At 43.7% G+C, this 57523-nt stretch carries 57 protein-coding genes, 1 pseudogene and 1 riboswitch (2 of these 59 running past the window's edge); of the genes and pseudogenes, 22 read left to right on the top strand and 36 right to left on the bottom strand.

Annotation, left to right across the window (positions count from 1 at the left end; translation table 11 throughout):
• Window positions 1-127: the 5' portion of a hypothetical protein gene (locus R8N28_RS03200; RefSeq protein ID WP_005373692.1), read on the bottom strand. The gene continues 83 nt to the left of window position 1, outside the view; only the first 127 of its 210 coding nucleotides appear in the window; its start codon is at window positions 125-127; the stop codon falls past the left edge of the window.
• Window positions 128-367: 240 nt separating this feature from the next.
• Window positions 368-577: a cold-shock protein gene (locus R8N28_RS03195; RefSeq protein ID WP_005373691.1), complete on the bottom strand. Its 210-nt coding sequence runs from the start codon at window positions 575-577 to the stop codon at window positions 368-370.
• Window positions 578-978: 401 nt separating this feature from the next.
• Here R8N28_RS03195 and R8N28_RS03190 point away from each other — a divergent pair, with 401 nt between their 5' ends.
• Entirely contained in the window at window positions 979-1827 is an 849-nt protein-coding gene (locus R8N28_RS03190; RefSeq protein WP_065275170.1) for a pirin family protein, read from the top strand.
• 142 nt (window positions 1828-1969) lie between these two features.
• Here R8N28_RS03190 and R8N28_RS03185 read toward each other — a convergent pair whose 3' ends face one another.
• The 10 genes and pseudogenes from R8N28_RS03185 to R8N28_RS03140 form a co-directional block, all read right to left on the bottom strand.
• Window positions 1970-2818, bottom strand: a complete 849-nt coding sequence (locus R8N28_RS03185; protein WP_025767954.1) for a patatin family protein — start codon at window positions 2816-2818, stop codon at window positions 1970-1972.
• A gap of 253 nt (window positions 2819-3071) precedes the next feature.
• Window positions 3072-3410 (bottom strand): hypothetical protein, encoded by a 339-nt coding sequence (locus tag R8N28_RS03180; protein ID WP_017635147.1) that lies wholly within the window; start codon window positions 3408-3410, stop codon window positions 3072-3074.
• A gap of 691 nt (window positions 3411-4101) precedes the next feature.
• Window positions 4102-4533: a YccF domain-containing protein gene (locus tag R8N28_RS03175; RefSeq protein WP_005373685.1), complete on the bottom strand. Its 432-nt coding sequence runs from the start codon at window positions 4531-4533 to the stop codon at window positions 4102-4104.
• A gap of 218 nt (window positions 4534-4751) precedes the next feature.
• On the bottom strand, window positions 4752-5684 hold the full coding sequence (locus R8N28_RS03170) for a Gfo/Idh/MocA family protein (protein ID WP_065275171.1): 933 nt from the start codon (window positions 5682-5684) through the stop codon (window positions 4752-4754).
• 123 nt (window positions 5685-5807) lie between these two features.
• A pseudogene (locus tag R8N28_RS03165) lies at window positions 5808-7462 on the bottom strand (phosphoethanolamine transferase).
• A 21-nt stretch (window positions 7463-7483) separates the two neighbouring features.
• The gene (locus R8N28_RS03160; protein ID WP_017635149.1) at window positions 7484-7840 is read right to left on the bottom strand and encodes a diacylglycerol kinase; all 357 of its coding nucleotides are present in this window, start codon (window positions 7838-7840) and stop codon (window positions 7484-7486) included.
• A gap of 127 nt (window positions 7841-7967) precedes the next feature.
• Window positions 7968-8360 carry a hypothetical protein gene (locus R8N28_RS03155; protein ID WP_005385575.1) on the bottom strand — a complete coding sequence of 131 codons (393 nt, stop codon included), beginning with the start codon at window positions 8358-8360 and terminating at the stop codon, window positions 7968-7970.
• A 119-nt stretch (window positions 8361-8479) separates the two neighbouring features.
• The gene (locus tag R8N28_RS03150; protein ID WP_005373675.1) at window positions 8480-9778 is read right to left on the bottom strand and encodes an ATP-binding protein; all 1299 of its coding nucleotides are present in this window, start codon (window positions 9776-9778) and stop codon (window positions 8480-8482) included.
• On the bottom strand, window positions 9778-10491 hold the full coding sequence (locus R8N28_RS03145; RefSeq protein ID WP_005373673.1) for a response regulator: 714 nt from the start codon (window positions 10489-10491) through the stop codon (window positions 9778-9780). Before R8N28_RS03145 ends, R8N28_RS03150 begins: the two co-directional genes overlap by 1 nt.
• A gap of 213 nt (window positions 10492-10704) precedes the next feature.
• Complete coding sequence (locus R8N28_RS03140) at window positions 10705-11001, bottom strand: isoamylase early set domain-containing protein (RefSeq protein WP_005373671.1); 297 nt, start codon at window positions 10999-11001, stop codon at window positions 10705-10707.
• A gap of 278 nt (window positions 11002-11279) precedes the next feature.
• On the opposite strand from R8N28_RS03140, the gene R8N28_RS03135 reads away from it, so the two are divergent.
• Together R8N28_RS03135 and R8N28_RS03130 are read left to right on the top strand one after the other, a co-directional pair.
• Window positions 11280-11660, top strand: a complete 381-nt coding sequence (locus R8N28_RS03135; RefSeq protein ID WP_065275172.1) for a hypothetical protein — start codon at window positions 11280-11282, stop codon at window positions 11658-11660.
• A gap of 83 nt (window positions 11661-11743) precedes the next feature.
• Window positions 11744-12343 carry a thiol:disulfide interchange protein DsbA/DsbL gene (locus tag R8N28_RS03130; protein WP_005373667.1) on the top strand — a complete coding sequence of 200 codons (600 nt, stop codon included), beginning with the start codon at window positions 11744-11746 and terminating at the stop codon, window positions 12341-12343.
• A 70-nt stretch (window positions 12344-12413) separates the two neighbouring features.
• On the opposite strand, the gene R8N28_RS03125 is transcribed toward R8N28_RS03130, so the two are convergent.
• The 14 genes from R8N28_RS03125 to R8N28_RS03060 form a co-directional block, all read right to left on the bottom strand.
• On the bottom strand, window positions 12414-12659 hold the full coding sequence (locus R8N28_RS03125; protein ID WP_005373664.1) for a hypothetical protein: 246 nt from the start codon (window positions 12657-12659) through the stop codon (window positions 12414-12416).
• Window positions 12660-12812: 153 nt separating this feature from the next.
• On the bottom strand, window positions 12813-13256 hold the full coding sequence (locus tag R8N28_RS03120; RefSeq protein ID WP_005396352.1) for a DUF3429 domain-containing protein: 444 nt from the start codon (window positions 13254-13256) through the stop codon (window positions 12813-12815).
• Window positions 13257-13266: 10 nt separating this feature from the next.
• Window positions 13267-13812 (bottom strand): glutathione peroxidase, encoded by a 546-nt coding sequence (locus tag R8N28_RS03115; RefSeq protein ID WP_005373657.1) that lies wholly within the window; start codon window positions 13810-13812, stop codon window positions 13267-13269.
• 104 nt (window positions 13813-13916) lie between these two features.
• The gene (ribB, locus tag R8N28_RS03110; RefSeq protein ID WP_005373655.1) at window positions 13917-14573 is read right to left on the bottom strand and encodes a 3,4-dihydroxy-2-butanone-4-phosphate synthase; all 657 of its coding nucleotides are present in this window, start codon (window positions 14571-14573) and stop codon (window positions 13917-13919) included.
• Window positions 14574-14686: 113 nt separating this feature from the next.
• Window positions 14687-14827, bottom strand: a riboswitch (FMN riboswitch).
• A gap of 104 nt (window positions 14828-14931) precedes the next feature.
• A complete protein-coding gene (locus R8N28_RS03105; protein ID WP_005373653.1) occupies window positions 14932-15549 on the bottom strand; it encodes a hypothetical protein in 618 nt (205 codons plus the stop codon).
• 117 nt (window positions 15550-15666) lie between these two features.
• Window positions 15667-17520 carry an MFS transporter gene (locus R8N28_RS03100; protein ID WP_262635371.1) on the bottom strand — a complete coding sequence of 618 codons (1854 nt, stop codon included), beginning with the start codon at window positions 17518-17520 and terminating at the stop codon, window positions 15667-15669.
• Between the two features lie 146 nt (window positions 17521-17666).
• Window positions 17667-18425, bottom strand: a complete 759-nt coding sequence (locus tag R8N28_RS03095) for a helix-turn-helix domain-containing protein (RefSeq protein ID WP_054574577.1) — start codon at window positions 18423-18425, stop codon at window positions 17667-17669.
• The gene (locus R8N28_RS03090) at window positions 18426-19064 is read right to left on the bottom strand and encodes an HD domain-containing protein (protein ID WP_065275174.1); all 639 of its coding nucleotides are present in this window, start codon (window positions 19062-19064) and stop codon (window positions 18426-18428) included.
• Window positions 19065-19312: 248 nt separating this feature from the next.
• Window positions 19313-20590, bottom strand: coding sequence for a cytosine deaminase (locus R8N28_RS03085; RefSeq protein WP_065275175.1), 1278 nt, complete (start codon window positions 20588-20590; stop codon window positions 19313-19315).
• 9 nt (window positions 20591-20599) lie between these two features.
• Window positions 20600-21838, bottom strand: coding sequence for a cytosine permease (gene codB, locus R8N28_RS03080; protein WP_047101164.1), 1239 nt, complete (start codon window positions 21836-21838; stop codon window positions 20600-20602).
• Between the two features lie 804 nt (window positions 21839-22642).
• Window positions 22643-23989, bottom strand: a complete 1347-nt coding sequence (locus R8N28_RS03075) for a magnesium transporter (protein WP_005373641.1) — start codon at window positions 23987-23989, stop codon at window positions 22643-22645.
• A 112-nt stretch (window positions 23990-24101) separates the two neighbouring features.
• The gene (locus R8N28_RS03070; protein WP_017635160.1) at window positions 24102-25424 is read right to left on the bottom strand and encodes an ABC1 kinase family protein; all 1323 of its coding nucleotides are present in this window, start codon (window positions 25422-25424) and stop codon (window positions 24102-24104) included.
• A 101-nt stretch (window positions 25425-25525) separates the two neighbouring features.
• Entirely contained in the window at window positions 25526-26749 is a 1224-nt protein-coding gene (locus tag R8N28_RS03065) for an HlyD family secretion protein (RefSeq protein WP_054577755.1), read from the bottom strand.
• On the bottom strand, window positions 26749-27075 hold the full coding sequence (locus tag R8N28_RS03060) for an MFS transporter (protein WP_017635162.1): 327 nt from the start codon (window positions 27073-27075) through the stop codon (window positions 26749-26751). The genes R8N28_RS03065 and R8N28_RS03060 overlap by 1 nt, the downstream gene beginning before the upstream one ends.
• Window positions 27076-27182: 107 nt before the next feature.
• Between R8N28_RS03060 and R8N28_RS03055 the strand changes: the two genes are divergently transcribed.
• A complete protein-coding gene (locus tag R8N28_RS03055; protein ID WP_053304538.1) occupies window positions 27183-28184 on the top strand; it encodes an AraC family transcriptional regulator in 1002 nt (333 codons plus the stop codon).
• A gap of 86 nt (window positions 28185-28270) precedes the next feature.
• Here the strand turns inward: R8N28_RS03055 and R8N28_RS03050 are convergent, their stop codons facing one another.
• A complete protein-coding gene (locus R8N28_RS03050) occupies window positions 28271-28960 on the bottom strand; it encodes a hypothetical protein (RefSeq protein WP_065275176.1) in 690 nt (229 codons plus the stop codon).
• A 12-nt stretch (window positions 28961-28972) separates the two neighbouring features.
• On the bottom strand, window positions 28973-30514 hold the full coding sequence (locus R8N28_RS03045; protein ID WP_262635370.1) for a hypothetical protein: 1542 nt from the start codon (window positions 30512-30514) through the stop codon (window positions 28973-28975).
• A 366-nt stretch (window positions 30515-30880) separates the two neighbouring features.
• Between R8N28_RS03045 and R8N28_RS03040 the strand changes: the two genes are divergently transcribed.
• A complete protein-coding gene (locus R8N28_RS03040; protein ID WP_005373624.1) occupies window positions 30881-31573 on the top strand; it encodes a response regulator transcription factor in 693 nt (230 codons plus the stop codon).
• 3 nt (window positions 31574-31576) lie between these two features.
• On the top strand, window positions 31577-32899 hold the full coding sequence (locus tag R8N28_RS03035) for an ATP-binding protein (RefSeq protein WP_005373622.1): 1323 nt from the start codon (window positions 31577-31579) through the stop codon (window positions 32897-32899).
• Here R8N28_RS03035 and R8N28_RS03030 read toward each other — a convergent pair.
• Entirely contained in the window at window positions 32880-33536 is a 657-nt protein-coding gene (locus tag R8N28_RS03030) for a pyridoxamine 5'-phosphate oxidase family protein (protein ID WP_065275177.1), read from the bottom strand. The genes R8N28_RS03035 and R8N28_RS03030 overlap by 20 nt on opposite strands.
• A gap of 100 nt (window positions 33537-33636) precedes the next feature.
• Between R8N28_RS03030 and R8N28_RS03025 the strand changes: the two genes are divergently transcribed.
• Window positions 33637-35082 (top strand): PLP-dependent aminotransferase family protein, encoded by a 1446-nt coding sequence (locus R8N28_RS03025; RefSeq protein ID WP_065275178.1) that lies wholly within the window; start codon window positions 33637-33639, stop codon window positions 35080-35082.
• On the opposite strand, the gene yjeH is transcribed toward R8N28_RS03025, so the two are convergent.
• Window positions 35083-36345 carry an L-methionine/branched-chain amino acid transporter gene (gene yjeH, locus R8N28_RS03020; RefSeq protein ID WP_017819874.1) on the bottom strand — a complete coding sequence of 421 codons (1263 nt, stop codon included), beginning with the start codon at window positions 36343-36345 and terminating at the stop codon, window positions 35083-35085.
• 327 nt (window positions 36346-36672) lie between these two features.
• On the opposite strand from yjeH, the gene R8N28_RS03015 reads away from it, so the two are divergent.
• The 4 genes from R8N28_RS03015 to R8N28_RS03000 all read left to right on the top strand — a co-directional run bounded on the left by R8N28_RS03015 (window position 36673) and on the right by R8N28_RS03000 (window position 39466).
• Entirely contained in the window at window positions 36673-37128 is a 456-nt protein-coding gene (locus tag R8N28_RS03015) for an Lrp/AsnC family transcriptional regulator (protein ID WP_005373615.1), read from the top strand.
• 40 nt (window positions 37129-37168) lie between these two features.
• The gene (locus tag R8N28_RS03010) at window positions 37169-38083 is read left to right on the top strand and encodes a LysR family transcriptional regulator (protein WP_017819875.1); all 915 of its coding nucleotides are present in this window, start codon (window positions 37169-37171) and stop codon (window positions 38081-38083) included.
• Between the two features lie 109 nt (window positions 38084-38192).
• Window positions 38193-38807, top strand: coding sequence for a LysE family translocator (locus R8N28_RS03005; protein ID WP_005373611.1), 615 nt, complete (start codon window positions 38193-38195; stop codon window positions 38805-38807).
• A gap of 329 nt (window positions 38808-39136) precedes the next feature.
• Window positions 39137-39466 (top strand): hypothetical protein, encoded by a 330-nt coding sequence (locus R8N28_RS03000; RefSeq protein ID WP_005373609.1) that lies wholly within the window; start codon window positions 39137-39139, stop codon window positions 39464-39466.
• Between the two features lie 125 nt (window positions 39467-39591).
• Here the strand turns inward: R8N28_RS03000 and R8N28_RS02995 are convergent, their stop codons facing one another.
• Complete coding sequence (locus tag R8N28_RS02995; protein ID WP_021035939.1) at window positions 39592-39813, bottom strand: hypothetical protein; 222 nt, start codon at window positions 39811-39813, stop codon at window positions 39592-39594.
• A 240-nt stretch (window positions 39814-40053) separates the two neighbouring features.
• Complete coding sequence (locus tag R8N28_RS02990; RefSeq protein ID WP_065275179.1) at window positions 40054-41487, bottom strand: glyceraldehyde-3-phosphate dehydrogenase; 1434 nt, start codon at window positions 41485-41487, stop codon at window positions 40054-40056.
• Window positions 41488-42102: 615 nt separating this feature from the next.
• Between R8N28_RS02990 and R8N28_RS02985 the strand changes: the two genes are divergently transcribed.
• Entirely contained in the window at window positions 42103-44739 is a 2637-nt protein-coding gene (locus R8N28_RS02985) for an ATP-binding protein (RefSeq protein WP_065275180.1), read from the top strand.
• A 68-nt stretch (window positions 44740-44807) separates the two neighbouring features.
• Here the strand turns inward: R8N28_RS02985 and R8N28_RS02980 are convergent, their stop codons facing one another.
• Together R8N28_RS02980 and R8N28_RS02975 are read right to left on the bottom strand one after the other, a co-directional pair.
• On the bottom strand, window positions 44808-46151 hold the full coding sequence (locus tag R8N28_RS02980) for an MATE family efflux transporter (RefSeq protein ID WP_025767935.1): 1344 nt from the start codon (window positions 46149-46151) through the stop codon (window positions 44808-44810).
• 121 nt (window positions 46152-46272) lie between these two features.
• The gene (locus tag R8N28_RS02975) at window positions 46273-46587 is read right to left on the bottom strand and encodes a DUF496 family protein (protein WP_005373603.1); all 315 of its coding nucleotides are present in this window, start codon (window positions 46585-46587) and stop codon (window positions 46273-46275) included.
• A 220-nt stretch (window positions 46588-46807) separates the two neighbouring features.
• Between R8N28_RS02975 and R8N28_RS02970 the strand changes: the two genes are divergently transcribed.
• From R8N28_RS02970 to R8N28_RS02935, 8 genes are all read left to right on the top strand, one after another.
• Window positions 46808-47032, top strand: a complete 225-nt coding sequence (locus tag R8N28_RS02970) for a hypothetical protein (RefSeq protein WP_005385630.1) — start codon at window positions 46808-46810, stop codon at window positions 47030-47032.
• Between the two features lie 165 nt (window positions 47033-47197).
• Window positions 47198-47848, top strand: a complete 651-nt coding sequence (locus R8N28_RS02965; protein ID WP_054576121.1) for a YceH family protein — start codon at window positions 47198-47200, stop codon at window positions 47846-47848.
• The gene (locus R8N28_RS02960; RefSeq protein ID WP_053304534.1) at window positions 47845-48162 is read left to right on the top strand and encodes a GIY-YIG nuclease family protein; all 318 of its coding nucleotides are present in this window, start codon (window positions 47845-47847) and stop codon (window positions 48160-48162) included. The genes R8N28_RS02965 and R8N28_RS02960 overlap by 4 nt, the downstream gene beginning before the upstream one ends.
• Window positions 48163-48493: 331 nt before the next feature.
• Window positions 48494-49591, top strand: a complete 1098-nt coding sequence (locus R8N28_RS02955; RefSeq protein ID WP_005385634.1) for an autoinducer 2-binding periplasmic protein LuxP — start codon at window positions 48494-48496, stop codon at window positions 49589-49591.
• On the top strand, window positions 49591-52167 hold the full coding sequence (gene luxQ, locus R8N28_RS02950; RefSeq protein ID WP_065275181.1) for a quorum-sensing autoinducer 2 sensor kinase/phosphatase LuxQ: 2577 nt from the start codon (window positions 49591-49593) through the stop codon (window positions 52165-52167). Before R8N28_RS02955 ends, luxQ begins: the two co-directional genes overlap by 1 nt.
• Window positions 52168-52462: 295 nt before the next feature.
• Window positions 52463-52918 carry a transcriptional regulator SlyA gene (slyA, locus tag R8N28_RS02945; protein ID WP_017635177.1) on the top strand — a complete coding sequence of 152 codons (456 nt, stop codon included), beginning with the start codon at window positions 52463-52465 and terminating at the stop codon, window positions 52916-52918.
• A 35-nt stretch (window positions 52919-52953) separates the two neighbouring features.
• Window positions 52954-54012 (top strand): HlyD family secretion protein, encoded by a 1059-nt coding sequence (locus R8N28_RS02940; RefSeq protein ID WP_065275182.1) that lies wholly within the window; start codon window positions 52954-52956, stop codon window positions 54010-54012.
• A gap of 12 nt (window positions 54013-54024) precedes the next feature.
• Complete coding sequence (locus tag R8N28_RS02935) at window positions 54025-55062, top strand: DUF2955 domain-containing protein (RefSeq protein WP_065275183.1); 1038 nt, start codon at window positions 54025-54027, stop codon at window positions 55060-55062.
• Between the two features lie 2 nt (window positions 55063-55064).
• Here the strand turns inward: R8N28_RS02935 and R8N28_RS02930 are convergent, their stop codons facing one another.
• Window positions 55065-55727, bottom strand: a complete 663-nt coding sequence (locus R8N28_RS02930; RefSeq protein ID WP_064369362.1) for a flagellar brake protein — start codon at window positions 55725-55727, stop codon at window positions 55065-55067.
• 94 nt (window positions 55728-55821) lie between these two features.
• The gene (locus R8N28_RS02925; RefSeq protein WP_065275184.1) at window positions 55822-56748 is read right to left on the bottom strand and encodes a DMT family transporter; all 927 of its coding nucleotides are present in this window, start codon (window positions 56746-56748) and stop codon (window positions 55822-55824) included.
• 148 nt (window positions 56749-56896) lie between these two features.
• Between R8N28_RS02925 and R8N28_RS02920 the strand changes: the two genes are divergently transcribed.
• Window positions 56897-57352 carry an Lrp/AsnC family transcriptional regulator gene (locus R8N28_RS02920; RefSeq protein WP_005373581.1) on the top strand — a complete coding sequence of 152 codons (456 nt, stop codon included), beginning with the start codon at window positions 56897-56899 and terminating at the stop codon, window positions 57350-57352.
• A 5-nt stretch (window positions 57353-57357) separates the two neighbouring features.
• Window positions 57358-57523 carry the 5' portion of a class I SAM-dependent methyltransferase gene (locus R8N28_RS02915; protein WP_005373579.1) on the top strand. 458 nt of this gene lie beyond the right edge of the window, so only the first 166 of its 624 coding nucleotides appear in the window; it begins with the start codon at window positions 57358-57360; its stop codon lies beyond the right edge, outside the window.

Below are 57523 nucleotides of genomic sequence, written 5' to 3'. Positions count from 1 at the left end.
CGATCATGAAGCTATGAGAAAGAAGTTTCGGTAATACGTGCCTTCGTAAAATATCACCATTTAATTGATGTATTTTAGCGTTCCAAGAGGTTTGAGGTTGTTCTAAATTAAATTCAATTTCTAACATTTATTCTCCTGTTTTTTAGTGATTTTCTCATTGTTAAGTAATTGATACCAATGCCTTTGACGGCCAGTTCTTTTTGAGGACATGATTTTTCCTATAAATAATAAATTAAGCAGTACTATTCAGTTTATTTTAGATAGCACAAAGCAATGCCTAAAATTAGGCTGAGTGATTGATGAAAGAATATTTTTGAAGGAGAGAGGTTTGGTGCAGCATGGGCATGCTACACCAAGAAAAGCAGTCTTATAGAGGAGTTACTTCAGTCGCTTGAGGACCTTTTTTACCTTGCTCTACATTGAAGCTTACTTTCTGACCTTCAGTCAGTGTTTTGAAACCGTCAGAAACGATAGCGTTAAAGTGTACGAATACATCTTGGCCGCCGTTGTCTTGAGATAGAAAACCGAAGCCTTTAGTTTCGTTAAACCATTTTACTGAACCAGTTACTTTAGACATAAAAATACCTTTGAATTAAACATTAAAATTATGATTTGTTTTGTGGATCTTTTCTAAGCTATTGAATGTTCAATCAAGAGGAAGTTGTACGCAGGTGTCTGAATTGGGGATTCAAGATTTTACTGAGAGGAAACTTAAACTAAATGTTGCATTAACAGCTCTCTTCTAAGAGCCAAGGCACACTATACACCTTGTTTAGAAAATAGCTACATTTATTTTAGATAAATTAAATGTGCTCATTATTAACTCGATAAATTGTATTGTTCGAAAAAGTTGAATAAGTAGAACGAATAGTATGGCTCATAATTTTAGCTCATCAACCTAAAATAGAACCTTATCGATAGCCATAGATTGAACATGCGATTTGCAAGCGGTCACAAAGATAAACTAGGAGAACTAGTATGAGTACATTCAGAGAAATTCGTCAGCTTATTCCTGCGCAACCTACTGCTGATGGTGATGGAGTGAAAATTCGCCGTGTAGCGGGTTTCAATCATGCTAGCTTTTCTCCATTTTTGATGATGGATGAACTCAAATCAGAAGACCGCGCTGACTATATCGGCGGTTTCCCTCCGCATCCGCACCGCGGTATCGAGACGCTTACTTATATGTTGAAAGGTCATTTCCAGCATCGTGATCATATGGATAATGTTGGCGAGCTTCGTTCCGGTGGTGCACAGTGGATGGCGGCAGGAAGAGGCGTCATCCATAGCGAAATGCCTATTATGAAGGAAGGCGAACTGCATGGTTTCCAAATTTGGATTAACCAGCCTGCGAAAAATAAGATGCAGCCAGCTCAATATCATGACTTTCAACCTGAAACGATCACTGAGTTTGATACTCCGAATACGGGGGTTGTACGTTTGATTGCGGGTCATATGACTATAAACAACGAACGAATTCAGGGGCCGCTAACAGAGACAGGTGTTGCTGCCACGGTAGCCGATTGGAGAGCGATGGGTGGTCAAGCTTTGAATTTGGACACGGAGCAAGACAACAACATGATGCTCTATGTCTATAAAGGTCGTATTCAATTAAAAGGTCGTGAGATCAATCAAGGCGAAATGGCCATTTTATCGAAAGGTGAATGGGTTGAATTGCAGGCCGAAAAAGAGAGTGGTGCACTGATCTTTATTGGTGAGCCAATTAATGAACCCGTGGTGCATTATGGCCCTTTTGTCATGAATAGCATGGAAGAGATAGAACAAGCCATCCAAGATTACAACTCTGGGTTGTTTGAAACTTACTAGTTTGGACTGCCTACTCGCTTTTTCAGTTAGCGAGCAAATTAAAACAGTTTTGAGCCTGAATATTGGGCTCGACCAGAAGCAAATACGATAATCCACTGCCATCGAATTTGCGTTAGCCACGTTTAATCCACGTGGCTTTTTTCTACTTCTGACTCCATCGTATGATGGCTTCCTTTCCTGCTTCAATTCCTAACTCATAAGCATGACGCAGTGGTGCTGGCGATCGACTCAGCCGTTTCAACTTGAATGTTTCAGGAGGACACACTTGAATGATTTCGATACCAGGTGGTGGGTTGTTGATCAGCGCTAAGGTCTGATTGTAGCGAACTTCACGTGTCAACATAGGTTCAATTAATCCGGGCGTTTCTTTCAACATCCTCCTAGTTAGGGCGCTGAATTTTCCTCTTGGCTTTTGATAGCTTGCGGGCTGACTGCGTAAAACCATAATCTTTTTGGCTCCTCGCTTTATTGCTTCTGCAACAGGAAGTGCGTCTGAGACGCCACCATCAACGTATTGAATTCCGTTCAGTGATACGCCATTTCGGTAAAGTACAGGCAGTGCGCTGCTGGCTTTCATTGTTTCTGCCAAGTCGTCGATATCAGGAAGGTGGTACTCCGCTTGCCCATTGTCTTGACGCGTCACGCCTAAAAAGAAAGGTCGTGAATCAGCTTTGAGCGCAGATTTATCGATGCCAAGTTCTTCGAGGGTGACATTCCACATCCAGTCTAAGTTCATCATATCACCACCACGTAGAAGTTGAGATGGAGAGATAAATTCTTTTCTTAAGCTGTAATCGAGGTAGATTTTTAAGTTACGTCCGGGCATTTTAGCTAAGTAGGCAGCCAAGTTGCTAGCACCCGCAGACACTCCCCAAAAGCTATCAAATGGAGAGAACTCGCTAGCAAGAAAATGATCGAGTATGCCGCATGAAAATACGCCTCGCATGGCTCCACCTTCGACAATCAATGCTCGAGAGCCTACTTTTTCCATCACTTCGCTCCACTCTTTATCAATCGGATAATAGCGTGCAGCTTAACGCATAATGGTTTTATACCCAAGTGGGCCAAAGGTCTAGGTTGCGTTCCTTTGAATAAAAAGGGCATCGATGGATGCCCTTGTCACTTTTAGCCTATGGAATTGCGGGTAATTGAGTCGCTAATTTAGTGAAGGAGAGCCGACTAGCCCCCTTACATAGAGCCATACCTGTAGTCCCATACTGATCGTTGTTGGAATAGTTTGATGATCACTTGTTAAATAGGCATACAAACACTATCCAGAGCGTTGTAAGCAAAAGTAATGGGGTGAATACTTTCTGGATAGAAGCGCCATCCGTTAAATTGTAAATTTTGATGGATTCATTATAAAACGCTCGTTTGAATTCTTTGAAGCTAATGTCGCTCTTCGCATGCGACTGTTCATAGTGCTGGTGCGCTGCGTCCGATAGTTGGTATTCCAAGTCTTGGAGCTCGTACTCCTTGTTAAAAAACGCATCCCAAGCCGAAAGGCGGGCTATCGTTTTAGGAGATGGATCCCCATTTAGTTTCTCTAGACGCTTAGCATAAGCTGCTTGATATTTATCCACGGTATATTCCTGTCTGAATAGACGTTGAGTTAGAACATATGTAAAAAGAAAAATAAGTAATAAAAGGTTTTTTACGTTCTATACCTGTGATAAATGCTAAAAAGTTCAATGCTCTAGCACTCCGATGTCGCAAATGATATTGATGGAATTGCTCTGCGACAAATAAAATAATTACTCTAGATAACAACGAATTTTTGTTGTTTTTTAAAAAAACTGATCATGAGATTGAGTGGGGAGTTTTACCGAGAAGAATTTCGCTACTGTAACTGTCTATATTTACTCAAAAAGAGAAAATCTTAGAAGCTTTCTTTGATTGATGTGAGATATTTTAGGTCGAAAAGCATTAATTTTGGCTATGCTTATAGTTCGTCTTTTTTGTTGTTGAACTCTACTTCGAGGGGGAAAGAACCCATATTTCGAGCATAGGATAGCTCGCTTTTTCGTTACGTCGTTCTTGGAGTTTGAATCAGTGACGACGCTATGAGTCTAGCATCTTGAACTCACTTGGGTGTATTGATTAATTATAAAAGTAAAGCAGTGCTGAGCTAGGATAAACTTCAACGTAAAGGTGACGGTATGAATATACAATCAGCCATTATTGAATATGCGATAGCGATTATAGGCTTACTTTTGACGGGCGTTACCCTCTGAGCATGACTGCCCAGAGGATAGAAAGCGCATTAGCTTTTTGCTAACGATTGATGTTGTATCGAGCCATTGCAGCCTCTTCTGACGATACAACCGTTTTACCAATTGGTGCGAGTGAAATAACCGCTAGCTTGAGGTGTTGGAGCGCAAACGGAATGCCGATTATGGTGACAAAGCATGCTGCGGCAGAAAGTACGTGACCGATAGCTAACCAAAGGCCTGCAAATACAAACCAAAGGACGTTACCAATAACGCCGAGCGGACTCGTGCCAATGTCCATTTCATTGGTCAATTCATCGCGTGAGATGGCCTCTTTACCGAATGGGAAAAAGGAAAAATTACCCATAACGATACACGCACGCCCCCAAGGTATTCCGATGATGCTAATAAAGGCCAAAATACCAAAAAACCACCATAGCAACCCCATAAATACGCCACCAAATACAAACCAAATGATGTTACCAAGTGTTCTCATTCTATTTCCTTTATTCTTGAATGTGATGATTCAGATACCTGAGAGCAGTGTAAAACAAATCTAAACCGTCTGTTTTGTCGATGTGTGCTTCCGTGCCCTCATTCACCTGATTGATAGAATAATCGCCGTAGTCTTAACAGAGAATGAATGCCTTCCCTAAGGCAAGTCTTTTTAGTATAGAGCGTAATACTCAATCAAGCATATAGCCAAGAATCGCATTATCTAGAGACAACTTTCTCGAGATATTGACAAATTTGCTCTGCCAATCGATGGCTGGCAATGTTGCGTGTTACTACTTCATCAGCAATATTTCCAGACTCAACGACGCCAAACCAATCGAGCAACATCGAATGGAAACCTTTACTCGTCAGCATTGGCGTCCAGTCTTTCAAATTGATTTTTTGCTCTTGGTTAGATTGCCATAGTTTGCCTTCAACGAAGGAGTCGAACTCCACTGCTTTGTTTGCATAACAAGCTTGAACGCGCTCTGTAGTGATACCGAAGTGGCGATTCATCGAGGCGTGGAGCAAAGTATCTCCATGTTGCCACTGAATATCTAAACGCGCCAACTGACCACCTTCAAGTTGATGAGTTACATAAGCATCTTTTAGATCGGCTTTGGCTGTGACGTTAACGCTGTCTAATGGGTGAATAAAATCATCAAATATAAAGGTACGAACATCCCCCGGTAGTTGGTGACGGTTCTTTTCCCAGCGTAACGACTTTAAGTCAGATATGTTGCCTTGCTGCACTTGTGGCATATGTTGGTTGTAAAGTGGAATGTGACGACGGTTAAAGCCCACATAGAGTGGCTGTCTCTCTTTTTCGGCAATGTCGTACAGCTTTTCCACGTCATCAGCACTATTCGCTAATGGTTTGTCGACAAAGGTTGGAATTCCATGCTGCAGAAAAAATGCCGCTATTTGAGGGTGTACGCTTGTTGCCGCATGAATCATGACGGCATCGATGCCAAAGTGCAGAAGTTGCTGGTAGTCTTGGCAGATCTCTGAGATTCGATACTGCTTAGCCAGGCTCTCAAGTGTGTTTGGGTTGCGGGTACAAAATACAAGTTCGATATTTGGAAGCTGAGTGATAACAGGAAGGTATGCTTTCTGAGCGATATCCCCTAGACCAATAATACCAATTTTCATCCTAGTCCTTATCTCGATGTATGGATCGCGGACTGTCAGTATAACGCTTGGCGCGGCGATTAGTTTAAATACCTTGTTAGAAAAAGCCTGATTCACACTTTGAGCCAGGCTTTATTGAATGATTTAGGAAACGGCTCGGCAGGCTTTGAATATATCTAACTTGCTATCGTAGGCTTGAGTTTGTACATCCATAATGCCAATAAAGAGTGGAACACGTTATCATGTGAGTATTGGCCTGCATTCTGTGCTTGTTTATACAAACAGTCGGTATTGATCTGCTTCGCTTGTTTAAAGCCCGAAGACAGCCACATAATCAAAGGAACGCGTTTTTGGAAATCTGGTGCAAGGCCATAAGGCATACCATGTAAGAACAATCCGTTTTCGCCTAGTGACTCACCGTGATCCGATATGTAAATTAGCGCGGTATTATACTCAGACTCTAACGCTTTAAGTTTTTTGATGGTTTCTGCCAATACAAGATCGGTGTAGCGTATTGTATTGTCATATGTGTTCACTATTTGCTCGATGCTACAGTTTTCGATATCTGCACGTGGACAGTCTGGTTTAAAGAAGGCGTTGTCTCTTGGGTAACGCTGAAAATAGGTCGGACCGTGGCTTCCTATAAGGTGCATGGCGACCACTCGGTTACCGTGCATATCCGCGACTTCCTGATCAAAATGATCTAATAGCGCCATGTCGTAACAAGTTTGGCCATTACACATAGGGCTTACTTGCTTTCGATCCACTTCAATTTTCTTGATCTTGTGGGCTACTTCTTTATCCCCACCGTCATTTTCTTTCCAAATGAGGTCAACCCCAGCGCGCAGCATTATATCGAGAGCATTGTCCTGGTTATCCGCTTTGGTGCGTTCAAACTCGTTTCGCGTGAGCTGTGAAAACATACAAGGCACAGATACAGCAGTCGCGGTGCCACAAGATGCGACGTCTTGAAATGAGATAACATCCAATTTACTAGTATAAGGATTTGTCTCTCGTGTATAGCCATTGAGTTGGTAGTTCTGCGTTCGAGCGGTTTCTCCTACGACAAAAACCAGTAGTGTAGGTTTGCGCTGTGCTTGCTGTACGGCGCTATCTGACTGCTTTGCATCTGTGCCGATTTCTCGATATGGCTCTGGCGTGGTGAAATATTTCTCCTTCACATACCCGGTCGCGCTGTAAACGAACTGGGTGGGTATGATGATTTTTTTTAGGTGGCTATTGTTGCGCCCTACAGATGCGTAGTCTTGATAGTACACGCTGGCAATGACGGCGATGACAGCTAGCGACGACAGCATCGATACTAATTTGGTAACAGAGAAGTACAGTAATTGGTGACGTTGAGATTGCAGCTTGACCTTAAAGACAATGATCGCTGGGATAACTCCCATAATCAGCGTCCAAATTACAGAGTGAGCACTCAGGTAAGAACTCGCCTCGCTCGAATCGGTTTCAACAATATTGGCAATCATTCCAGAATCGAAAAGTGTGCCATAGTTATAGCTTGCGTAGCTCACCATACTTGAAACAATGATTAAAATTATAAAGAACGGCTTGCCGATCCAAGGCCAACTAAATAAATTAAAAAGGAAATTGAGCGCGGCAAGAAAGAAAATTGGTATTGTGATAATAAATCCAATCTTGACATTATCTAAGTGTGTAAAGATGCCGATCAGTTCTTTATAAATAGGGATATTTACGACGAGAGCGAAATACAGCGCCAACAGGAAAGTAAAGGTAACGTAAGAGATACCTCTCTGTTGTAAATCATGTGTCTTCATAATGAGTGTCTTGAATAAAAATTAGAGCAAGAACGAAGCCCAAATAAAAAGGGCAAGAGTTAACGCAACAAATACTGCTGCTGAGCCAATATCTTTGGCTCTACCACTGAGCTCGTGCCAGTCATCGCTAACACGGTCGACAACCGCTTCTACGGCGGAATTAATGAGTTCGACGATCAATACCAAGAACAGGCTACTGATCATCAGCACTCTTTCGTATGTGGTGACAGGAAGGAAAAAAGCACAGACGGAAAGTACCAAGGCGAGAATCAATTCTTGTCTAAAAGCGGCTTCGTGTGTCCATGCGGCTTTCAATCCTTGAAATGAATAGCCGGTCGCATCCATGACACGGCGTATACCTGTTTTACCTGGCTTCAAAATATGACCTTACTATTTAAGCATTGGGATGGAACACATATCCCAGAGAGGTAACGAGATTAATCGTTACAGCGTGAAACATTTGTGAATAGAATCCATCGCGCGATAATTTAAGAAAAGTGCTTATTTAATCAAGATCGTAGACGGTATAGCCTTTGTGCTGGAGACATTTACGCAATACGAGAGATTGGGTTTTGGTTGAATCATTTGTTCCACTCAAAGCACCAGCTCCAGCTCCTACAGCTCCGCCGGCAGCAGCACCGACAGCCGCTCCACCTAATCCGTCTTCTAGCGCACCAGCAGCTGCGCCGATCAATGCGCCTGTAACTGCCCCATTAGTGGCTTCAGATTTCGCTGCCTCTGATTTGTCGACATTTTCTGCATAGCCTTGGCAGTAAAGAAAGTCTTGTTCATATGTACTAGGGTCAACATTGGTCATGTCGACGACAGGTTTTTGGTTGTAGGCGCAAGCTGTAAGCGTAGAAGTAAGCGCCATAATCAGGATAAAAGATTTATACATGAGTACTATCCATTTAGTGTGTGAATCTTATGGATTAAATGTACACTGTTTTATTGTTGGGCTCTGTCGCTTGAGTGTATTGAAGTGTCGTCTTCTGTAAACGGGGTAGGAAGGTTAAGTTAACTGTCTGATTTTTTGAGGCTAAGTGTGAAGCAAGCTCCTCCAAGTGGGCTATGGCAAATCGAAACTTCTCCACGTTGAAGCTCCATTATCTGTCTGACAATCGCCAAACCGAGCCCAAACCCGCTCGTCTTTTTGTTGCGAGATTCATCCGCGCTGTAAAATGGTTCGAATAGATGAGGCCAATGCTTTTCTTCAATACCTATGCCATCATCATGAACATTGATGAAGCAGCGGTGCTGATCGTGTTTTATCTCTACTAAAATCTGCTTATCTGCGTACCGCATTGCATTGCGCAGCAAGTTATCTAAGGCTCGCTTTAACAATTTTGGGTCAGCAAACGCAAGAACGTTTTCTGAGTTTACTTCTTGAAGCGAGATAGCGAGCGTAGTCTCTTTTTGCCATCTCTGTCGTAACTCTTTGACTAAGTTGAATAGGACGACTTCTTCTTGAGTTTGTAATGCTGTGTCAGGACGCTCCATCTTTGCGTAGTAAAGCAATTCTTCAACCATTTCTTCCATCTCGTCAATGTCTTCGACGATACTGTAAACATACTTTTTCTGTTGTTCAGTTAAGGTTGAATCCGATAACAAATCTGCTTGCCATTGTAAGCGGAAGATTGGGGTACGCAATTCATGTGCAACGGCGTTAGTTAGCATTTTATTGCTAGTGATCAAGCGAGATACTTTATCGGCCATCGTGTTAAAGCTTTTGTTTAACGTCCCAACAGACTTAGCGCTTGAGGTACTAGCTCGAGCCTTGAAGTTACCTGAGGCAAACTCAACGGTCACTCTCTCTAGCTCTCGAATCCGACGGCTTAAGAACCAGATCAACAATATGCAATACAGAGCAAATCCAGCTAAAAAGAACAACCAAACGATATTGTCATCAAAGTTGGCTGCTTTAACCACAGGACTATTCGGATTATCGCTCATTTTAAAGATAGGCGTGCTCGCATCTAGGCGGAACCAGATATCCCTTTCTTCATCGTAAGCGACGTTAACGGAGGTATCACTTTCAAACGCCTTTTTGATGTCTGTTGGAAGCTCTTCAAGCGTATGAGGCACCAACAAACGATGGCTTGATGTGGCAAATTGTTCCAACTGTTGTTGAGTATATTCTAATCCGTGTTCTTTATAGATAGGGTAGATCAGATCGTGAAAAGCTTGCCCCTCATGCTCTTGTAATAGGTAGTCATAATCTGTGTTGATCTCATAAACTAAGAACTCGTATCCCCACAAGCTAGCCATAAACAGAATGATAAGGCCAACAAAGCTTTCCAGATAAATCCGTCTCATTATTCATTCCATGCATCAGGCATAAATAGGTAGCCTTTGCCGCGAACGGTAATGATTTTTTGTGGTGAGCAAGAAGCATCGCCTAGCTTCTTTCTCAGTGTCACTATGCGATTATCAATGGTGCGGTCTGTTCCATCGTATTCAATACCACGCAGTGTTTTGGTCAGCCACTCGCGTGATAGTGTTTTTTCAGCATGCGTTGCAAGAACCCACAACAAATCGAACTCGCCGTCTGTCAGCGCAATTTCTTCTTGGTTCATTACGCACGATTTACGCAATCGGTTTAAACACAGAACACCAATTTGTAGGCCGTTTTCGGACTCGGTAGGCGCCGCCTCTTTTCTTCTTAATAGCATGCGAATACGAGCCAGCAATACGCGAGGTTTGATGGGTTTAGTAACAAAGTCATCTGCGCCTATTTCTAATGCGGCGACATGATCGAAGTCATCATCACTTGCTGTCAGCATCAACACTTTGCCTTTGTAGCATTCTCGGATTTGACGACATACACTCAGACCATCTTGCCCGGGTAGCATCAAATCTAACAGCACCACGTCTGGTTGTGTGTCAATAATCGCATTGGGTGCGTCCGTCCCATTGTCGATACATTTGACCTGAAAACCTTGTTCAACAAAATACTCTCCCAACATAGTTTGTAATTTGGGATCGTCTTCCACAATGATTAGAGATGGTTTGATTTGTTGTGCGTTCATTTAAGTGATGTATACAATATTTAATATCAATGGAACTTAAACAAATTTACGAATTATTTCAAATAAAGCTTTCTCATAATAAGGTTATCGGATGAGTTAACTGGATAAAATTGCCAATTAATGATTTAAATCTAATCACCAATCACATTTCGAGAGATGTAAAAAGGCGCAACGTTTGCGCCTAGGTATGGAATCTTAAAGCGAAATTACCGCTTATTCGGTGGTACATACGACGCTGTTATCGCTGCCAAATGCATTTGGAACGTAAGCATCAGCTTGTGGATCATTTTCCCACTTTGCGTCATCGAGCAAGTAACGGAACTGAACATTCTGCGCTTTAGGTAAGCGGGTTTTAAATTTAAACTGACGACTTTTCTTCACTAATTTCATCGGTTCTGGTTGCCAGTTGTTGAAGTCTCCAGCAATTTGGACAGAGTCCCACTGATCTTTATCTAGCTCGAACGTGACTTCGACTTCATCTTTTGTCTTAAAGAATCTCTTTTTAAGCATTGATCTTTCCTTGTTCGTACAAAAACTGTTCTAACTATTACTCGTGTTTCATAATGATTTCAAGTTTTATCGAATTGTTGCTGGTATCTGATGAGGGGAGTATCCGAACGGTGAATAGTTCGTTGTGCTGGTTTCGTGTACTGAGGGATCGTTAGAGAGAAAATTCACTAGCCTAAAATGGTCAAAGAACAGAGTTTGTTAGCGAGCCGAGAGTCCGTATCTTGAAGTCAAACCGTTATCATGTATTATCTTAAATCACCATTTTCCTTGATGTAGCTATGTTGAAGTTGAACCGTACATTGTTGACTGCGATAGTTTGCTTAGTTGCTATGCTTTTGAGTAGTGTCGCTCCTGTGGCGCAGGCTTCCGCTCCGATGAAAACAATTGAAGTACGCGATCTTATTGTTCAACAGGCTGCTCTGCACAAACAACTTGGCGTCAATGACGACTGCGTAGAATCACATCACGATGAGTCAGCCATCAATAAGGCACAACAATCTCACACGAGTTGTAGCTCTTCCTGCATGGTCAAAATTCCCGCCAACTTATCTCAAAACGACTTACTGCTTCTTCCTTATAGCCTTGCCTTGGTTGGTAGGCCTCTAGTCGAAAAAGTAGTGACAGTGATCACCAAGCTTTATCGTCCTCCGATTGTTTAATTCCTCATCTCAAATTACTTGGGGTTTACCCCTTTTTACCAAATGAAATGATTTGGCATTTGAATGCCACAAGGAAATAAACAATGAAAAAACTACTTGCCTTATGTAGTGCACTTTTACTGACTTTTACCGCTCATGCAGCGCAATTTGAAGAAGGGAAGCACTACAAAGTTCTGGATGTAAAGAAAGCATCGAAACCTGTTGTGACGGAATTCTTTTCTTTTTATTGCCCACATTGCTACAAGTTTGAGTCGCTTATTGAGCGTTTAAAACCTGCTCTGCCAAAAGAGGCAAAGTTTGAAAAGGTGCATGTGGGGTTCATGGGCGGAGATATGGCGATTCCGATGGCCAAGTCCTACGCGACGATGGTGTCGCTAGGAGTTGAAGATACAATGATTCCTGCCATGTTTGCCCAAATTCATCAAAAGCGACAAGCGCCAAAAGACGAAGCTGAGCTGAAACAACTCTTCGTTGATAATGGCGTAGAAGGTAAGAAGTTTGATGCGGCGTACAACAGTTTCGCCGTAAACTCAATGCAGAAAGGTTTTGATAAGCAATTCTCTGCCAGCACGTTAAGAGGGGTTCCGGGTGTGGTTGTGAACAATAAATACATTGTTTTGGCCAACGAAATTCGTACTTACGACGAGTACAATCAATTAGTTAATTACTTATTGACGCTGTAACTGTAAATAGCATTGATGCTTAAAAATGGCGACGGTAGAGTCGCCATTTTTTATGCTTATCACACTCGTATTATCTAAGAACGCTTGTACATGCTTGAGTCGGAACACTAGTCATAAATATGGCATGCGGATAAAACAAGCTAGCAGCAGTGATTGCAACATTACATGGCTGAGCAATCGTGGTTTTAATCACATTGGTAAGCACGGCACCTGTATTATTTACTGTTTGAGCGGCGGCTTGTTGTGCCTGGTAAGACACGCAACCTGTCGTTGCATTGATCATCGCAGTGCTAAACAAAAGTTTGCGAAAAAACATATTCATATCCTTTGTGAATGCTTTGAATTACTTATATGTGGATTGATTCATAAATGAAACAAAACAGTGTTCAAAATATGTGTGCATTCACGAAATGAACATTGTTTTATAAAAAGACGTTTTTTTTGTGATCTTAGTACTGGACAGACCAGGTTATGAAACTAAGGCCAATCCGTGCATTACGATTACGCCGAAGGTCAGTTTGCTCCTCATTCCTTGATATCCCTTGGGCTCGGCGTCTTGTTCGACTTTCCTCACGAGCTTTTCTGCATACCAAACAGCAAGGTACCCAATTGCTAAGAGTAGGGTTGCGACTGCGTAATGTTTGTGGCCCTGCAGTAGTGCGCCCCAAGCTAGTAAGACAAAAAGGTTGCTGAGAATTAATATATTTCGGCTAAGGCGGTGGTAGTAATGCTCAATGCCATTACCCCAAAGGATGCCGGATAAAAAACTTAATATAACGGCGCTATATGCGATGAAAAATTGCTGACCACTTAAATTGAAGAGTGAGATGTCAGTGAAAATCAGCCCTAAACTAAACACAAATGGAACCAGGCCTAAGTAACCGAGTTGTAGCATGGTTGAGCGTGTTGTCATGGTCGTCACCTTACAATTGTTGCTCTATCATATTGGTAAGCGTAGTACTTGTCGGTGATGTGGAGCTTGGAAAAGTCGCAATAACTTTACCTTCAGAGCTAATTAGAAACTTGTAGAAGTTCCATTTTGGTTTTATGCCTGCTTGGTTGGTAATTTGGTTGAAGACTGGGTTCGCATCTACACCTAATACTGAAGAGCGAGCCATCATTGGAAAGGTGACCCCGTAATCGAGATAACAGACTTTCGCTGTGTTTGTTTCGCTTCCTCTATCTTGTCGAAAGTCATTGCTCGGGAAACCGATAACGGTGAAGTTTTGGTCTTTGTAAGTTTGATAGAGGGTTTCTAACTGTTCGAACTGAGGAGTGAAGCCGCACTGGCTTGCTGTATTGACGATTAGTAGTGTCTTTCCCTTAAAGCTTTCGCATAGATCGACTTCTTCCGTTGAGTTTAACAACCTTTGCTTACCTTGAAGAATATCAGGGCACTCAGATGCAAGAGCAAGCGAATTCATGGAGAGAAAGCTAACGAGAGCGGCGAAGTTCAGTAATCCTTTCATGGTGTTGTTCCCCTTGTTTTCAATAAGTATAATTACTTAAGTGCAAAGAGGATCGATCAAAAAAGCCGCACAAATGCGCGGCTTTTTCAAGAGCTGAGATCTGACTATGCCAGTTTCAACTCGAACTGGTTCAGGTACATTACCATGTCTTCAATCGTCAGTACCGGCATGTTGTGCAGGCGACCGAATGCTACGATCTCCGGTGCCTTTGCCATCGTGCCATCTGGATTGGTCACTTCACACAGTACGCCAGCGGGTTGAAGCCCTGCCATTTGCATCAGATCAATCGTACCTTCTGTGTGACCACGGCGAGTCATTACACCACCTGGACGTGCGCGCAGAGGGAATACGTGACCCGGGCGAGCAAGATCTTCCGGTTTTGCGTGCGGGTTTGCCGCCGTTTTAATGGTCGTTACGCGGTCTGCTGCTGAAACACCCGTTGTTACACCAACTTTCGCTTCAATAGAAACCGTAAATGCGGTTTGGTTTGCGCTGTTGTTGTTTACCACCATTGGAGGCAGTTCCAGTTTGTCTGCTTGAGCATCTGTTAAGCACAAACAAACGATGCCGCTACATTCGCGGATCATCAATGCCATTTGCTCGTTAGTGAGGTGCTCGACTGAATAAATGATATCGCCTTCGTTTTCGCGATCTTCATCATCAAGAAGCAGTACGCCACGGCCTTCTTTTAAAGCGATAAGTGCGTTTTCAACGCGAGTAATTGGGTCGCCGAATTCGGCAAGTAGTGATGACTGATTCATGGTTAACTCCTAAATTTCACCAGAATCAGGGCGGTATGAGAGATCGCCGTAAAATACGATCAAAAAGAAGTGCACCAGCATTCTTAGCGATCTGACTCGCTATGCTGGTGTATTCTTATTCTCTTTCATCCGGACTATAACCGTCGGCTCTGGCATCTCACCAGATCTGCTGACCTCGACGAATCGAGCGCTCGCGGGCTCACTTGAAAAAGTATACCGCCGGTGGGGAATTTCGCCCCGCCCTGAGAACAATTAAAAATGTACCACTTCATCCAAGTTGTGAAGAAGTGGAGCTAGGATAGTACTGCGAACTGAATAGCTTGGAAAGTCGATTCCATCTGTATGATGGAAAAGTGTGCTATCGACGGAAATAATCTGTGCGAATAAAGTGATCAATCTGCTGCGGCACGAAGGTGTTGTAAATCAGGCTCGTATGCGTTTGCTTCACTTCGATATGATCTTGCATACCGTCCAGTCTTGTCTCTTCTACGGTAACGGTACCGTCCGACATGGTGTTGTCATTACGGATCAACAATGGGCGAGCGCCAATCGGCATCGTTCCTGCGATACTGCCGAGTTTTTGAGGGAAATCCCAGGCGTCATCATGTTTGTTTAATCCGTGGTGTGGCGAATTGCCTAAAATTGCACCCAATCCGAGATCTTGAATTCGACCTACAATGGACGCGCCTTTAAGAGGCGAACCGATAGCGACAACATGAGAGATTAAGTTAGTACTCGGTTTTCTGTTGGCGAGATAGCGCTTAATCATCAAGCCTCCCAAGCTGTGTCCCACGAGCACGTTTGTGGTCAGTGGATTAAGCGAATGATCAATAGAATCAAACAGTGAAGACTCATCGATAGCAACAGTGTTATAGCTGAGTACTTGCGTTTCGTATCCGAGTTTTCTCAGCTTTTGGCTAAGAGGCTGCATGACCAGCCCATGCATATAAAGACCATGTAAGATGATGATTTTCATAATACCTCCTAGATTTATGACGTCGTAGGTATCCTACTCTAATTGACAAGAAACTACTTGTGCTTTGTGGTGCATATTTACGTTTTGCTGCAAAGTTTGACTGCTGTAGCAAGCGACTCAGCCCAGTAAATCCTGTACTTGTTGTTGCAATTGATGACGATTTAAAGACGCAGGACTTAACACTTCACCGATAACAACATCCACTTTTGACCAAAAACGAGTCGGTCGTTTTGTGAGAGCATGTCCGCCTTTGTGGCTGAAAAAAGAACCCCAAAGCCCTTTTAACGCCATAGGGATGACAGGAACAGGGTTACGTTCAAGGATTTTCTCTACACCAGGGCGAAACTCACCCAATTGACCGTTAGACGTTAAACGACCCTCAGGGAAGATACAGACAACCTCACCGTCGTAAAGTGCTTGTTCAATCTCCTCAAATGCTCGTCGGTAAGTGTCGGCACACTTACGTGGAGAACAGATCGGGATAACACCGGCATGACGGAATACATATTTAAGAACAGGTAGCTCGCTGATGGACTTGTCCATCACAAAACGAACCGGGCGAGTAGAGGTTCCCATCAAAATCAACGCATCGACATAGCTAACATGGTTAGCCACGATTAACACAGCACCTTGTTCAGGAATATGTTGACGCCCCTTTACAGACACACGATACATACAATGGCTGAGTAAATAACTGATAAAGCGTTGTGTGAATTCCGGTACTTGACGATAGACATAGACTGCCACGAAGAAGTTACCTATTGCCATCATGGCAAACAGTTCCACAATAGAAAGCTCTAGTACGCTGAGTACAACGATCGAAACCAAAGCAGACACCACCATAAACAATGCATTCATGATGTTGTTAGCAGCAATGGCACGTGCACATTCCCCTTTGTTTGAACGCGATTGGATGAACGCATAAAGAGGAACAATAAAGACACCGCCGCTTACACCAACAAGGAACAGGTCAATCATGACGCGCAGATGTTTGGATTCAGCAACGAAGCTTTGCACATCATAAAAGTGCACCGGAAGCGATGGATAACTCGGGACTGCCCATAGCAAGTCGACGCCAAACACTGTCAGTCCAAGGATACCGAATGGCAAAATACCAAGCTCAACGTGGTTGAAAGAGAGCTTTTCACACAACCAAGAGCCTGTCGCGATACCAATGGAAAACAATGCCAACAGTAAAGAAACGACAGTACTGTCTGCAAACAAATGTTCGCGTGCGAAGTTAGGGAATTGAGTTAGGTAAGTCGCACCCATGAACCAGAACCAACTGATGGCAAGAATAGACATCCAGATGCCTCTCTGCTTTTTTGCCACTTTTAACGTGTTCTTAAAACCAGAAATCGGCTCAAATTTCGCTTTGTCATTCGATTGGCTAGGCATCGCTGGAATATTCACGCTGCTCATGAACCCAAGCAAAGACAAGGCAATCACTACACAAGAAGCAATCAAGGTACCATTAGGAATGGATAGCAGCAGGCCTGCACTAAGCGTACCTATAAGAATCGAAAGGAACGTGCCCATTTCAACCCAAGCATTTCCTTTAACAAGCTCATTTGGTTTGAGCGCTTGTGGTAGTAAGGCGTATTTCACGGGGCCAAAATAGGCCGATTGAGTGCCTGTCATAAACAGCAGAACCAGCATCAGCATGGCACTTTGGGTGGCAATAGCGGTTGCTGCGCAAGACATGATAGCCAGCTCGATGAGCTTTAGACGTCGGATTAATTTGACTTTGTCCATGCTGTCAGCGACGGCACCAGCATGCGCTGAGAATAGAAAGAAAGGTAGGATGAATAAGCCTGCCGCCAAATTAACGAATAGATTGACGGATATTGGTAGGTTATCAATTTGGCTGTATGTGACCATCAATAACAGAACGTTTTTGTAGATGTTGTCATTGAGTGCGCCAAGGCATTGCGTCACAAAGTAAGGAAAAAAGCGTTTTGAGAAAAACATACGGGCCCCGATTAAACAAAGTCGAATGAGATGGGAGCACTTTATGCTCAATGAACGATTAAACCAGCTTTCTCTTTCAAGTGACGTTGTACGCCACCAAAAGTAACAAAATTCGTTACTTTTATTTCCATTTGTTTATTGAGTTACTAACTGCGAGACTTGTTGGGGAGTTTTCTTTCCCATGGTTCAAACAAAGGGAACGTCCAGCGACGCATCGCAATAATCAGAGAGGTGCCGTGTTTTTCGTCCATATCGAGAGAGCTATCATTTTGGCAAGCCTGATAAAACTCATCGATGACCTTTTGCAGTTTCTGTTGTAGCTTCTTGTTGGTTGGTACACTCATCAATCCTGTTGCCATGGAGAACTTTTCATCTTCACCAGAAAAGTAGCTTTGGAAAAAGGCGTCTTGAACTTGCTGTTGGAAGAACCGTTGAATAGGGCCGCCCATCTGCCACTTAAATGTCGGAGATATACGCAAACGAATTTTGTTATTTGGCTGCAAGTCGATGATGTTCAGCCGATCCAAATGAGCAAGCTTTTGCACCAGTTCCAACTCATTGAAGGTATATTGCTGAACGATTTGTTCAAACTGATAGCCATTTACAACACAGATTGCCACGAGTAGCAGGGCTTTATCATCAACCAACTGCTTTTCTTGCTCTAACGTTAGCGACTCTAGACCTTTATTGTGCGCAGCCGCAAGCTTAAACAGGTCCGCCATTTCTAAACCAATCAATTGGCAAATGCGTTCTAAGCGTTCAAGACTAATGTGTTGACCTTCAGCGAGTAAACGTTTGACGCTTCCTTCACTTAAATCAAGGTGTTGTGCAACATCCGCATAATGCAGCCCAGCTAACTTTAGTTGGCGTTTAAGCTCTTTAATTAACGTATAGCTTTCTGACATTTACGCTGTTACCTCGTCGTGTAACTGCTCTAGGTACGTTTGCATAAAGGTTTTGCGTTTTTGCGCTTCGCGTCTTGCTGACTCTGTGTTCATAGTTTCGGCGATTTTGAATAACTTGGTCTGAAAGTGATCCAGAGTGAATTGTTTATCGTTAAGTTCACGTTCTTCGGCAAATATATCGCTGTCGTTGTAAAGTTGCGCGTTAAATTGAGTGCTGACTTGAATGCATCGCGTCACGCCAATTGCGCCTAAAGCGTCCAGACGGTCGGCATCTTGGACGATTTTGGCTTCTAACGTATTTGGCCTGATGTTTGCGCTAAAGCTGTGTGCCTCTATCGCATGAGCAATGGCATCATGATATTGCTGCGGATAATCGATACTCTCTAAAAATGCGACCGCTTTTTTGGCTGCGATGATTGAGCTCTCTTTGCGATTTGGGTGATCTTTCGGGTAAGTAAAGCAATCATGCAAATAGGCAGCCGGTAATACAATCGCGATGTCTGCATTTTCTTCTTTGCAGAGCTGTTTCGCTGTTTTGACCACGCGTTTTACGTGTTTAAGATCATGAGCTGCATCTACTTGCATCTCTTGCTGCATAAATTCCAAAAATTGCGGTTCTATCTGGTTTAATGACGTCATGGTTCATATCTACAACTAAAATGAAGTCAGAAGTATGCCCAACGCTTAGAATAATTTCCAAGTGCGATGGTGTAATTGAGATTCAGCCACCAGAACCTTGTGCAACGTTTGGTACTGAGCCGTTTTATATGGCCTTTCAATGTGTTCAGTGGTTTATGAGACAAGAATAGACAGAGCGAGCAGTGATGTTTACCAGTAGAAAAAAGGCCTGACGATGTCGTCAGGCCTTTTTAGTTTCGCCGATCTTTTTAGCTTTTGAACGTTACTTGCTCTGCTTGTTCAAGATGAATATGAGTTGTTGCAGGCTGTGTTTCTGCAATAACTTTACCGTGACGAACAGAGTAACGAACCGGCACTTGGCGACGTACTGCGTCAAAACCATTTTCTGCGGGAAGAATCAGTAAACTACCTGGTTTGCCTTCTTCAATGCCGTGCTTGTCTTGAATGTTCAGTGTACGTGCTGAATTGGTGCTGATCAGATCCAGTGAGTTGTTGATTTGGTCGTAACCCATCACCTGACACACGTGCAGACCCATATGCAGCACTTGCAGCATGTTTGCAGTGCCTAGTGGATACCAAGGGTCAAATACATCATCGTGTCCAAAGCAGACGTTGATGTTGGCATTCAGCATCTCTTTCACTCGTGTTACGCCGCGACGTTTTGGGTAATCATCAAAACGGCCTTGTAAGTGAATGTTCACCAGAGGGTTTGCCACAAAGTTGATACCGGACATGCGTAATAAACGGAACAGGCGAGATGCGTATGCACCGTTGTAGGAACCCATCGCTGTGGTGTGACTGGCGGTGACTTTATTCCCCATATCAAACTTGTGCGCTAATGCTGCCAGTGTTTCAACGAAGCGAGATTGTTCGTCATCGATTTCATCACAATGCACGTCGATTAGGCGGTCGTATTTTTTCGCTAACTCGAATACGTAGTGCAGCGATTCAATGCCATATTCGCGTGTGAATTCAAAGTGTGGAATCGCGCCAATCACGTCCGCACCTAATTTGACGGCTTCTTCTAGCAGCTCTTTGCCATTTGGGTAAGAGAGAATTCCTTCCTGCGGGAAGGCGACGATTTGGATATCTACCCATTCTTTCATCTCTTCACGCACTTCTACCATCGCTTTTAGGGCAATTAGGGTAGGGTCTGAAACATCGACGTGGGTACGAACGTGTTGTACGCCGTTTGCTATCTGCCATTTTAAGGTTTGTTTTGCGCGCGCTTTCACGTCTTCAATCGACAGCATTTCTTTGCGCTCAGCCCAACGTTCAATACCCTCAAACAATGTGCCAGAGATGTTCCAGCTTGGCTCACCTGCGGTTTGAGTTGTATCTAAGTGAATGTGTGGCTCGCAGAAAGGCGCAACCGCCATACCGCCTTCAGCATCGATGATGTCACCGTTATGACTAAGCTCCACATCGTTGCTTTCAATGCGCTTGAATTGACCATCTTCAATCAAAATTTGCTGCAGACCTTCTTGTCCTTTTAGCGTTACGTTTTTGATCAGTAGTGTTGTCATGATGGTTCCTTACGCTGGCTGTGTAGCCAGTGCTTTTTTGTTGAGAATAGGATTAAGAATCAGGAAGCTAATTGCGCCGCCAAGTACAGCGTTAATCGGCACTACGCCAGGCAGGAAGTGTCCCGCACCAACGCCAATCACGACAGCGATAATGCCAGCCCAGTTAACGTTTTGGAATTGGGCGGCTTCAAAGTTTGCGTAGCGTTTACGGTTCGTGAAGAAGTCAGCGATGATCACACCGCCAATCGGTGGAATTGCCAAAGATAAGAAGGTCAGCCAGCCAACAAAGTTATTGTAGAGCCAGAGAGCGCAAAGTGTGCCAACAAGACCGTTCGCCATTGAGATGTATTTACTTGGTAAGCCTGTGATGTTGGAAAATCCAAGACCCGATGCGTAGAGCGCGTTGTCGTTGGTCGTCCAGATGTTCAAGCCAAGAACGATGATAGCTGGAATAAGAAGACCTTGCGCGATCATCACTTCAGAAATGTCTGATTGACCCGTCACCGACGCACCTGCCGCGCCAAAGATAAACATTAACGAGTTACCGATGAAAAATGCCACCATGGTGATCATCACGGCGCTGCGCGGCTTTTTACCAAAGCGTACGAAATCCGCCGTTAATGTACCAGCACTGACAAAAGAGCCGACAACCATCGCGAGAGCTATTGAAAAATCGAGTGGCTCGGTTGGTTGAACTTGTTGTAGTTCGCCAATACCACCAACGCTATTTACTGCCTCGATGACAGAGTAGCCGCCAAGTAGCGCAATGGCAGGAACGGCAATTGCTGACAACACCATCAGTGCGGAGATGCCAAAGTAAACGGTCGCGGTCATGAGCAAACCGGATACAAGGATCAACGTGTTGGTATCGATGCCCGTTGCTTTATGCACCGGAATCGCAAACATCGCGACACCAACTCCAAACCACCCGACTTGAGTACCACCAAGAAGAGCGGAAGGAAGCCAAGAGCCTTTAGAACCAAAAGAGAAACGAGCAAGAAGGTGAGTAGAGAGACCAGTAGAAGCGCCGATGTAACCGAGGAAAGAAGTGTAAATACCGAGGATTAGGTTACCGATGAGAACAGCGAGGAAAAAATCATTAAAGGAGAGCCCAGTACCGAGAGAACCCCCAGTCCACATACTTGCGGAGAAAAAAGTGAGTCCTAACATCACCATTGTAAGTGATGCCACGCCTTTTCTGGCCGTGTTGGGAACTGGTCCAAGACTGTAATTATTGTCTCCAGCCATTATTACCTCCGCACATTGAAACATTAAATTATAGCACCTGATTTCAGGCAAACGGCGCGTATTATCGTGATGTAAATTTAATAGTCAATGATAAAATTGCAATTTAAACGTTTGCTTGATTTTTGTTGTGTATTTTTTCTTTTAATAACAATGGTTTGATTTTTAAATTCTAAAATTGAAAAGTTTGGTTTTACGTGTTTTATATGATTTATAGACAGATTTTCTATGTGAAGTTAATGTTTTGAATTGCTATTTGTTTTTATGGATTGAATTTATCTATAACTCTGAATTGTTCAGTCGATTTCTATGAAAAGAAAACGTTTTCATGATGAGGTTTTTGGTTTGGACGGTATTTGTTCTTTTCTTGGGTATGTTTTCTTGGTTTTATTTTATGTAGGTGGTTTATTTTTGTTGAAGCTGACATTTCTAATGGTTTATTGGGCGAATATTTGAATTTTATAAACAGTAAACAATCTGTTGTGGGCAAGAAAAGTACAACCGAGCTCGGTCAGAGGATAAGAGGGCAATAGCCACATAAAAAAATAGCCAACCGCAAAGAGTGCGATTGGCTTATATACATGTGAACAAAATCAAGTTCACTAACAACGTCAGTTGGCTAGGTGACCCTCGGCTTAAGAAGGGTCGATTTATATAATGCAGTTACTGTGCCAACTTTAATATGCCCTAAAATACGCAGTTTCTGTGACATGCGTTGCTTAAAGTTTGAGTGTGTTTGCAATTTGCAACTGCGTTATGCAATTTGACTCTATTATGCTAATGATTGATTAATAAACAATGAACCTTTTAAAGCATGACTAAACTCGCCGTTCCTAAAAAGGCGAAAAAACCAACGACATCTGTCACTGTTGTTAGAATCACCGAGCCAGCCAAAGCGGGGTCCAATTTAAACTTATCCAGAATAATGGGAATCAGCACACCAAATAAAGCTGCGGTAATAATATTGACGATAATGGCCAGCGCGATGGTTCCCCCTAGAACCGGAGATTGAAACCACAATCCGGCGAGCCCGCCGATGATTAACGCCCAAGCAATGCCGTTCAGAGAGCCAATACCCAACTCATTTTTCAAAAGCTTGAAGCGGTTACCTGGGGTGATCTGATTAAGCGCCATCGCACGAATCATTAGAGTGAGCGTTTGGCTGCCAGCAATGCCCCCCATGGATGCAACAATTGGCATGAGCACCGCCAAAGCCACTACCTGAGCAATTACATCTTCAAACAGTCCGATAGTGACAGACGCCAAAATAGCAGTAAGCAAATTGATGCCTAACCAAACCCCGCGCTTTTGCGAGCTTTTTAATACTGGCGCAAACAAGTCATCGCCTTCATCCATACCTGTACCGGCCATCAAACGTGCTTCGTAGATTTCACGCTGTGTACTCAATGCAAACTGCCAATCGACTTCACCGATCAGTGTTTGGTCTGCATCAGTTACAGGGAGAGCGGGCAGTGTGCTGTGTTCTAATGCCTCTACCGCTTCAGGAAGCATCATTTTACTGTCTAGAACCGTCACAGCCTCAATAACGAGTGTTTTTAAGCGAGTATCGGGGTCACCACGTAAGATATCGAAGTAGTTGACCGTTCCACGATACTGTTTATTACGATTAATCAGATACACCTGTTGAGGCGTGTCGTAGCTATAGCGCTCCATTAACTGCTTAGCTGTCCCAATCGTAATATTGAAGGGCAGGGTGATGATCTTACGTTCAGCCCAGTGGCCGAGTTCTTCATCAGCATACTCGTTTGCTTGATCGTAAAGTTCCAACTCATCTTTTTCTATCAACGAGAGCGCTTCGTTGATGATCGACTCTGGCAACGAATCGGCCCATTCGATGAGCGACAAGTTGTCGAGTTTAGCGAGAGTGAGCTTTAGCTCGACTTCAGATAACGCATTGATGATAGAGAAACGTACGTCCGCACGCATTTCCGTTAACACGTCGATATGTAGCTCTAGTGGTAAAGCTCGCCATAAGCGAACACGATCGTCGATTGGAAATGCTTCTAGAATCAGGGCAACCGCGCCGGGCTCGAGGCCCGCTTCAATAGATTCATTGAGCGTTGCGACTTGATCCGCTTCTTCGGCTTGGCCAATTTGCTGGATTAGAGTGGAGAGATCTTGAAACTTGCTCACCGAGTACCCCGATAGTTAATTCGTTTTATGGAAGTATGGCATGTTATTGAGATGCACAACTATGCACCTTAACCTTGCTCAAGGTACTTGAAAGTAACAGAAAAACAATAGGCTATTCGCTGTTGATGGTGAGATATGGCTGTACCAATTGGCGAATGTTCACTTTTGCGCCAATACGGGCTGCCAGCAAGTACATTCCGCCGATTTTTCTGTGTAAAAATAGGGCATCTGCTGGTGGAGTATGCCAGTATTCTTGCTCCATGCTTAGAATGGTGCCAGCCTCGCGAAGCTTTTGTGCTAAGCCGCTGGCTTTAAAGTCATAAGGCTCATCAACTAACATCGGTTCACATGCCATTTTCACTAGATCGAGAATCGCTTGGCGTTGGTCTGGAAGGATGGTTTGGCTGAAGAAGCCTATTTGTTCAAGCGCATTATTCAAGCCTTGTTCGTCATTGTTAACGACAGATGCGAAAGCTTGGCGATAACCAGTGCTGAACCGCTCGCTGTACTCTCGAGTGGCCCCGAAATCTAGCAAGCCGATTTGACGAGTGTTTTCGATATATAAGTAGTTGGCGAAATTTGGGTCGGTTTGTACCATCTTAAATTCGAACAGCTCCCTGAACAGTAATTCGAGTAGGCTGTGCATGACAAAATCTCGCGTACTCTGATCATAATGTTCGATTTGCTCAATCGGGCTACCATCAATGAATTCCATCGCGAGAACGGAGTCTGAGCAACTTTCAGTATGAATCTTGGGCACCACAAAATGAGGGTGCTCCTTCAAAGCGTCATGATAACGAATGGCAAATTGTGCCTCTCGTGCGTAATCGGCCTCGTCATGTAGCTGCTTTTTCGCTTCTTCGAGTAATCCTTTGTAGTCGACAGACTCGGGAATCAACCCAACGACCTTGAGCAGTGTACCGACATTATCGACGTCGCTATCGATACTTTTCCGTATGCCCGGATATTGCACTTTGACGGCTAGGTTATCGCCCGCATCGCTGTAGGCTTGGTGCACTTGTCCTATTGATGCACTGGCGATTGGTTTGAAGTTAAATGACAGAAACTCAGCTTTCCAATTCGTTCCCAGCGAACTTTCCATTACTGCGTTGAGTTGTTTTGCAGGCATTGGGTCTGCGTTGGAACGAAGACGGGAAAGAATATCGGCAAGTTCAGGTTCTAAAACATCACCAGCATCCATTGATAGCATTTGACCAAGCTTCATTGCAGCGCCACGCAGGTGAGCAAGTTGGTCAGTTAAGCGCGCGATGTTCTGTGGCGTCAGCAAGAGGTCTTTCGCTTTTGGTTTGTTGCCTTTGGCTATCTGCTTCGTGCCTTCTGCAATCACATTGCCTGCGACACGGGTAGCAAGTGAAGCGAACTTGCTGAATCTTGAGATGCGATGGGTAGGTAGGCTTCTTTCCTTTGCCGACATGAATCTTTTCCGCTATTTACTAACTAATTGTTATACGGGAAAAGGATATGTTTGGATACAAATGAAAAGAAAACCGCCAGCGTAACTGGCGGTTTGCGAGTTTAGATAGAGTAGAAGAAGTACAGTTGAGACTTCATTCGGATGATGATCCCGCGAATCACATCTAAGAAGGCCATGAAGCCTATCGGTTTTTCACCGCTGACCCATGCGAGGCCAACAGAGCCAACAGGGATGTCGTAGCCTTCTGGCTCATCAATCTTAAGACGAACAAAGTGGTGTTTGTTCTGTAAGTTCTTTCCAGTGGTGACACGTACGGAATCATCGAAACCCAGTAGATTACCTTGTGACTCACCTGTTGCTTCCACAATGCCTTCGACGGTCGCTGAGAAGATCTTACCTGGGTAAACGGACGAAGAGAATTCCGCTGGCTGACCCGGTTTGATGTTACGAATCGCCTGGTGGTTCACTCGCATTAGTACGTACTTTTCGTTGGTGTACATGTTGATACGCGGCATCATTGATACACGCTGACCTTCACGCAGGATAAAGTTGGTGACAAAGCCATCTGTTGGGGCATGAACTTTTGTGCTATTCAAATCCCATTGCGCTTTTGCAATTTGCTCTTCAGCTTGGCGCAGTTCGGCTTGTTTAGTTTCAACTGCAAGTTCCGCTTTATGAATCGCCAGTTTTGCACGGGAAATATCGACTTGTTTCTTCTTGATTTGAGACTCAAGGGTCAACACGTTGTGACGTGCCATATCAACCGCACTCGATTGTTTGTCGATATCGCTTTCCGTGATGGTGTTGTGCACCACTCGGTTTTGCTCAACATAACGATCTAGCATTTTTTTCTGCAATTTGTAGTCAACTTTCGCCGCTTCCAACTGGCTCTTTGATGTTTCTAGATCTTGCACTAGCGCTTCGTGGTTAGCTTCTTCAATCTCGATGTCGCCTTTTGCTGTAGCTAATGCAACGCGAGCAGAATCAGCGGATACGTTCGCTTGATTTAATGCGATTTTGTATTGCGTTGGGTCAAGTTCATAAATGAGCTGACCTTCTTTAACTTGCTGATTCGGCTCAATGTAAATGTGGTCAACTTTACCTTTTACATTGGTTGAATCTGGACGCAATTGGATGTGTGGTGACTGCACGACAGAACCGCCGGATAAATCCATCGGGGTGAAGTTAATCAAACCTACCCAGACGAACATTAGCCAACCCAAGCCGCCAAGATAAGCGAACGATTTGGTTGCTTTGTTCCAAGGCATGCCAACCAAACGCAACAGATAGATGAAGAGTGCCCATACCGCTAAACCTTCTAACATTATGCTTCCTCTTTTGGCTGTGTTTCTGTTTGCGGTTTACTTTTCCATGTATCACGCAGATTGATGATGGCTTTTTCCATATCAACGAATGCAAAGATCACGGCTAGCACCCAAACCCAGTGCCAGACAAACCCTATCCAGGTAAGCGCAGTGATGAGCCCTATCTGATGATGGTCTTTGCTGTGTGCTTTATTGATAGGTAATTCATGGATTTTCCAAAAGCCGTAACACGCGCCCGCGACACTCGCGATTAAAACGACAGCAGCGACAACATGTAACGCCGTATCTGCGCCTGTACCGACAAATGGGACACTCAGTAAACTCATTAAACACTCCTCTATCAAACTGTTGGCGTATTGTGATCTGAATTTGATTTGCGGCTTTCTTTGTGACAGATTCAATCACTATAGGATTAAATTTGATGTAATTGGTCATGAAAACGGTTCGGTTTATTCGCGCGATGGGCATTCTAAACATGCATAACCTCGCGTTATCTAAATACAATTTGGACTCGGATGAGTTAGGGATCCCAGCATCGGTGTTTCGTAACCCAATGACACTGATCCCGCTAAAAGCCGTTGCGGAATGGTATCGTTGTGTTGAACAAGCTAGTGGTGACCCGGATGTGGTGTTGAGTCTCAGCCGAGGTATTGAACTGCAAAAGCTAGGGCCAGTGGGACGCTGGTTATTCTCCGGCAATGATTTAGCCAGTACCATTCGGCGAGTGAATTATGGTGTGAGCAACCTACAATCAGGGGCGTTTTTTGCTGGCGAACAGTCGGGTAAAATCATCAAATGGACTTACCACAACCCGTTTATAGAAACGTCAGTAAAGGTGCACGATAGTATCCGCTGTGCGGTATTTATGATTAAGGTGTTACGCGAATTTCTTGGCAAAGATTACCAGCCTTTACGTGTCAAGGTTTCAGGCTCGAGAAAAAATACTGAGCGATACCGGGAATATTTCGGCTGCGAGGTGGAATGGAGTCAGCCAAAAACAGAGATATGGATCCCGGGAGATGACCGACTAGCTTCTCGCCAAGTGAGCCATCGAGAAGACAGCCGTCTAGCGATGAGTTTTTCCGATTTGGATGATTTGCTTAATATGCCCGATCCAGAAGACGAGTTGAAAGTGATTTATGAAGTGGTGAACTACAGCAGCCATTATGGATTGCCAACGTTAGAGCGCGTGTCTTCTCTGCTTGATTTATCTGAACAGCAGTTTCAACGTCGTTTGCATAAATTAGGGCTCAATTTTTCGACGGTTTCTGGCTATGTATTGAGTAATATTGCAGCTGGTTTGTTGAGTAAGCGCGTGAGTATTGATGACATTGCCACGCGCCTTGGTTACACCAATGTGGCGAGCTTCAATCGTATGTTTAAGAAACATCGTGGATTAACGCCCAAGCAGTATACGGGAAGATTAGAGAAGTAGTGCTCCACTTATCTCTATGAGTACAAGCAATAAAAGCCCTCAAAGTTGAGGGCTTTGTTATTTTTTTGTGTCGTTTTATGTGGTGGCTATTTCTTAGGACGCCAACTTAGTGCACTTGCAACAGCGCCGATGGCAATTACATCCTTTTTTTGTTCGCTAAGTTCAGGGAGCATCTGTACCGCAATGGTACCGTTCGTCTGCACTGCGGCAATTTCTTGTGTGCCTTCCTTAAAGCTATAACCCAATGGAATGTCTACCGCCATCATGGCGTCAGGACTAGTATGTACAGTTTCTACATTAAAGTGGGTGCTACCAATACGCACTACGCCTGTCTCTTTTTTCTCAAAGCTGATGTCGATGAGAGCGGATTTTGGCTCCATCGCAAACTCACCGACTTTTTTACCATCTTGAGTAATGTCACAGGTGTAAGGATCATTCCCACCAAAATCGACGCCCATGTAGTTAACCGACATACCGCCTCCAGTGCAGTTCAAAAGCCAAGTTTCCCCGCTGTCGATACGAATCACTTCTGCGCCCATTGAACCTTCTTTGAAAGAGATACGGTTAAACCAACTTGAGTTAGAAGCACTGCGTGAATACTTGCCTTTGTACTTACCAGCAAAATCAAAATGGCCATCCGCACCGAATCCCCAAAAATCACCGTCGGTTTTGATCAGCATTTCTGGTTGTGCTTTTACGGCATCAGTACGATCCATGACGGCTAGGCCACCACAACCAGCAAGGAGCAAGGGAGCGAATAGAATAAGTTTCTTCATGTTTTTCATTTTTTATAGCTTGGTTACATCTAGGGTTTGGTCGGTGAATTGGATGTTCTGAATGTCGTACAACTCGTCAGTGCCTGTACTCGGGCACTCAACAGAAACGCTCTTTGCTTTGATAACAGTACATTCCGCCAGTTTGTGTGGCACTATATAGGTGTTGATACCGCCTTCACCATAAATGCTGTTGTCTTTGCTGTTGCCTTCAAAAGTATTGTTTTGATCATTACCGATCACATTCATCGCGTCGCCGCCAATGATCTTCACTTTTGTTAGCCACTGAGATTTGTAGGTGTACGCTTCTATCAAACCGTCTTTGTTGGGAGCCATACGGAAGGTAGGTACTGTGCCTGGACTTGTCTTTTCTGTGTAGAGCTTGACGCCCGCAGAGTCGATATTCGCGGTATATTGCAAGTATCCGTGGAATAAGCCACTGATCCAATCAACGGCTTGTGGATCTTGGGTTTGCATTTCTTCACGCGTTAACGCTTGGTAGCCATCTAAACCATGTCCGTTTGCTTTTGCTACACCCATGTAAGCTTCAAAAGCGGCAGCAAAATATTCGTGAGAATATGAAGGGCCCGTTTGTTTCACACTTTCAGGATCGAAGTCGTCCGATTTCCAATCGTCCCAGTCATACTGAGTAGGGCGCCACACCGTCGGTTTGCCCGATTGAATATCGTTATAGATGCTTAACGCATGAGCTTGAATGTCATTTTGCAGTGCCGCAGTCGCCGTGTTAAGTGCAATACCTTGCGCTTGGACCAAGTGTAAAATTTCTTCAAAAGCGGCGTCTCGTTCGGCTTTTTTACCAAGATTGGCGCAGTAATCGGCAAAATTACTCATGTAATGGCAATCGCCTTCAACTGTCAGTTCTCGATACATTAAAGATTGGCTATTCCTTAGCCAGTTTGGTGTTTCTTTACTAGTTACTAATGTTGACGCGATAGATGTGACAAGTGTATCCATATCATCTTCGTTAAGTACCATCATGCTTACAACAAACTTTTCTAGAGAACTAGTATCAAAAGAGTGTGCTAAGCCCGAGCTTGTAACTGCATCGTTCAATTTGCCTTGGCGAATCAGTTCGTTGATAAAGATTTTGGTTAACATCTCATCATTCTGTTCGTCGTTTTCGGTCAGCATTAGTGTGGCATCACGCTCGGCTAATGTCTTAGCGATACGAGACTTGTCAGCACCGTACTTAGAGTCTGGTTGGTTTGTGAGAAGGTGTTGGATGATTTTGGCTGCACGAAAGATTTTTTCATTATTCGCACCGTCATCAACAGCCACAATGTGAAATGTATCGTTGTTGTTTGCTTCGGAAAGGGAGATTTTCACATAGTGGGTGAAGCCCGAATCAGCAGCCACTTTTAACTTGGCCGGAAACTCTGTAGAAACGACAGTTGGGATTGTGACAGTGCTCAATGTTGGCATTGGTGGTGTTGGAGGTGTCGTTGTCGATGGTTTCGAATTAGATTCACTGCCGCCACAAGCAGTTAGACTTATCGCGCAAAATATGGCTAAAGGTGTTAATTTGGAATATCTCATTTCATGTTACTCGTAGACTTTATTAGAGCAGGAAACTTAGAAGCAACATAAAGTCCTGTCTATATAAGCAAACTAAGTCATATATGTTGATATTGTTTTTTGGTAAGACCTATTATTCGATATATTTAAAAATATAGTGGATTTTTATTCCGAATTTTATTTTCTATGTGAAGCTATATTCTGATAATGAATAAAACCTCAGGTTATTGCATGGTTTTAGGGGTATAGAATGATTAGGATTATCGTATATGTATGGTTTGTAAGCGTATGTAAGCCTGCGTTTTATTAAAATTATCATTTAAGTAGGTTGCGCAGTATAGGACGAGCGATATACTCCCTCCATCATATTGGTGGAGTAAATGATTCATGGTGGGTAATACAATCTTACTGGTAGAAGACGACTCAGAGATTGCTCGATTAACCAAAATGTACCTCGAAGCCGAAGGATATACGGTAACTGTCATCGATAACGGTCAAAATGCATTAGAAACGATTAAGGGGCTCAAGCCGGACCTAGTGCTGTTAGATTTGATGTTACCAGGAAAAAATGGCGCAGAAATATGCCAAGAGGCGCGTAAGTTTTATCATGGTATTATCATTGTTTTGACTGCGACCGATGATGAAATGAGCGAGGTGAGCTTATTTAAGTTCGGTGCTGATGATTACCTTACCAAACCGATAAAAGGCAATATCCTTCTCGCCCGTATTGAAGCAGCGTTGCGTCGCTATTGTCGTCAAGTTGATATCGTTGAAGAAGAAAAGCTGAGCCGATATGGCATTAGTCTTTGTCTTCGTCGCTCCCAAGCATTTTATTTGCAAAAAGATATTGGTTTAACGAGCTCTGAGTTTGAAATTCTAGAGCTCCTGATGCTGAATGTCGATAAACCAGTATCTCGTGAATCATGTTGCCGTCTTGCCAGAGGCATTGAATACTGCATTACTGATCGTTCGATTGATATGCGTATATCCTCACTAAGGAAGAAATTCTCTAAGGCTCATATCCATACTGCTACCATTAAGACCATACGTCACCACGGCTATATGCTGACAGGTAAATGACGCATGTTTTCCCTGTTTACTCGTCTATATGTGGGGTTAGTTACTGGCCTTGCGCTGACTGTTGCTTTGTTTCTCTTTATGGGGGAAGAGTACATGCGCAAAACAGAAGTCGGTGTTTTTTTGAGTGACGGTGCTTATTTTGTCGATCAATACATTGAGCAACGAGGCACTCCGGATTCTCTCTACAAGAAGTTAACCGAAAACGGCAAGCAAGATTTCTTTATCTTTGATTTAACATTGGTTGAAAACTGGGACGGATCACCGCCTTGTCGAGATTGTAATCTGCTGTACCGTATGCAAGGGATACCTGTTTATCTTATTGATGGCAGTACCTATGCTGCGGTATTCCCTTTGCCTAACACTTCGAAGAGTTTAGTTTTCAAAGAAAAAACGGATTTCTTTAGCCCACACGTTGATTGGAATGAAGATTCTGAGATTGTATTTATACTTACTCTACTTTTGGTTGTTGTATGCAGTTTAGGCATTATGGTTTACATACCTGTACGACGTCTTGACCGCCAAATTCGGCAACTAACGGCTGCGCAACAACAATTTGGTTCTGGTGAGTTGAATACGCGAGTCGAGCTAAAGCAATTTTCGCAACCCGTGAAAGAGCTCGCCCAAGGCTTCAACTGCATGTCTGAAGAGATTGAGAGACGAGTGCGCCAAACACACATCTTTACTCAAGCTATTCCTCATGAAGTGCGCACTCCGCTGAGTCGTATTCAGCTAGCGACGGATTTAGCTCGACGCACGAGTGGTGAAATGCAGGCAGAGTTACATGACGATATTGAACGATACGTTGATGTCGTGACGGATTTAACGTCCGACATTGTCATGCTGTCTCGCTTGAGTGTGAAAAACCACTCATGGATCGATTCTGTTGAAACCATGGAACTGCCACTTTGGTGTAAAAGCCGCATGAATTACCTAGGCTTAGAGTCCGCCATGTTGAGAGCAGAAAATAAACTCGCGAACCAATTGATTCACTTTCAGCCTACTTTGGGTAACCTTGTCCTCGATAATTTACTGCAAAACGCCAAGCGTTATGGTGAGTCCTGCGTTGAGGTGACGATTCGAACGGTAGCGGATTGCTGGAGCATCGATATTGAGGACGATGGTCCGGGCATCCCTGAGGCGATGCGAGAAGAAGTATTTATGCCATTTTCGCGCTTAGACAAAAGCCGCAACGCCGACATGAAAGGCTTTGGTTTAGGGCTTGCCATCGCTACCAGTGCAGCGCGGCAACTGGGGTGGGAGCTTTCTGTCGGCGAGAGTCACTTAGGCGGCGCACGTTTTACGGTGCTTATTCCTGCCAACGGTTAGAGTAGGCACTGCGGTAGTCTGGCTCTGCGATACCTTCATACAAATCGTCACAAGCTTGCAGTGGACCTACGACGGTTCGGTAGGGTAGGACACCTGCCCAAACAGGGATGTCCATGTCTTCCGCATCGTCGTTGACGCCAAAATTGCTGATTTTCACTGATGCCTCCGTGAGCGGGATACGCAGTAGCATGGTGGCTTTGAGTTCTTTTTCATTACTCAAACGGGCTTGTTCTGTTCTCCCCGGAGCGATCTGTTCAATAAAGTGATTCAGCAACCTGTCTTTCTCTTGGTTATCTTCCACCACCTCAAACTGGCCAAAGACCACAGCACTGCGATAATGCGCACTGTGGTGAAACGCACTTCGAGCCAATACCCAACCATCAAACAAAGTAAAGGTTAAGCACGTTTGCACTCCTTGTTTGAGTGAGCGTAACAGTCGACTGTTGTTGGCACCATGGATATACACGTAATCATCGACACGCCATGCCAGCATAGGGATGACCACAGGGCCTGACTCGTTGGTTATCGCAATATGAGCGATTAGGCTTTCATCTATGATGGCGTGCAGTTTGCTAACATCAGAGACGGCTTTATGTGCGCCTTTCTTAATTTCCGTTCTATTGGTGTTGGATAGCATTTTCTCTCCTTGTTTGCTCACGATTACGAGCGATTGATCCTCATTCTTTGATTGCAATGTAGCGTTTAACTGGTAGCTTAAAGAGAGCCACTTTTAACTAATGGATGGATCCAGTTTGTCTTTGATTGATATCGGTGACCTGCATTTAAAAGACAGTGATGGAACGCGTCAGCAAGCGTTGTTTTTTGCTATTCGCAAGAAAATTGTTCAAGGACTGTGGATGAAGAATGGGAAGCTGCCTTCTACGCGGAAGCTTTCACAAGAGCTTAATCTAAGTAGGAATACCGTGATTTCTGCCTACGAACAGTTAGTGGCGGAAGGGTACTTGAACAGCCAAAAAGGTTCTGGTTTTTATGTTGCCGTAGAACTGCCAGAGCAGTACTTGCCTGAACCTAGTTCAGTTCAGAGAGACTCATCACCGAAAGCTCACTTTGATATCAACCGCGCATTTGCACCGGGTGTGCCGGATTTGGACGCATTTCCGATGGCGCAATGGCAAAAGTTACTCACTCGCCATATGTCTCGTACTTGCTTGTTGGGGAATCAAGATATTCAGGGCAGTTGGACATTACGCTGTGCTTTAGCTGACTACCTTGCATCTAGCCGTTCAGTGAATTGTTCTCCAGAGCGCATTATTATTACCTCTGGGGCGCAGCAAGCGTTGTCAATTGCGACGATGGTAGTGCTCAAACAAGGTGATAAGGTTCTGATGGAGCAACCAGGTTACGCGCAAATGCGGAAGTTGATTCAGTTCCAAAACTATCAATTTGAGCCTTTGTTCGTAAGAGAGAAATTAGGTTTTGATGTGGAAGCGGTGACCTCAAGCGATGCCGATGCGCTGTATATTACACCAAGTAATCAATATCCGATGGGCACCACACTCAATACCGAGCAAAGAGGAAAGATCATCAACTGGGCGGTCGAACAATCAAGTTGGATCATCGAGGACGATTATGACAGCGAATTTCAGTTTGCTCATCGTCCCTATACCAGTTTACAGGGGCTAGCAGCTCAAATGGGTCGAGATGATCGCGTGTTGTATGTGGGTTCCTTCAGTAAAGTGATGTTTAACGGATTGCGGCTTGGCTACCTTGTAGTTCCTGAACGTTTAGTAGAGCAATGCTTAGTGGTTAAGGACGCGTTAAGTGGTGATTCGCCGACGCATACACAAGAAGCATTGGCAGATTTTATTACTGAAGGTGGGTTATTACGTCATATTCGAAAAATGCGTCGACTGTACAAAACTAAGCATGAACAGATGCATTTATCCATTCAACAGTATTTTGGCGACCGTGTTTGCGTCGTTAGCCAAGCGGCGGGGCTTCATATTACGTTGAAATGGCAAGACGGTATGGATGAGCAGCGTTTTACAAAAATGGCAGAGCATGAAGGGATCATCTTGCGACCTTTGAGCTATTATGAACCCCCAGATTTTCAAGCACGTCACTGGCATGGTGCCGTGCTTGGTTACGGCAATATCGCGTTAGAGAACATAGACGCTGGTATCCAACGTTTAGCTCACATATTTCGAAATGGGAAGCGATGACTATTCAACTACACGTGTTTGTCGCTTATGTCGCCACTGTTTCCAAGGCAGTAAAAGTAGAGTAAAAATGCCAAGTGCATAAAACATTGACCAGCCTAAACATATAAAAACACCGGTACAAAGCAGTAGGGACAGTCCCGCAAGTGTTTTACCAAATCCTCGAAGCAATTTGAAAGCGGCTAACATCGCCAACATGTAAACCAGAACGAATACACTGTTTGCGAGTTTTAGGAAAAACTCCAGATCGAGCTGTGATAGGGTTCCTATCACACAAGATATCAATAATATACCGCCAACTAATATGGTGGCTGAGAAAGGGACACCACGACGTGAAATCTTGGCTAGTGGACTAGAAGGACGATGTTCACGAGCTTGAGCCCAGACCATTCGCGCTAGACTCTGTGTGTATAAGTTAACGCTCGCGAAACAAGCGGAGAAACCTATCAAGCTGATTATCCATTTGGCTCCATCGCCTAGTAGTTGGGCACTAAGCCAGGGGATGGATGCGTTATCAAATTGAGCGTTACCATACGCGCCAAATTTTAAAATAACGACAGAGCATGCCCAATAGGTAGCCCCTGCTACAAAACAACCGACCACAATGGCAATAGGGAAATCTCTTTGAGGGTTTTTGAACTCTTCCCCCATATGGGCAAAAGCCTCTATGCCAACAAAACACCAGAACATCACGCCTAACGCTGCGGTAATAGGCCAAATTGACTCTTGTGTGATGGCGGGCATCACAAGATCGGCGCTGTTAACGTCGCCTTTCCATAAAAATGCGCCAACAAGTGCGAAGACACTCAAAGCAATAAGAGTTTGTAAATGACCTGATGATTTTGTGCCCATCAAGTTGACGAACACAAGTAGTACTACCGTCAGAATTTGTGCAAACAGATTGTTGCTAATAGGCTCTGGCAATATTTGTTGTAGGAAGCCTGCGGCGAGTGCAATCGCGGCCGGAACCCCTACCGGAATGACACTAACAAATAGCCAAGCGACACTACTTTCCAGTTTGGCGTTAAAGGCTTTGCGTACAAAAAAGGCTGTTCCGCCCGCGTTGGGGTATCGTTTACCCAGTTGAGCAAAAGTCAGCGCAATAGGACAAATCGCGATGAACAATAAAATCCAAGCCCATAGTGAAAAATGGCCAGCTATACCTGCTGCGATAGCCGGGATCATAAACAGCCCAGTTCCCATTAATGTGGTGGATAACTGTGCGATACCTGATGTGAGTGAAATGTCTTTTTTGAGCTCTTCCATGCGAATTGATTCATCCAATGTTATGAGGCTTATTACGAAAAAGCTTGTGGCTTCTGGTTATTTCGTTTTATGTGTTTAAGCGATGCTATTTATGTGCTGAGCACTTAAGTTGGGAATTTGATTTCAATGTGTTATCTATTTTCTGTTGAAATGGATAACAGCACTCATCTCATGCCCGCCAAATAGCATATCCAAAATGTTAATAACAAAATGATTTACTAAACCGTCAATATGACGGTTGTTTTAAATAATTCCAACAAAATGTTGGTTTCTTATGCAGTTAGAATCGGTATAGAATGAGAAAAATAAGGAAAGCTTGGTAACGGTATGGACAAGTTTGATCATAAGATTGTGGATCTGCTCAGGCACAACGCTCGGCTGTCGGTGACTGAAATTGCGGATAAAGTAAACCTTTCTCGTTCTGCGGTAACGGCCCGTATTCGTAAGCTAGAGCATGACAAAGTGATTCTAGGGTATCACGCTGAAATTGCACCTTCGGGTGGGGATTCGATTTGCGCCTATTTTGCCTTAAAGTTCGATAAATCAACCTCTACGTATTATTGCGAATCATACGCGGACGAGTTATACAAAATTGATGGCGTAAAATGGTGTCATGCGATCAGCGGTGAGACGGACATGATGGTTTTTGTCGAAGTGCCTACGATGGCTCGCTTGAACGAAATCAGAGATCAAATTCAACGATATCCAGAGCTTCGAAACCTGATGACTCATACCGTCTTAGCTGAATTCTTTAACACGACTGGGAACCTGTTTGTGAAGTGACCATGAATGGATGCCATGTTGAAAACCCTTCTGAGCGAATATGTTAAACAACATTAATTTGAATCTACTTAGATCCTTGCATGTACTTTTAGAGGAGTGTCATGTCAGCCGGACCGCAGACCGTTTGCACATTACGCAGTCTGCCGTCAGTCGACAGCTTGCACAATTGCGCGATCTGTGTGGTGACCCACTGCTTATTCGTCAAGGTAATCAACTGATACCAACGCCACGAGCAATAGCGTTAAAATCAAAGCTTGATGCATTACTGGCTGAGTTTGACCATTTACTCGATGACCAACCTTTTGAGCCGCGGCAGTGGCAAGGTGAGCTTGTTATTGCTTCTAGTGACTACGTGGCGCAATACGTATTGCCCGATATTGCCTCTCACTTGGGTGAACAAGCGCCACAGTTAGATATGGCGTACCGACTGTGGCAACCCAACTTTCTTGATAAACTTCATGAGACGGGCATCCATATCGCGTCTTCTATGTATCCAGAAAAACCACAGAGTGTGTCGAGCGTTAAAATTGGTGAGGATTCATCAGTTTGTTTGATGAAATCTTCTCATCCGTTAGCAAAGCAGGACCAGATCAGTATTGAAGACTTGATTTCATATTCACACATCAAAGTGACTGGCGGCGGAGACAAAGATTCCTACACTGATTTAGCATTGAAAGAGCTAGGGCACACCCGCCACGTTACCTTTAAGGTTCCATTCTTCTCTGCTGCGATCAATCGCTTAGTTGCAAGTGAGCACCTGATGGTGGCTCCTGAACATATTGCCGTTAACCTCGCTAAGCATTGGGACTTAACCCATAAAGCATTACCACTCGAAACACCTATTCATCAATATTGGTTAATGTGGCATCCCAAATACGACACGGATCCTGCGCATAAATGGGTGCGAGAAGAGATTCGCTCAGTAATGCAAATCTCTGAATATTCCATTCGCTAATACGTACACCGTTTAGCTATGACTTGAAGTCATGATTAGTATGAATAACTTTGATTTCTAATTATACCTCTTCCGTTGATAGAGTGAGCGTCAAAGAGGGGAGATTCTTATGACACTAACAGTTTGGTTATCACTTTTTACCGTGTGTTTATTAGGGGCTATGTCACCAGGTCCCAGCTTAGCTATTGTCGCTAAGCACTCGTTGGCTGGTGGACGCATCAATGGATTAGCTACGGCTTGGGCTCATGCGTTTGGCATTGGTATATATGCGTTTATTACCTTGATTGGTCTCGCTGTTGTTTTGCAGCAAAGCCCGATGCTTTTCAAGACGATTAGCCTTGTGGGTGCGGCATATCTTGCGTATTTAGGTTTTAATGCTTTGCGTTCAAAAGGTGGTGTGGCTGCGAAGTTGGAGTCAGGTGAGGAAACAACGGTAATCCAGTCTGCGCGAGAAGGCTTTTTTATCTCGATTTTAAGTCCCAAAATTGCTTTGTTTTTTATCGCATTATTCAGTCAGTTTGTCGCGCTCGGTAATGATTTGAGTAATCAGATGATCATTGTTGCCACGCCGTTTGTTGTGGATGGGCTTTGGTACACCTTTATTACCCTAGTGCTATCGAGCTCTAAAGTCGTTGACAGAATTCGCTCTAAGGCAGTGTTGATTGATCGTTTGTCAGGGGTAGTACTCATGCTGCTGGCTCTTAGAGTGGTCGTAACGGTATAGACAAGCTCGCAAGACAGAAATACTAAAAGCAGCCCGTGTGGCTGCTTTTTTGTCTACTCTCAGTAACCCTTACACAATTTACGTAATTCTGACGCTAAACGTTGCTAAAATTAATATTATCAATAGTGTCACTTTGGTTCATATTCTCATTTGCTGTGAAAGCTACTTTCCAACGCATTGTTATAATGAGAACGATAGCCACTTAACGTTAATACTAACAGTGTCGCATATTAAGTCGAGAGTGCTTTATTGGATAAAAACGGACTTTCCTCTTACTTACCCTATGAAAGGGGTAGAGACTCCATGACCGTTTAGAAGGTGAGAGCAATATGCAAAGAATAGTAGATTTAGCTCCAGTAGTAATTTTGACCAGTGTTTGCAGCGTTGCTTGGATATTCTTTTCAACAAAGAGCATTTGGGTGTTTTTTGAACTGTTTGTATTTACGATGCTTGGCTTTGGCCTTTTGTACGGGTTACTACAAAAGGCTGATCCTAAACACTTTGACTTTGTTTTAAATCACATCGATGAAATTAAGAAGGAAGGCAAAGATGCTTGCCTAAGCGGCGCTCCGAAAGAATCCAACCCATACTCTGGTGTCGATGGTGATTTATGGGAGGCTGGTTACACAGCCTCCTACAACAAAAAGATAAAGCAATAAACCGCTAGGTGTTTATTCAATATTGTGCTTTTCAAAAAAGCACCCTGCCATTTTAAGGACAGGGTGAAAGCAAGAAGTTTCTCAGGAGCGGTCGGGGGAGAGAAACTCATCTAAATCTTATTTACTTACCGGCGAACCTCTTCAAATTCACCTTCAATCGCATCTGCTTTACCTGTATTAAATTCATATTCTTCGTGCATTTCTCTCTGCATTTTCTTGACGCGATTTTCAATACGCTTGCCGGTAATTAATGCTGCGATGGTCAACGGAATCGCAATGATCAAGCTAAATACTAACGTAAAAAAGCCGGTAATCAGTGCTAGTGCAGTTACAATAATCCGATTCATAATCATGACCTCTCTGTAATTTATGTGCTCAGATTAATGCTGTGAACATGAACAAAACATGAATGCTGACGTTCACTTTGTCCGGAGAGTGTCAAATGAATGAAACGAAAAAACGCCTGAGGGTGATCAGGCGTATAAACGGGGAAAAATATTAGTAATGCGCATGGCGCTTATTATTTAGAACAAATATGAGATATTGTCCGCTACGCTATGTGGTTAACGTTGTGGAGCAAAGTTCACCTATCGAGGGAATGTTTGGTAACGAACACCCATCATTTGTTCCATACAGTGCACAACTTGGCAGCTGTAACCGAATTCGTTGTCGTACCAGATGTAAAGTACACAACGCTTGTCTTGTGCGATAGTCGCTTGACCATCTACGACGCCTGCATGGCGAGAGCCAACTAAGTCAGTTGATACAATTTCTGTTGAATCGGTGTAGTCAATCTGTGCCGAAAGCTCAGAGTTCAACGCCATTTCACGCAAGTAATCGTTCAGTGAATCACGGTCTACGTCTTCACCTAAGTTTAGATTAGCGACTGCCATAGAAACGTTTGGTGTCGGTACGCGAATCGCGTTGCCTGTTAGCTTGCCTGCAAGCTCTGGCAATGCTTTAGCAACTGCTTTTGCCGCACCTGTTGAAGTCAGAACCATGTTTAGTGAAGCACTACGTCCGCGACGGTCACCAGAGTGGAAGTTGTCGATCAAATTTTGGTCGTTTGTGTATGAGTGCACGGTTTCAATATGGCCAGAAAGAACACCATATTTATCGTTCAGAGCCTTAAGGACTGGCGTGATTGAATTTGTTGTACAGCTTGCCGCAGAGATGATGGTGTCATCTTCTTTAATTACCGACTCATTTACACCGAATACAACGTTTTTGATGTCACCTTTACCTGGTGCTGTTAGCAGTACTTTCTCTGCGCCTTGACACGCTAAGTGTTGGCTCAGGCCTTCAGAATCACGCCAAACACCTGTGTTATCAACAACTAGCGCGTTATTGATACCGAAAGCTGAATAGTCTACTTCGCTTGGGTTATTTGCGTAGATAATTTGGATGTAGTTGCCGTTAACGATCAGTGCTTTACGCTCTTCATCGATAACAATACTACCGTTGAACTGGCCGTGAACTGAGTCACGACGCAGCAGGCTAGCACGCTTCTCCAAATCGCCTTTTTTACCGCCACGAACCACAATCGCACGTAGTCTTAGTGGGTAACCTGGACCACTTTTCTCAATGAGAAGGCGAGTAAGTAGTCGACCAATGCGACCGAACCCGTAAAGAACCACATCACGCGCTTTCAGTGAAGAATCTGCGTCGCGAGCGCCATCAAGTGCAGTGATAAGGAAATCGTTTAGAGAGCTTGTATCGTCATGTTCATTCCAGTACATAGTTGCCAATTGGCCAACATCGACACGGCATGAAGAAATGCTCATTTCACAAAGCGCTTGAATAATAGGCATCGTGTGCTCAAGCGAAAGTGGGTTACCGGTATAACGTCTTGCAACGCGATGAGTTTTGAGAATGTCTATAGTAGTAGCATTAATAAGCGTTTTACCAAACAGAACCACTTCGATTCCTTTTTGACGATATAGCTTACCAATTAGAGGGGAAATAGATTCAGCAATCGTTTGGCTAGTTTGCCAGTCTTGGAGATATTTCTCTGGACTCATTGTTGTATTAGACCTTTCACGTTTTGGGGGCTAACCATACTCTCTGCTGTTGCCTCTTCGGCAGCGTGCAAGAGTGTGGTGGGTTATGTAATCGGGTTGTAATAGTTATGTGTGCGGATTCTAAGGTCGGAGTCCTTATTCTGCTAGGAAAATTAAATCCAGTGTAAAACACTACTTAAGGGGACGTTAGTGGTGGATTAATGTGACTAAAGCAGTGGTTTTCACGTATTGACATTTAGAAAGTAACTTACTTTTTTTGCGATGATAACGTTTGCTTTCAAATTAGTTTTGTTGACAAAAATGGATGTTTTGCATTTTTGTGTGATTTGACTCGATAAGGCAACTCAATAGGTAAACATACAATAGATGATTTCCTGAAAAGTGATGCGACTCTTAGTTGTGAGTGAAATTTTATTGTTTGCATCCAACTTTAAGATCAAAAAACATGACTTAAATCACAATTTCTACTGCATTAGCCGATGATAAAATAGTCACAATAACCATAATCTAGGTAGGTGAATGTTGTTTGAAAGTAACAATGTCGTATATGCCTTTCAATGTAAGAAACTAGTCTAATATTAAATAAACGGATGAAATCAACCATTAGGCTGATGGATGTTGAGATTATCAATAAAAACACGCTTAGCACTCCTCGCACTACTACCCGCTGTGGTAATAGTGGTATTTGCAGTTCAGCAGTTTTCTGATAATGCGTTGCGCGTGAGCCGTCTCAATCAAACGGTTAGCAATATTCAAGGTTTCCAATTGATATCCAAGGCCTCCCACTTTATTTACTCCATAGAGAAAGTACGCCGACAGCCTGATCTTCAAGTCTCTGCAGCCATTAATATTGAAGAACAAGGTGAAGTTATTTCTTCTTTGCATCAAAAGTTTGTGAGTAACCCTAATACTGCTGAGTATGCTGATGAACTGAAAGAAGCCATGCTGGGGGTATTGTCAGGTAGATTGAGTGAGATGGACGACCTGGGTGATTGGGCATTTCAACAGCTCCAAAATATGTCGCGCTCTTTGTTGCAAAATCATCAATGGTATGGCAGTGACGATGGCATTCGCATGCAAAATTTTATTGCCTACCTTGCTCAGCTCTCTTTTTGGACACAGAAAGAAGCTTGGCTGACGAACCGTTTAGTCCAAGACCCTAAGAGTCGGCTAAGTCAAAGCATGTTTTATCAGGCGATTGACCGACAGCAGCAAAATTTGGATGCGTTTTTAAACTTAGGTGGGTCATACGAGCAAGTGGATAAATTGCTTGGCTTGTTTACTTCGCCGAGATATCAGAGAAACTTGGCGTCTCGTGGACAATTAATGTCAGGAGACATGTCACAAAGTGACTACGCCGCATATTTAAAAGAACTCGATTTTCGTGTGCAGCGCTTACAAGTGCTCATTGATGGGTTCACCAAACAAACTGAGCAGTCGCTTCTCACGCAGGTTCATGAACAAAAGGCCAATATAGCGGTGATCAGTTTTGGCGTTGCCTTAGTGGTTATCCTGCTTTGTTGGCTCGGATTTAGTACTTGGTTCCGAGTTAACAGCAAACTCGATGCGATCATTCATACTTTAAACGCGTTGATCAACTCCGAAGAGAAGCAAACAAAAGTCAAAGTTGATGGAAGTGATGAACTGACCATTTTTGCTCAGCAAGTGAATCGAGTGGTTGAAGAAATGCAGAGACAAACTGAAGAAATACTGCATGCAAAAGAGTCAGCAGTATCGGCTAATCGTGCAAAATCTGTGTTTCTTGCCAACATGTCACATGAAATACGCACGCCCCTTAACGGGATCATGGGCATGACAGAAATACTCTCTCAAAGTGAGTTGTCTTCGCATCAACAAGAAGTTGTTGATGACATTGACTCCTCATCTCAAACACTGCTTACTTTACTTAACGATATATTGGATCTCTCTAAAATCGAGTCTGGACGATTGGAGCTGTCACTAGTAGAAGCGGATATCCGAGAAGTCGTGTATCAGTCGGTGATTTTATTCCAATCCAAAGCAACATCTAAACAGCTAAAGTTAGGTATTAATTTAGCTGAAAATATCCCCATTCGCGTGATGGTCGATGATCATCGTGTCAAACAGGTAGTTACGAATCTGGTATCGAATGCGGTTAAGTTTACCGAAAGTGGGCATGTATGCGTTGATGTTAGTTATGAGGAATTACTTGAGAAAGAACGTGGAGTGCTGACGTTTAAAGTAGAAGATACCGGAATAGGCATTGATCAAGATAAGTTAACCACGATTTTTGAACCCTTTACTCAGGAAGATGAAGGAGTGTCGAGGCAATTTGGCGGTACAGGGTTGGGTTTGGCAATTTGTTGTCAGCTTGTGTCGATGATGGGGGGCAAGCTCGTAGCAACATCTACAAAAGGAGTGGGCACATGCTTTGAATTCTCGATTGAGGTTGAAGCAATTCCGGTGTTTGGCTGGCGTTCGGAGGTGATTAATAAAGGGCTTTTGATCTGCTCAAATTACGACTACGCCGACCAAGTATTAAAAGAGTGTCGCTTAGCGAAAATCAATCTCTTTGGTGTTAATAATGTGAATGAAGTGCAAGCGATAAATGATGACTTTGATGTCATATTTCTGTGCCACAGTAACGACGCTAATACCGATGAAATCTTGGATAATCTATCATTTAATTACGATCTTCGCCGTGTGATTATTTGCCAGCATCATTTATCCACTCCCTACGAAAATGCAGAAAAAGTACATGCCGTACTCACATTACCTTTCCTTGGCAATCGATTTAAGCATGTCATTGATGATTTAGCTAAGGTTGAAAAGACTATATCAAGTGACAATGTCACCAATAATGTTGTCAGCTCTGAATATCGAGCGTCGCGCTCTCATCGGAGGATCTTAATTGCGGAGGATAACTTGATGAACCAGAAAATAGCGAGTTTCTTTCTGGATAAAGCAGGTTATGACTATTTGATAACAAGCAACGGTCAAGAAGCGTTAGAAGCCATCACAAAGGGAGAAGAATTCGATGCAATTTTAATGGACTGCATGATGCCCGTGATGGATGGACTGACCGCGACGAAAGAAATTCGTCGTTGGGAAAAGAAAGCAGGACGTGAAAAAACGATGATTATCGCACTCACTGCGAGTGTTTTGGAAGAAGACATCCACAACTGTTTTGCGGCAGGCATGGATGCTTATTTACCTAAGCCGTATAAATCGAACCAGTTATTTGAGCTCTTTAGTGAATTAAAACTCGCCTAGCTAACATTTCAACTTAGACAAGGCGTCAAAACGATAAAGCCCCACTTCAGGGGCTTAGTTCTGATTATTCATTGTTGTGCGTTGGCTTGCGCGCCTGCGAGTTTGCGTATGGTTTGGCGATAGGTTAGGTATGCGGAAACACCAGCTAACAGGTTGCCGATACAAGCGCCTAAGAGTAAACCTCGGATTCCATCCATTTGAGCGCCAACCCACAAGCACGGTAGGAAAAAGACAAACAAGCGCAGCGCTGAAATGGTGAGCGCGGTGTAAGATTTGCCTAATGCATTACAAAGAGAAACCATTAGCATACAAACCCCTAATGAACCCAAACTGATCGGCACTATCAGTAAATGCATTTCCAAGACTTGCTCCACTTGCACATCACTTGTCATCAATAATGCGAGTGGGTTTGCGACGGCAAATGTAATGGCAGCAATCAAAAGTTGGAAACCTAGAATGAATTTTACGGCAATACTGACGAGCCTTTGGATATCTTCATAGTTCTTTGCTCCAAGTAAGCGTCCAACCATTGGAGGCATAGACATTGTCAGCGCCAAGACCGAAACGATAGCAAAGAACTCATAGCGTGAACCAAGCGCCCAAGCGGCGACTGCTGCGGTTCCAAAGCTTGCCAATAATTTTGTTGCTAGCATGGAAGACAACGGTGGCAGCAGTTGGCTAATCATCGCGGGGCCCATAATGTTACCGATAGATGCAACACTTTTGGCTACGTTAAGATCTTGCCATTGTGTCGTTGCCCAGTGATTCTTCTTCACGCGAGGAGCGACGACTAAAATACCAAACCCAAAAGCGACGATGGTTGCTATTGCCGCTCCGTTAATACCCAAGTCAAACGTGAAAATAAATAGCGGATCGAGTACAAGGTTCACGCCGCTGGTTATCATCATCATTGTGCCAGGTAACATTGTATTGCCATTAGCTCGGCAGATACTGTAATAAAAATACAAAACCGCACCAGTCCATGAGCTTAATAACCACCAAGGCCAGTAACTGTCGATTATCGGCATAACAGATTCTGGAGCGCTTAATAGAGCTAAAATGGGGTAGCGCAAAAGCCAAATTAGCCCGCCAAAAATAGCGACACCAATTGAGCCGATCATCAATACTAATCCGCCAAGTTGTTTGGCATACCGACTTTCATTCGCTCCAAGAGCTTTAGAAATGACCGCTGTCGTTGCGATTCCTAGACCGACTTGAATGCCGATAATGACCATTTGCAAAGGCAGAGTGAAACCTTGAGCGGCTAACGGTAAAACGCCGAGCTGACCGATAAACGCGCTATCCACAAGCTGAAAGCTCATTAAAGACAGAACGCCAAATAGCATTGGCCAGGTCATCGTAAATAATTGTTTTGCAAGCGTTGGTTGTGTACTTGTCGTAGTTGAAGACATAGAAAGCTGAATGCGTTAGGAATAAGAGTTAGATTGATTGTACACGGCGGTTAGTTTAGAGACAAAAATAAACCCCGAGGAAGATATTCTTGCTCGGGGTTCGAAAATCTAGCTTACGCGTTTATTTTTTGCCGCTAGTTTGCTTGTCTTCTTCAGTCAGCTCACGAATGCGACGGCTGATGTCGCGACGTGCTTTAGAGATCTCAGCGCTTTTAATGATGTGGTCATCAACACGATCTTCATAGTCTGCTTTCATATTTTTGATGATTGCGACGATTTCATCGTGAGTCATTTCTGGTTTGATGTAGTCTAGAAGGTTTTCTAGAAGATCAACACGTTTGCGGTTATCACGAACTTTCTTCTCGTTATCAAGAAGCTCACGTTTTAGTTTGTTTTTACGACGAGCTTGGTTAACGATTTCAAATACGCTACTCATAGTTCTCTTTCCTAATTTTATGAATATCTTCCTCGATTAAAGCACAACATCCAGTGGCATAACAGTCTTTAGATCAATAGCAATGCAGAGTTGAACATTTCTCAACCAATTGCGCTGTGTCCATATAATCGTGCTGCTTTCTTCGAGTTTTGGCCAACATTGTAGAATCCATCGATTCATTGTCATAACGTGGCCTTCACTATATTATCAACACCATTGAATGCAAAATGATGAACTTGATATGGACTCTGGTAACACTGCGGAGCAAGTAAATAGTCAAGATAATGAGCAAGTCACTCGCTCTGTGGCTGAAAAGTTAAAAACGGCGTATATCAACGCTCGCGAGCAACTCGAAATCATCGAAGTTGAGCTTAATCGTTCAAAAATAATGATGGTCGACCAAGATGGCAATTTGACGAGAGTGCCGATTCTCTCGGAGCATTGATACCTGACCCTATTCGTAAGGGGTGTCAGGTCTTACGCTATGCTTTAGCCTGACACCAACACCTGAACCGCTAACGCTTCTTGCACTGCTGTGTGAATTTATGGCGTATGATTTCGAAGCGATTTAGGTACAAAGTCAAATGCAAAAATAATAAGGAAATGCATTATGAAAGTTGAGCTAACGGCAATTGAAGCACGAGTTATTGGTTGCTTGATCGAAAAAGAAGTCACTACCCCAGATCTTTACCCCCTCAGCCTAAACGCATTAACCAACGCGTGTAATCAAAAAAGCAACCGTGATCCCGTGATGTCACTATCTGAGTCAGACGTTCTCGATGCCGTTGATGCTCTTATTGAGCGCAGGCTCGTCAGTGACGAAAGTGCGTTCAACAGCCGCGTCAGCAAGTATCAACACCGTTTCTGTAATACGGAATTTGGTGATTTAAAGCTGACAGAGCAGGAGAAGGGCATTGTATGCTGTATGCTTTTGCGCGGTGCTCAAACACCTGGGGAAATTCGTACTCGTACTAATCGTCTCGCGACATTTCATGATGTAAAAGAAGTGGAAACGGTCCTTGAGCATTTAGCAAGCGAAGAGAAAGGACCATTAGTGGTCAAATTACCACGTGAGGCTGGTAAGCGGGAGTCGCGTTATATGCATTTGTTCTGTGGTGATGTTGATGCGTCCGAACTTGCAGCGCCTGTGTCTGCTGCAATCTCGAGCTCCGATCGAGTAAGTCAGCTAGAGCTCGAAGTCGCTCAGCTGAAAGAAGAGCTGGATGAATTAAAAGCTAAGGTTGAGTCACTGCTTTCATGATGGAAAATACAACGCAGCGTTGGAGTGTCTATCTGATACGAAATAACCGCAACGCGTTGTATTGTGGTGTTACCAATGATGTTGAACGAAGATTCAATCAGCACCAAACCGGAAAAGGAGCGAAAGCTTTGAAGGGAAAAGGCCCTTTGGTATTGGAATGGTCATCGGATTTTGAGTCAAAGACGCTTGCCATGCGAGCAGAGTACTATATTAAGCAACTAACTAAAGCGAAAAAAGAGCTGCTCGTTATGTCAAAAGCAAATATTGTCGTCGACGAACATCAACAAATGATGTTAGAGATAGTGGCACTCTGATAAGCCCTTGCTACGCAAAGATACACGGAAACCGCCCATGTCACATTGGCGGTTTCTTTTTGTTTTTGGAGTACCATGTAGGAATAAACTGACGCATAATGGGCTGGTGTTCTGTTTACAGGTCCTGAATATGAAAAGCGCGAAATGTCTTTGCGTCATCGAGATAAAGGAAGCGACTCAATGTACTTTCATTTGCATCCACTCAGACCAAGAACTAATTTACTATTGAAACAGGCACTAAGAGGAAGGTAGATTACAAGAGTATAGGATGACTCGGCTAGGTAATGAATAGAGCTGAATTAGGCTCATAAAAAAGCTAAAAGAGCAGTAGATGAAAAAAGCGTTAGTATTCTCCCTGATTTCAATGGCCGCTTTTGCGCCGAATGTGCAGGCCACCCAAGTTCTTAATGGGTATTGGGCATATCAAGAGTTTTTAGACCAGTTTCCACAACAGAAGCAGCTAACTAGTGCGTTGGCTGAAGTGGTAAGAGAAACCCCTGTACCCGTAGCAAAAGACAAAAAGCGTCCACTGAAAATTTCTGTTGTTTATCCAGGGCAGCAGATCTCTGATTATTGGATTCGAAACATCGACGCGTTTGAAAAACGCCTAGATAAGCTTGATATCGACTATCAGCTAAATCAAGTGTTTACTCGTCCTAATGCAGATATAAAGCAGCAAAGTTTGTCTTTAATGGAGGCGCTGAAAAGCAACTCCGATTACTTGATCTTTACTCTAGATACCACAAGACATCGTAAGTTTGTTGAGCATGTCTTAGATTCAAAGAAAACCAAGTTAATTTTACAAAATATCACCACACCTGTTAGGGATTGGGAACATCATCAGCCGTTTCTTTATGTTGGTTTCGACCACGCAGAAGGAAGTCGTGAATTGGCCGTTGAGTTTGGCAAGCGTTTCCCTAAACATAGCCACTATAGTGTTCTCTACTTCTCAGAGGGCTACATTAGTGACATCAGAGGCAACACTTTTATCAACCAAGTGAACCGCGATAATCAATTTGAACTACAATCTGCTTACTACACCAAAGCAACAAAGCAATCTGGGTATGAAGCTGCAAAAGCCAGTTTGGAGAAGTATCCGGACGTTGACTTCATTTACGCGTGTTCTACCGATGTAGCATTAGGTGCTGTTGACGCTCTTAAAGAGTTAGGTCGTGATGATGTCATGATCAATGGTTGGGGCGGCGGTTCAGCAGAGTTAGAGGCGCTTTCTAAAGGGGAGTTAGACGTTACCGTTATGCGTATGAACGATGATACAGGTATTGCAATGGCTGAGGCCATTAAGTGGGATTTAGAAGGAAAGCCAGTTCCCACCGTTTACTCTGGTGATTTTGAAGTCGTTACCAAATCGGACTCTCCAGAAAGAATTGAAGCATTAAGAAAACGTGCATTTAGATACTCAGATAATTGATGACAACTACATCAAAAACAAGAAAGCGTCGCTCACTGTCGACGCTTATTACCAAAATAATTATTCTCGTACTTGCTCCGATCATTCTAGGCATCTTTGTTCAGAGTTATTACTTCTCGAAGCAGATTATTTGGCAGGAAGTCGACCGAACCAAGCAGCAGACCTCTGCCCTGATCCTGAACATTTTTGATAGCCATTTTGCAGCGATTCAGATTCATCACAACAGCAATTCGAAAAGTGATGTTGTATTGGATTTTTATACAGAACGTGATGAAGAGGCACTCAATTACTTTTTCATGAGTATTGACCAGAGTGATCCTTCCCATACACCAGAGTTTCGTTTCCTAACCGATCATCAAGGTATTATTTGGGACGATGGCAACGCGCATTTCTATGGCATCAACAACCTGATACTTAGCCGACTTGCCAGTCAGGTGACCTTTAGCAACAACTGGTATTATCTACCCTCACAGACCCCGATGGGAGCTCGCCATCTGTTACTTCGTCGCGTACCCGTTTTACAACCTAAAACCGGTGAAGTGATGGGGTACTCTTACAATGTTGTTGTTTTAGATAATAACTTTGGGTTGATGGAAAGGTTAAAAAATGAAGGCAACGTCGACAATGTTGTGTTGGTCGCTAACAACACACCATTGGCAAGCTCATTAGTAGGAGATGAGGCTTATCAAATATTTGACGTACTCAAACGACGAGAGTCCCAGCACAAGCTTGACCAATTATTGATCATCAAAACCCCTATTGAGGTAAATGCCGCCGAGACTGACTTGTGCTTGCTTACTGTGCAAGACAATCAGAGCGTGGTGACATTGCAAATCCAACACCTGTTAGCAATGCTAGCCTCAGTTATCGGTATGGTCATGATTGCGCTGATGACTAAAGAATGGATCGAGAATCGAGTAGTTGAAGAGTTAGGATCCCTGATGGCATATACCCGCTCGGCTCGTGAAGAAAAAGGATTTGAGCGTTTTGAGGGGTCAGATATTGAGGAATTCGATCATATTGGTTCGACACTAGAAAACACTTTTGAAGAGCTTGAAGCACAAAAGCGGTCTTTCCGCGACCTGTTTAACTTTGCGTTATCACCTATTATGGTGTGGTCTGAATCGGGCGTACTTGTCCAAATCAATCCGGCAGCACGCAAAGAGTTAGTCATGGAAAACGATGTTGAAACCATGCACCCAGTGTTCAAAGGTTTCAAAGAAAAGTTGATGCCACACCTTCGCATGGCGGCTCAGGGAGCTACGTTGACAGGCGTTAATGTGCCAATTGGAGACAAAGTATATCGCTGGAACTTATCGCCGATTCGAGTTGATGGAGATATTAGCGGTATTATTGTTCAAGGTCAGGATATAACCACGCTTATTGAGGCGGAAAAACAGAGTAACTTGGCGCGCAAAGAAGCAGAAAAATCTGCTCAAGCCCGTGCCGACTTTCTGGCTAAAATGAGCCATGAGATCCGAACGCCAATCAATGGAATTTTAGGGGTTGCTCAATTGCTAAAAGACTCTGTGGAAACAGAAGAGCAGAATAACCAAATTGACGTACTTCGACATAGTGGTGAGCACTTACTTGCTGTTTTGAATGATATTTTGGACTTTTCGAAGATTGAGCAGGGTAAGTTTAATATCCAAAAGCACCCGTTTTCTTTCACTGATACAATTCGAACGTTAGAAAACATTTATCGTCCTATTTGTGAAAGTAAAGGCGTCAACCTTGTTATTGAAAACAAAATAGATCCCAATGTTGAAATCTTTACTGACCAAGTTCGTCTGAACCAAATTTTATTCAACCTAGTCAGTAACTCAGTAAAGTTTACGCCCTCGGGTAGCGTGCGCTTGCATGCTGAACTTGAGCAGTTCTATGGCGCTGACAATAGCGTGCTGGTCGTGGAAATTACGGATACAGGTATCGGCATCGAGTCTGACAAACTCGACCAAATGTTCGAACCTTTTGTTCAAGAAGAAGCAACAACGACTCGAGAATACGGTGGCAGTGGCTTAGGGCTGACCATTGTGAAGAGCCTTGTCGACATGCTGGAAGGTGATGTTCAAGTCCGCAGTCAGAAAGGCTTAGGAACGACTTTTGTCATTACAATGCCAGTGAAAGATCGTGAGCGAGTACTCACCCCTCTTGATTCGAGTTTGCGAGTTAAGCCAGGTGAACTATTTGCAGAGAGTCTCAAAGTGTTGTTGGTAGAGGATAACCATACTAACGCATTCATTCTAAAAGCGTTTTGTAACAAGTACAAAATGCAGGTTGATTGGGCGAAAGATGGGTTAGAAGCAATGGAATTCTTAAAAGATCATACTTACGATTTGATACTGATGGACAACCAACTTCCGCATCTTGGTGGAATTGAAACGACCAAAGAGATCCGACAAAAGCTAAAACTAGGCACGCCAATTTATGCGTGTACTGCTGACACCGCGAAAGAAACCAGTGACGCCTTTATGGAATCGGGTGCGAATTACGTGCTTCTCAAGCCGATTAAAGAAAATGCGCTCCATGAAGCATTTGTGGATTTTAAGCAGCGGTTCTTAGTCGAGCGAACATGAATAATTGGCTCACTACGAGATAACCCAATTATTCATTATCTGAAAAGCACAACACCATGACTGTGGGTTGTGCTTTTTTGTATCTGACCCTTTTACTCTTATACAAATCAGACTTTATTGGTCTCGACGTTTGTTGTGTACATCGCTGCATTTCAAATTCAAACATAGTGTTGTGTTACTTAGATTTCTGCCCCTTCACTGACACACCCAATGTGATTTCAATCACAAAAAAATATTTACTTAGCGTGCTAACTATTTTATATTACTTAGCACGCTAAGTAATTGAGTAGTTCTTATGATTCAAGACATCAACAGTTTGCGAGACCTTTCTCTGGCTGAAAAATTATCTCGTGTTGCTCGTTTGTGGAAAATGGTTGCAGATCGCGAGTTAGAGCCTTTAAACCTAACGTATCCGCGTTGGACTGCGTTATGGAAGCTTTATCGAATGGGTGACAACATCAGTCAGAAGCATTTGGCTGAAGCGCTTGAGATCGAGTTAGCGTCGTTGATGCGAACATTAAAATTATTAGAAGAGCAATCTCTGATCGTTCGCCATTGCTGTGAACACGATAAGCGAGCACGTATTGTTAGCCTCACAGAAGAGGGGAAAACCCTACTAAAGCAAATGGAGGCTCGAATTCTTCAAGTTCGAAGCAAGCTCCTAACGGACATCAACGACCAGGAACTTCAACAGCTTTCATTGATTCTTGATCAGATTGCTCACAATGCGCTTGATTCACTTAGCGAATAAGTCAGAAAACCGAATAAAAAGAGAAGTAAACGCCTATGACTCCAGATCAAAAATTCGCACGTTGGATCAAATATTCTTGCGTCGCGTTTGTCCTTGTCTTTGCCTATTTTCTAGTTGCAGATCTCGCCATGCCGTTGACGCCTCAGGCAATGGCAACGCGTGTGGTAACTAAAGTGGCCCCCCGTGTGAGTGGGCAGATTACGCATCTTTATGTTGCCAACAACCAAGAAATAAGCCAAGGCGATCTACTATTTCAGATTGATCCCCTGCCTTATCAGCTCGCCGTAGAAAAGGCTCAACTTAACCTTGAGCGTGTGATTCAAAACAACGAACAACTTGATGCTTCTATTGCGGCGGCAAAAGCAGACGTTGAAGCGAGCAAAATCGTGGCGGAACAAAAAGTTCGCGAAGCGAAACGTCTTAATACCCTGTTTCACCGTAATGGTACTTCGCAACAACAGCGCGATGACGCACAGAGCAGCGCAACGGCAGCTAAAGCGAACTTACTGGCCGCACGTGCTCGTTTAAAAGAGTTGGAAGTAAACCGCGGTGATTTAGGCGCGACGAATGTGAATATCCGCGTGGCGCAAAACCAGCTAAAACAAGCGGAACTTAATCTGTCTTACACTCAAGTCTCGGCGGAACATGATGGCGTTGTCGCTAACTTGCAGCTGGAGACGGGGGCCTATGCAGCAGCTGGTACACCTCTTGTCGCTTTAGTCTCCGATGACGTGGATATCATTGCCGACTTTCGTGAAAAGAGTTTACGACACTTTAATCAGAACAGCCGTGCGTTAGTGGCTTTTGATAGCTTACCTGGTGATGTATTTGAAGCTCGTATTACGAGTGTGGATGCCGGGGTCAGCTCGGGTCAATTCGATGCGGATGGCCGCTTAGCAACACCAACTGACTCAAACCGTTGGGTGAGAGACGCGCAGCGCTTACGTTTACATTTAGCTATCGATGAACCTCAGCAGCGCGCATTTCCAGCAGGGGCACGAGCAACCGTGCAGTTGTTGCCAGAAAACGCATTATCTGGCTGGTTAGCGAGGTGCCAGATCCAATTCTTGAGTCTTCTTCATTATATTTATTAACGAGGAGGCGATATGAAGTTATGGGACCACCCCATGTCGGAAAACGACTTCCGTCAGTGTTTGCGCATTGCAACTGGTGCGACCATTGGTTTCACTTTATGTAAAGTATTTGGTTGGAACTATGGCGTATTCTTTACTGTAACCCCGATGCTGTTACTTGGAATGGTGCCAGTCATGAGTCTACATGCCGCACGACAACTGATTTTTTCAGCGGTTGTGTGTGGATTAGAAGTTGGTGTTCTTGGTGGGTTATTTGGTGGGCACCCTGGCATGATGACAATCATTGCATTCGGGTTGTTTCTGTATAAATTCGCCTGTATGTCAAAAGGGAGCTTATTCTTATTTGGAGCGAACAGCGTACTGAGCTTAAGCATCATGCTGCATTTTGCGAGTTATCCAACCACTGACTTAAATGACCTAATATTTAGCAATCTGCAAGCGAATGTTATTTCAGTGATCGTTGCTTATGTGGTGACATTTTTGATTCCCGATGCGGAACCTCGTCAGCCACCTGCGAAACCGTCGCAGCCTAAACAGAGTCATCGCATGCGTCATGAAGCCCTTATGGGGGCGAGTATCGCTACAATGTCTTTCCTTGTATTCCAGCTATTTGACCTCAGTGACTCTATGTCTGCTCAGGCGACAACCTTACTTTTATTGTTTCCTATGCATTGGAACGGTGCTTTAGGGTATGCGCGAAAAAGAGCAATGGGGACCTTGATGGGGGTGACCTTTGGTGTTGTCGGACAACTTGTATTATACGATTGGTCGGATACCTTATTGTTTATCGTCCCATTGCTTTGGATTGGTGCAATGATGTTCAGTTATATGCACGTGAAAGAGTCTAGCGGTTCGGGAGCCGGATTTGGCGGTTTAACCACATTAGGCATTTTGTTCGGCCAATATCTTACTCCGGATGGTGACTTAATGTTCAGTGCGCTGTATCGCGTGAGCAGTATTTTGTTTGCTATTGTTGCGACGCTGCTTGTGACCTATACGGTTCACAGAATACTCAACAGCTTTGAGGCGACGCGCTTTAGCGAGCAGTAAGTTCAGACGTTACTGGTTAGAAAGGATTGCTCCAGTAACTCTGTTTTTAGTTCGTGAGTCATCGCAATGGGACTGGCAAACTTAATTCCAACTACCCATCCCTTCACCAATTTCTTAATGTTGGCAATGACACATCGATTTTCTTCTCCGATATAGTGGCTTAACGGGCATTCGATGGTAACACTCTCACCCACGTTGAATTCGGGCTCAATCAAGGTTGATATACCAACACCTGCTAGAGAGAAATCGATAAGGCTACCGTCGTAGACATTCCCTGCATGAATAACGTTACAGTCCATTTGCAACTTGTAACGCTCATGTTCCCGAACTGGTTTGGTTGCAAATGTTCCTGGAATGCGGATAAACAAAAGGGGGGATGGTCGAACGGTCGTCGTCAGCACGCTGGACTTAAACGCAATGACATGGCCTAACTCCGTATCTGATACACCACGCACGATGACATCGGCGTTGGGGAGTTTTCTCATCACTTGCTCTTCAAGCAAACGCATTGGTATATCAAGAATCAAATAAGCATTTTCTTTCATCCCCAGATAGGTGGTGGAATACGTATATTGATCCTTAGGCCCAAATTCGAAATTAGTAGAAAGTTTCATTCCCGGTTTGAGAAACCTATGCAGTTCATCTTTAGTATGAGTGGCTGGCATCACATTGGCGTTTTAATTATTAGTTAAGCTGAGGCTATCAAAACGCCATTTTGTTATTCAAGATAGTAAGGCATAAGTTTTTGTAAAATCATCGCTATCTGTGAAGTGGTGGGCGATAAGTTTGGCTCATTCCACCTTTCATAAAGATTTGGCTTGCCACAATACTGCCGCATGTGACCAACATCAGCGCTAACCAAGTGAGAGAATCTGGTTGTTCACCAAAAATTGGAACGGCAAGAAGTGTCGCGACAACTGGAGTTAATGAACCAAAAGCTGCGCTGGCTTCGGCACCGATGATCCTAATTGCATAAATGAAAGTGAAAGAAGCGATTAAACCTGCGCCAACACCTTGTAGCATCGCGTGGCTAAATAACTCCTCCCATGGCCACTGGCTGAACGGTGTTACCACCAAATAACTGTCTACCCACCCGAAACCAACGGCGATGATGAGCAGAGCCAAAGACGCGATTGCAACGAATCCTGCACAGACGTGTGCATTAAGATTGGCGACACGAGCGCTGATGGTGAAAGCAGCCCACATGATGCTGCCAGTTAGAAACAGGATATGCCCTTGCAACTGAGACCAGTTGTACTCTGCGCCGCTATTAGAAAGAAGGAATACGAAAATCCCTAACAGCACCGTAGAAAGCCCGATTAAGCGGTGAGCACTCAGCGACTGTTGATAACAAAGTACCGCGATAGCAGAAACAAACAATGGCAAAGTGCCAGGTACTAATGCACTGCCGTGCGCCACGGGAGCGAAATGCATAGCCGTTCCGACGACCAGAAGATAGGGAAGGCCGCTTCCAACCACAACACCAACCAGGTAGCGTTTAGGCACTACGCGCAGCGACTGTTTATGCTTAATCACAAATGGTAATAAAATTATACTTGGGATTAGAAAGCGAACTAACGCGATATCGGCTGGCTGCAAGGCAGAAATTGCGCCCCCTTTTAAAGAAATAAAGAAACCAGACCAAAGCAGTAAGGTCGTTAATATAGCTGCGTATCCCAAGATCATTATCGACATGTCCATTTGTAAATGATGTGTTAATTGTTGAATAAAACTCTTGCCAAAGGGAGGCAAAGTTTGACGTAATTAGGCTTGATGTTGGTGATAAATTGCGTATAAGTGTTAATTGTTGGTGATTAAAGGCACGGAAGAATAAATGGATAAAATTGACAGGCAACTTATCAACCTAATGCAGAAGGATGCCACTCTGACAACGGCAGAACTTGCTGACCAAGTAGGGCTATCGGCATCACCTTGTGCAAGACGCATTAAGCGTTTGGAGCAGGAAGGTGTAATAAGTGGTTATCGAGCTATTGTGTCCAGAGACACTGTAGGCATCGCGATGACTGTATTTGTTGAAGTGAGTTTAAATAACCACCAAGCTTCTTCGATTGATGAGTTTGAACATGCCGTTGTTGAGATGGATGAAGTGATCTCATGCCATGTCGTATCAGGGGCCTATGATTACCTGTTAGAGGTGGTCAGTAAAGATCTCGCTGGTTATGAAACATTTACTAGAAAGTTACAGCGATTAGAAAATGTGAAAGATATTCATACCCACCTGGCGATTAGACAAGTGAAAGGAAATGGCAGTTTGCCGATTTATGCATAAGAAAGATGAAATTTTTCGATAGACTTAAGATTGCCCACTATCATCGAAAGCGATATAGACAGTTTGGTAAAGACAGAGCCCGAACTCTGGGATGGGCAGATAAGTATAGTCAGATCAGCCGTTTTGAGGCGTTGTGCCGAGGGTTAACGTTAGACGGTTCAAGTATTTTAG

It is taken from the genome of Vibrio sp. Vb1554, assembly GCF_033344235.1.
This window is presented reverse-complemented; position numbering and strand designations above follow the sequence as displayed.

Coding starts and splice junctions, on each gene's coding strand:
- R8N28_RS03055 (WP_053304538.1), top strand. CDS start 27,183: ATGAAAACGGTTCGGTTTATTCGCGCGATGGGCATTCTAAACATGCAT.
- R8N28_RS03015 (WP_005373615.1), top strand. CDS start 36,673: ATGGACAAGTTTGATCATAAGATTGTGGATCTGCTCAGGCACAACGCT.
- R8N28_RS02985 (WP_065275180.1), top strand. CDS start 42,103: ATGTTGAGATTATCAATAAAAACACGCTTAGCACTCCTCGCACTACTA.
- R8N28_RS03105 (WP_005373653.1), bottom strand. CDS start 15,549: ATGAAAATCATCATCTTACATGGTCTTTATATGCATGGGCTGGTCATG.
- R8N28_RS02935 (WP_065275183.1), top strand. CDS start 54,025: ATGAAGTTATGGGACCACCCCATGTCGGAAAACGACTTCCGTCAGTGT.
- R8N28_RS03070 (WP_017635160.1), bottom strand. CDS start 25,424: ATGTCGGCAAAGGAAAGAAGCCTACCTACCCATCGCATCTCAAGATTC.
- R8N28_RS02960 (WP_053304534.1), top strand. CDS start 47,845: ATGATGGAAAATACAACGCAGCGTTGGAGTGTCTATCTGATACGAAAT.
- R8N28_RS02920 (WP_005373581.1), top strand. CDS start 56,897: ATGGATAAAATTGACAGGCAACTTATCAACCTAATGCAGAAGGATGCC.
- R8N28_RS03095 (WP_054574577.1), bottom strand. CDS start 18,425: ATGTCAGAAAGCTATACGTTAATTAAAGAGCTTAAACGCCAACTAAAG.
- R8N28_RS03140 (WP_005373671.1), bottom strand. CDS start 11,001: ATGCTTAAAAAGAGATTCTTTAAGACAAAAGATGAAGTCGAAGTCACG.
- yjeH (WP_017819874.1), bottom strand. CDS start 36,345: ATGGAAGAGCTCAAAAAAGACATTTCACTCACATCAGGTATCGCACAG.
- R8N28_RS02970 (WP_005385630.1), top strand. CDS start 46,808: ATGCAAAATGATGAACTTGATATGGACTCTGGTAACACTGCGGAGCAA.
- R8N28_RS03195 (WP_005373691.1), bottom strand. CDS start 577: ATGTCTAAAGTAACTGGTTCAGTAAAATGGTTTAACGAAACTAAAGGC.
- R8N28_RS03150 (WP_005373675.1), bottom strand. CDS start 9,778: ATGAGACGGATTTATCTGGAAAGCTTTGTTGGCCTTATCATTCTGTTT.
- R8N28_RS03170 (WP_065275171.1), bottom strand. CDS start 5,684: ATGAAAATTGGTATTATTGGTCTAGGGGATATCGCTCAGAAAGCATAC.
- R8N28_RS03060 (WP_017635162.1), bottom strand. CDS start 27,075: ATGAGTTTACTGAGTGTCCCATTTGTCGGTACAGGCGCAGATACGGCG.
- R8N28_RS02955 (WP_005385634.1), top strand. CDS start 48,494: ATGAAAAAAGCGTTAGTATTCTCCCTGATTTCAATGGCCGCTTTTGCG.
- R8N28_RS03035 (WP_005373622.1), top strand. CDS start 31,577: ATGTTTTCCCTGTTTACTCGTCTATATGTGGGGTTAGTTACTGGCCTT.
- R8N28_RS03115 (WP_005373657.1), bottom strand. CDS start 13,812: ATGAAAGGATTACTGAACTTCGCCGCTCTCGTTAGCTTTCTCTCCATG.
- R8N28_RS02930 (WP_064369362.1), bottom strand. CDS start 55,727: ATGCCAGCCACTCATACTAAAGATGAACTGCATAGGTTTCTCAAACCG.
- R8N28_RS02975 (WP_005373603.1), bottom strand. CDS start 46,587: ATGAGTAGCGTATTTGAAATCGTTAACCAAGCTCGTCGTAAAAACAAA.
- R8N28_RS03125 (WP_005373664.1), bottom strand. CDS start 12,659: ATGTTTTTTCGCAAACTTTTGTTTAGCACTGCGATGATCAATGCAACG.
- R8N28_RS03135 (WP_065275172.1), top strand. CDS start 11,280: ATGTTGAAGTTGAACCGTACATTGTTGACTGCGATAGTTTGCTTAGTT.
- slyA (WP_017635177.1), top strand. CDS start 52,463: ATGATTCAAGACATCAACAGTTTGCGAGACCTTTCTCTGGCTGAAAAA.
- R8N28_RS03120 (WP_005396352.1), bottom strand. CDS start 13,256: ATGACAACACGCTCAACCATGCTACAACTCGGTTACTTAGGCCTGGTT.
- R8N28_RS03155 (WP_005385575.1), bottom strand. CDS start 8,360: ATGTATAAATCTTTTATCCTGATTATGGCGCTTACTTCTACGCTTACA.
- R8N28_RS03025 (WP_065275178.1), top strand. CDS start 33,637: ATGGATGGATCCAGTTTGTCTTTGATTGATATCGGTGACCTGCATTTA.
- codB (WP_047101164.1), bottom strand. CDS start 21,838: ATGGCTGGAGACAATAATTACAGTCTTGGACCAGTTCCCAACACGGCC.
- R8N28_RS03005 (WP_005373611.1), top strand. CDS start 38,193: ATGACACTAACAGTTTGGTTATCACTTTTTACCGTGTGTTTATTAGGG.
- R8N28_RS03185 (WP_025767954.1), bottom strand. CDS start 2,818: ATGGAAAAAGTAGGCTCTCGAGCATTGATTGTCGAAGGTGGAGCCATG.
- ribB (WP_005373655.1), bottom strand. CDS start 14,573: ATGAATCAGTCATCACTACTTGCCGAATTCGGCGACCCAATTACTCGC.
- R8N28_RS03040 (WP_005373624.1), top strand. CDS start 30,881: ATGGTGGGTAATACAATCTTACTGGTAGAAGACGACTCAGAGATTGCT.
- R8N28_RS02995 (WP_021035939.1), bottom strand. CDS start 39,813: ATGAATCGGATTATTGTAACTGCACTAGCACTGATTACCGGCTTTTTT.
- R8N28_RS03010 (WP_017819875.1), top strand. CDS start 37,169: ATGTTAAACAACATTAATTTGAATCTACTTAGATCCTTGCATGTACTT.
- R8N28_RS02940 (WP_065275182.1), top strand. CDS start 52,954: ATGACTCCAGATCAAAAATTCGCACGTTGGATCAAATATTCTTGCGTC.
- R8N28_RS02980 (WP_025767935.1), bottom strand. CDS start 46,151: ATGTCTTCAACTACGACAAGTACACAACCAACGCTTGCAAAACAATTA.
- R8N28_RS02925 (WP_065275184.1), bottom strand. CDS start 56,748: ATGATCTTGGGATACGCAGCTATATTAACGACCTTACTGCTTTGGTCT.
- R8N28_RS03065 (WP_054577755.1), bottom strand. CDS start 26,749: ATGTTAGAAGGTTTAGCGGTATGGGCACTCTTCATCTATCTGTTGCGT.
- R8N28_RS03000 (WP_005373609.1), top strand. CDS start 39,137: ATGCAAAGAATAGTAGATTTAGCTCCAGTAGTAATTTTGACCAGTGTT.
- R8N28_RS03175 (WP_005373685.1), bottom strand. CDS start 4,533: ATGAGAACACTTGGTAACATCATTTGGTTTGTATTTGGTGGCGTATTT.
- luxQ (WP_065275181.1), top strand. CDS start 49,591: ATGACAACTACATCAAAAACAAGAAAGCGTCGCTCACTGTCGACGCTT.
- R8N28_RS03190 (WP_065275170.1), top strand. CDS start 979: ATGAGTACATTCAGAGAAATTCGTCAGCTTATTCCTGCGCAACCTACT.
- R8N28_RS03085 (WP_065275175.1), bottom strand. CDS start 20,590: ATGACAACACTACTGATCAAAAACGTAACGCTAAAAGGACAAGAAGGT.
- R8N28_RS03030 (WP_065275177.1), bottom strand. CDS start 33,536: ATGCTATCCAACACCAATAGAACGGAAATTAAGAAAGGCGCACATAAA.
- R8N28_RS03050 (WP_065275176.1), bottom strand. CDS start 28,960: ATGAAGAAACTTATTCTATTCGCTCCCTTGCTCCTTGCTGGTTGTGGT.
- R8N28_RS03145 (WP_005373673.1), bottom strand. CDS start 10,491: ATGAACGCACAACAAATCAAACCATCTCTAATCATTGTGGAAGACGAT.
- R8N28_RS03090 (WP_065275174.1), bottom strand. CDS start 19,064: ATGACGTCATTAAACCAGATAGAACCGCAATTTTTGGAATTTATGCAG.
- R8N28_RS03045 (WP_262635370.1), bottom strand. CDS start 30,514: ATGAGATATTCCAAATTAACACCTTTAGCCATATTTTGCGCGATAAGT.
- R8N28_RS03130 (WP_005373667.1), top strand. CDS start 11,744: ATGAAAAAACTACTTGCCTTATGTAGTGCACTTTTACTGACTTTTACC.
- R8N28_RS02965 (WP_054576121.1), top strand. CDS start 47,198: ATGAAAGTTGAGCTAACGGCAATTGAAGCACGAGTTATTGGTTGCTTG.
- R8N28_RS02990 (WP_065275179.1), bottom strand. CDS start 41,487: ATGAGTCCAGAGAAATATCTCCAAGACTGGCAAACTAGCCAAACGATT.
- R8N28_RS03100 (WP_262635371.1), bottom strand. CDS start 17,520: ATGTTTTTCTCAAAACGCTTTTTTCCTTACTTTGTGACGCAATGCCTT.